General features: G+C 68.2%; 32 protein-coding genes, 1 tRNA gene and 4 pseudogenes. 14 read left to right on the plus strand and 23 right to left on the minus strand.

Features of this window, described 5'->3' with window-relative positions:
* Nucleotides 1–111: 111 nt before the first annotated feature.
* On the minus strand, nucleotides 112–336 hold the full coding sequence (locus ACIHCM_RS36070; RefSeq protein WP_399905816.1) for a hypothetical protein: 225 nt from the start codon (nucleotides 334–336) through the stop codon (nucleotides 112–114).
* Between the two features lie 1,085 nt (nucleotides 337–1,421).
* On the opposite strand from ACIHCM_RS36070, the gene ACIHCM_RS36075 reads away from it, so the two are divergent.
* From ACIHCM_RS36075 to ACIHCM_RS36090, 4 genes are all read left to right on the plus strand, one after another.
* Complete coding sequence (locus ACIHCM_RS36075) at nucleotides 1,422–2,084, plus strand: hydrolase (protein ID WP_399905820.1); 663 nt, start codon at nucleotides 1,422–1,424, stop codon at nucleotides 2,082–2,084.
* A 394-nt stretch (nucleotides 2,085–2,478) separates the two neighbouring features.
* On the plus strand, nucleotides 2,479–3,180 hold the full coding sequence (locus tag ACIHCM_RS36080) for a YoaK family protein (protein ID WP_399905823.1): 702 nt from the start codon (nucleotides 2,479–2,481) through the stop codon (nucleotides 3,178–3,180).
* 126 nt (nucleotides 3,181–3,306) lie between these two features.
* Nucleotides 3,307–5,241 carry an amidohydrolase gene (locus ACIHCM_RS36085; RefSeq protein ID WP_399905826.1) on the plus strand — a complete coding sequence of 645 codons (1,935 nt, stop codon included), beginning with the start codon at nucleotides 3,307–3,309 and terminating at the stop codon, nucleotides 5,239–5,241.
* Between the two features lie 43 nt (nucleotides 5,242–5,284).
* The gene (locus ACIHCM_RS36090) at nucleotides 5,285–5,779 is read left to right on the plus strand and encodes a DoxX family protein (protein WP_399905829.1); all 495 of its coding nucleotides are present in this window, start codon (nucleotides 5,285–5,287) and stop codon (nucleotides 5,777–5,779) included.
* A 787-nt stretch (nucleotides 5,780–6,566) separates the two neighbouring features.
* On the opposite strand, the pseudogene ACIHCM_RS36095 reads toward ACIHCM_RS36090, so the two are convergent.
* Nucleotides 6,567–7,082 (minus strand): annotated as a pseudogene (locus tag ACIHCM_RS36095) (IS5 family transposase); the annotation flags it as partial.
* Between the two features lie 426 nt (nucleotides 7,083–7,508).
* Nucleotides 7,509–11,153, minus strand: a complete 3,645-nt coding sequence (locus tag ACIHCM_RS36100; protein ID WP_399905832.1) for a hypothetical protein — start codon at nucleotides 11,151–11,153, stop codon at nucleotides 7,509–7,511.
* A 379-nt stretch (nucleotides 11,154–11,532) separates the two neighbouring features.
* On the opposite strand from ACIHCM_RS36100, the gene ACIHCM_RS36105 reads away from it, so the two are divergent.
* The 5 genes from ACIHCM_RS36105 (at nucleotide 11,533) to ACIHCM_RS36125 (ending at nucleotide 14,146) form a co-directional block, all read left to right on the plus strand.
* Entirely contained in the window at nucleotides 11,533–12,117 is a 585-nt protein-coding gene (locus ACIHCM_RS36105) for a hypothetical protein (RefSeq protein ID WP_399905835.1), read from the plus strand.
* A 299-nt stretch (nucleotides 12,118–12,416) separates the two neighbouring features.
* The gene (locus tag ACIHCM_RS36110; RefSeq protein ID WP_399905837.1) at nucleotides 12,417–12,785 is read left to right on the plus strand and encodes a transposase; all 369 of its coding nucleotides are present in this window, start codon (nucleotides 12,417–12,419) and stop codon (nucleotides 12,783–12,785) included.
* A gap of 95 nt (nucleotides 12,786–12,880) precedes the next feature.
* Nucleotides 12,881–13,159, plus strand: a complete 279-nt coding sequence (locus ACIHCM_RS36115) for a hypothetical protein (protein ID WP_399905840.1) — start codon at nucleotides 12,881–12,883, stop codon at nucleotides 13,157–13,159.
* Between the two features lie 22 nt (nucleotides 13,160–13,181).
* Nucleotides 13,182–13,688, plus strand: coding sequence for a GNAT family N-acetyltransferase (locus ACIHCM_RS36120; protein ID WP_399905843.1), 507 nt, complete (start codon nucleotides 13,182–13,184; stop codon nucleotides 13,686–13,688).
* 47 nt (nucleotides 13,689–13,735) lie between these two features.
* Complete coding sequence (locus ACIHCM_RS36125; protein WP_399905846.1) at nucleotides 13,736–14,146, plus strand: VOC family protein; 411 nt, start codon at nucleotides 13,736–13,738, stop codon at nucleotides 14,144–14,146.
* 32 nt (nucleotides 14,147–14,178) lie between these two features.
* On the opposite strand, the gene ACIHCM_RS36130 is transcribed toward ACIHCM_RS36125, so the two are convergent.
* The 3 genes and pseudogenes from ACIHCM_RS36130 to ACIHCM_RS36140 all read right to left on the minus strand — a co-directional run bounded on the left by ACIHCM_RS36130 (nucleotide 14,179) and on the right by ACIHCM_RS36140 (nucleotide 17,251).
* Entirely contained in the window at nucleotides 14,179–15,603 is a 1,425-nt protein-coding gene (locus ACIHCM_RS36130) for a transposase (protein ID WP_399905849.1), read from the minus strand.
* Nucleotides 15,524–15,931, minus strand: coding sequence for a transposase (locus ACIHCM_RS36135; RefSeq protein ID WP_399905852.1), 408 nt, complete (start codon nucleotides 15,929–15,931; stop codon nucleotides 15,524–15,526). The genes ACIHCM_RS36130 and ACIHCM_RS36135 overlap by 80 nt, the downstream gene beginning before the upstream one ends.
* Before the next feature lie 83 nt (nucleotides 15,932–16,014).
* Nucleotides 16,015–17,251, minus strand: a pseudogene (locus tag ACIHCM_RS36140) (IS701 family transposase).
* Between the two features lie 213 nt (nucleotides 17,252–17,464).
* Here ACIHCM_RS36140 and ACIHCM_RS36145 point away from each other — a divergent pair.
* Nucleotides 17,465–17,869, plus strand: a complete 405-nt coding sequence (locus ACIHCM_RS36145) for a type II toxin-antitoxin system PemK/MazF family toxin (RefSeq protein ID WP_399905855.1) — start codon at nucleotides 17,465–17,467, stop codon at nucleotides 17,867–17,869.
* A gap of 459 nt (nucleotides 17,870–18,328) precedes the next feature.
* The gene (locus tag ACIHCM_RS36150; protein ID WP_205036757.1) at nucleotides 18,329–18,781 is read left to right on the plus strand and encodes a hypothetical protein; all 453 of its coding nucleotides are present in this window, start codon (nucleotides 18,329–18,331) and stop codon (nucleotides 18,779–18,781) included.
* A 14-nt stretch (nucleotides 18,782–18,795) separates the two neighbouring features.
* Here ACIHCM_RS36150 and ACIHCM_RS36155 read toward each other — a convergent pair whose 3' ends face one another.
* Nucleotides 18,796–19,851 carry a protein kinase family protein gene (locus tag ACIHCM_RS36155; RefSeq protein ID WP_399905858.1) on the minus strand — a complete coding sequence of 352 codons (1,056 nt, stop codon included), beginning with the start codon at nucleotides 19,849–19,851 and terminating at the stop codon, nucleotides 18,796–18,798.
* Between the two features lie 152 nt (nucleotides 19,852–20,003).
* On the opposite strand from ACIHCM_RS36155, the gene ACIHCM_RS36160 reads away from it, so the two are divergent.
* Both ACIHCM_RS36160 and ACIHCM_RS36165 read left to right on the plus strand, forming a co-directional pair.
* Nucleotides 20,004–20,348: a hypothetical protein gene (locus ACIHCM_RS36160; protein WP_399905861.1), complete on the plus strand. Its 345-nt coding sequence runs from the start codon at nucleotides 20,004–20,006 to the stop codon at nucleotides 20,346–20,348.
* The gene (locus ACIHCM_RS36165) at nucleotides 20,339–20,836 is read left to right on the plus strand and encodes a transposase family protein (RefSeq protein WP_399905864.1); all 498 of its coding nucleotides are present in this window, start codon (nucleotides 20,339–20,341) and stop codon (nucleotides 20,834–20,836) included. Before ACIHCM_RS36160 ends, ACIHCM_RS36165 begins: the two co-directional genes overlap by 10 nt.
* Nucleotides 20,837–21,654: 818 nt before the next feature.
* Here ACIHCM_RS36165 and ACIHCM_RS36170 read toward each other — a convergent pair.
* The 5 genes from ACIHCM_RS36170 to ctaD form a co-directional block, all read right to left on the minus strand.
* Nucleotides 21,655–22,254, minus strand: coding sequence for an RHS repeat-associated core domain-containing protein (locus tag ACIHCM_RS36170; protein ID WP_399905867.1), 600 nt, complete (start codon nucleotides 22,252–22,254; stop codon nucleotides 21,655–21,657).
* 257 nt (nucleotides 22,255–22,511) lie between these two features.
* Nucleotides 22,512–23,105: a hemerythrin domain-containing protein gene (locus ACIHCM_RS36175; RefSeq protein WP_399905870.1), complete on the minus strand. Its 594-nt coding sequence runs from the start codon at nucleotides 23,103–23,105 to the stop codon at nucleotides 22,512–22,514.
* An 11-nt stretch (nucleotides 23,106–23,116) separates the two neighbouring features.
* Nucleotides 23,117–24,316 (minus strand): hypothetical protein, encoded by a 1,200-nt coding sequence (locus ACIHCM_RS36180; RefSeq protein ID WP_399905873.1) that lies wholly within the window; start codon nucleotides 24,314–24,316, stop codon nucleotides 23,117–23,119.
* A gap of 322 nt (nucleotides 24,317–24,638) precedes the next feature.
* Nucleotides 24,639–24,797 (minus strand): hypothetical protein, encoded by a 159-nt coding sequence (locus ACIHCM_RS36185; RefSeq protein WP_399905876.1) that lies wholly within the window; start codon nucleotides 24,795–24,797, stop codon nucleotides 24,639–24,641.
* 215 nt (nucleotides 24,798–25,012) lie between these two features.
* Nucleotides 25,013–26,716, minus strand: a complete 1,704-nt coding sequence (gene ctaD / locus ACIHCM_RS36190; RefSeq protein WP_399905900.1) for a cytochrome c oxidase subunit I — start codon at nucleotides 26,714–26,716, stop codon at nucleotides 25,013–25,015.
* Between the two features lie 694 nt (nucleotides 26,717–27,410).
* Here ctaD and ACIHCM_RS36195 point away from each other — a divergent pair.
* Nucleotides 27,411–28,493, plus strand: a complete 1,083-nt coding sequence (locus ACIHCM_RS36195; protein ID WP_399905879.1) for a Ku protein — start codon at nucleotides 27,411–27,413, stop codon at nucleotides 28,491–28,493.
* Nucleotides 28,494–28,660: 167 nt separating this feature from the next.
* Here ACIHCM_RS36195 and ACIHCM_RS36200 read toward each other — a convergent pair whose 3' ends face one another.
* The 11 genes and pseudogenes from ACIHCM_RS36200 to ACIHCM_RS36250 all read right to left on the minus strand — a co-directional run.
* Nucleotides 28,661–28,822 carry a hypothetical protein gene (locus ACIHCM_RS36200; protein ID WP_399905882.1) on the minus strand — a complete coding sequence of 54 codons (162 nt, stop codon included), beginning with the start codon at nucleotides 28,820–28,822 and terminating at the stop codon, nucleotides 28,661–28,663.
* Nucleotides 28,823–28,827: 5 nt separating this feature from the next.
* Nucleotides 28,828–32,256 (minus strand): DNA polymerase III subunit alpha, encoded by a 3,429-nt coding sequence (locus ACIHCM_RS36205; protein ID WP_399905903.1) that lies wholly within the window; start codon nucleotides 32,254–32,256, stop codon nucleotides 28,828–28,830.
* A 212-nt stretch (nucleotides 32,257–32,468) separates the two neighbouring features.
* Nucleotides 32,469–33,599, minus strand: coding sequence for a TniQ family protein (locus tag ACIHCM_RS36210; protein WP_399905885.1), 1,131 nt, complete (start codon nucleotides 33,597–33,599; stop codon nucleotides 32,469–32,471).
* Nucleotides 33,600–33,605: 6 nt separating this feature from the next.
* The gene (locus tag ACIHCM_RS36215) at nucleotides 33,606–34,844 is read right to left on the minus strand and encodes an AAA family ATPase (protein ID WP_399905888.1); all 1,239 of its coding nucleotides are present in this window, start codon (nucleotides 34,842–34,844) and stop codon (nucleotides 33,606–33,608) included.
* Nucleotides 34,841–37,093: a transposase gene (locus ACIHCM_RS36220; RefSeq protein ID WP_399905906.1), complete on the minus strand. Its 2,253-nt coding sequence runs from the start codon at nucleotides 37,091–37,093 to the stop codon at nucleotides 34,841–34,843. Before ACIHCM_RS36220 ends, ACIHCM_RS36215 begins: the two co-directional genes overlap by 4 nt.
* Nucleotides 37,094–37,095: 2 nt before the next feature.
* Complete coding sequence (locus tag ACIHCM_RS36225) at nucleotides 37,096–37,908, minus strand: TnsA-like heteromeric transposase endonuclease subunit (protein WP_399905890.1); 813 nt, start codon at nucleotides 37,906–37,908, stop codon at nucleotides 37,096–37,098.
* A 170-nt stretch (nucleotides 37,909–38,078) separates the two neighbouring features.
* Nucleotides 38,079–39,752 (minus strand): murein biosynthesis integral membrane protein MurJ, encoded by a 1,674-nt coding sequence (murJ, locus tag ACIHCM_RS36230; RefSeq protein WP_399905893.1) that lies wholly within the window; start codon nucleotides 39,750–39,752, stop codon nucleotides 38,079–38,081.
* Nucleotides 39,753–40,312: 560 nt separating this feature from the next.
* Nucleotides 40,313–40,386: transfer RNA gene (locus ACIHCM_RS36235), tRNA-Met, on the minus strand.
* A gap of 55 nt (nucleotides 40,387–40,441) precedes the next feature.
* On the minus strand, nucleotides 40,442–40,648 hold the full coding sequence (locus ACIHCM_RS36240; protein ID WP_399905897.1) for a cold-shock protein: 207 nt from the start codon (nucleotides 40,646–40,648) through the stop codon (nucleotides 40,442–40,444).
* A gap of 1,002 nt (nucleotides 40,649–41,650) precedes the next feature.
* Nucleotides 41,651–42,416, minus strand: a pseudogene (locus ACIHCM_RS36245) (ISAzo13 family transposase); the annotation flags it as partial.
* A pseudogene (locus tag ACIHCM_RS36250) lies at nucleotides 42,371–42,751 on the minus strand (transposase); the annotation flags it as partial. The pseudogenes ACIHCM_RS36250 and ACIHCM_RS36245, both read right to left, overlap by 46 nt.
* Between the last annotated feature and the right edge of the window lie 151 nt (nucleotides 42,752–42,902).

Consider the following 42,902-nt stretch of genomic DNA (forward strand, 5'->3'; position numbering starts at 1 on the left):
GAGTACGGACTTGGACGTGCCACTTGCTGCTTCCCTCGATTCCTTACAGGACAACCCTATTGGGTCCCTGTCCGGGATCTTCGGGGCCCCTCAGGACACCTGTTTGTGTTGTTATGCGGCGAGTATGAGGGTAGCTGACTGTTGTTCGGCGATCGGTGCCTGCTGTCCGCGGCGTGAGTGCCTGCGGCGGGTGTGGTTGAGGGTGGTCCTGCGGAAGACCGCCAAGCGGCCGATGTGGGGCCCGAAGCGGCGGGCGCCACGGAGCGTCTCGCGCTTGAGGGCGGCGTTGAACGATTCGGCGAGTGTGTTGCCCGCGCTCGTGCCGACCGCTCCCATGGCCTGTCCAATGCCCAACTTGATGCAATCGGCGACGAGTTCGCGGGGCGCATACCGCGCTCCGTGATCGCTGTGGAAGATCGCCCGTCGAGGCCGCTGCGGACCCGGGTGGCTGCCCGGAGCGCGTCATGCCGGCCCCGGAGGCCAGCGGCCCTCTTGCAGGACCGCGAAGAACATAAGGGGGGACAGCGGTCGATGGTGTCTCTGGGTCGGGGCTGTGTGAGTGCGTTCGTGCTTTGTTGGCGGTGTGGGTCGGGGTGTGGGTGTGGGTTCCGGTCGGGGTGGTGCCCGGGGTGCGGGGCGCCGGTGCGGGCCGGGTGGGCCGGTGTGGCCTGGTGATGGCGGTTGCTCGGTGATGGTGTGGGTTCGGGTCGGGGTGCTGTGGGTTCGTAGCTGTCGCGCAGTGGGTCGGGTGGTTGCACTGCGGTCCGTATCGCGCTCGCGCGGGCGGCCGGGCCCCGTACCCCGCAGAACGGCCGCTTCTCACTGTGCCGTTGGCGCGGTCGTCTTCGGAGTGGGGGTGATTCGCGTCGAGTTGTGTGCCGCCGCGTGGGGGGCGTGCCGCTGTCTGTGGTGCGCACCGTCGGTGGCAGCCGTGTCCGGCACTGACGCTCCTGTGCCGCGGAGGGGGCGTGGCATTCCCTGTGCCGAGGCTGGGCGCGGTGTCGCCTTTCTGGGACGCCTGCTGCCGTTCTGCGGGGGGGCGGCCTCGTCCGTGCGCCCGTCCGGCGCTGCGGCGGGACGATCATTCTCGCGCGAGAGTGAGCCTCGTATGGAGGAAGGTGCTGGTAGGTGGGCAGTCCGTACACCTCGGTGGGCTGAAGGGACGAAGCCCTGACCGACTGCGCATGCCCCTCCGGGGAGCAGCACCATGATTCTTCGCATACGGGGCAGAACAGTGCCTTCTGGGCTGTTGTGTAGGGGTGATGGGGGCCACAAGGCGTGTAGTTGTTTCTTCAACTACTTAGGAGCAAGATAGCGGCGAGGCAGAGGACACCCGGGCCGGCTTCAGGCTCCGGATGCTGCTCCCTCTCGTGCCGTCACCCTTTCGATGACGGCTCAGGAAGTGACAGAAAGGCTTCGTCATGTTCAACCGGGATAACGTCCAGGCCGCTCCGAGTCCGGATCTGCTGACGCCTGAGAATGCGGTGATGCTGTTTGTGGATCACCAGCCGCAGATGTTCTTCGGCACCGGCAGTGGTGACCGTACGGCGGTCGTCAATGCCACGGTGGGTCTGGCTAAGGCGGCGAAGGCGTTCAACGTGCCGGTGGTGCTGACCACGGTGGCGGCGGAGACCTTCTCCGGGCCGCTCCTGCCGCAGCTTGCGGAGGTCTTCCCCGGCGAGCCCGTCATCGACCGGACCACGATGAACGCGTGGGAGGACCAGGCGGTCGTGGACGCGGTCAAGGCCACCGGCCGGAAGAAGATTGTTCTTGCGGGGTTGTGGACCGAGGTGTGCGTGGTGCTTCCGGCGCTGTCCGCGCTCGGCCAGGGCTATGAGGTGTATGTGGTCGCCGACGCCTCGGGCGGTGTGACCCCGCAGTCCCACGAGCACGCCATCCAGCGGATGATCCAGGCGGGCGTGGTCCCGGTCACCTGGCTGCAGGTCCTGCTGGAGCTGCAGCGTGACTGGGCCCGCACCGAGACCTACGAGGCGGTCGGCGACATCGTCAAGGCCCACGACGGCGCCTACGGGCTGGGACTCACCTACGCCCAGACCATCATGGGCGCCCACGCGGCCGGCTGACCCGCCGCCCTGTCCGCCGGGTCTCTGACATCAGTGTCCGCCGGGCCTCCGTGTCAGTGTCCGCCGGGCCTCTGCATCAGCCGATGGCGTCACCAAGCCCGCCCATCCAGGGGTGCCGCAGGTCACGACGTGGGGGGCAGGCCCGGCGGCCACGGGACCGCAGCGGCAACGGATTTGGCCGACCGCCGGCAGCTTCGCTTTCGCCGGGCCGGCCCCCCTGTCACAACCGACCCCAGCCGGGATCCAGCCGCCCCACGCTGCCCGGGCCGGCAGGGAAACCGGCGGCTGCCGATCCGCAGCCGCCGCCCCCGGCCCGGGCACCTAGCACGGCCGGCATCTGCCCCGGGCATCAACTCGCCCGAATTGTTCAGGCATTTACTGTAAGGAGGCCGCAGTGACCGCCAGCGACCTCGGCCGCAGCGCGGCCGTCCCGCCGGCTCGCAGGGATCTGCTCCCGGCCGCGCTGACGATACTGACCTTCGTCACCGGGCTCATGGACGCGATCAGTTACCTGGGCATGGGACATGTCTTCACTGCGAACATGACCGGCAACGTGGCCATCCTCGGCTTCGCCGCAGCCGGCACGCCCGGGTTCTCCGTGCTCGCCTCCCTGGTGGCGCTGGCCGCGTTCCTGGCCGGAGCCGTCGGCGCGGGACGCCTCGCGGGCTTCTTCCGCAACCGGCGGCGCGAGCGGTGGGTGCGTACCGCTTTCGCCACCGAGGCGGTGCTGCTCGCCGCGGCCACCGCGGTCGCTTTCGCCGTCCCCGGCGGCGGCGCCCTGTACGTACTGATCACGCTGACGGGGCTGGCGATGGGCCTGCGTAACGGCACGGTGCGCAAGCTCGCGGTCCGGGACATGACGACGACGGTCTTGACCCTGACGCTGACGGGTCTGGCCGCCGATTCCTCCCTCGCCGGCGGCAGCAACCCCGGCCTAGGACGCCGCCTTCTGTCGGTCGTCACGATGCTGGCGGGCGCCCTCCTGGGAGCGTGGCTGGTTTTGCACCACGGACTGGGCTGGCCGCTGCTGGCCGCCACCGCCGGTGCCACAGCGGCCACGGCCCTCGGGCGGCCCGCGGCCGAAGCCCGCGCATAGAACGCAGCACCTTCGGCGGCTCGGGGCCGAAGCCCGCCCATAGAACCGCAGTACCTCCGCCGGCCTGCGGCCGAAGCGCGCGCAGGTACGCAGCACCTTTCCCCCTGATTCTCTGGAGTGTGACTCATGGCTACGATGCCCGTCGGCGGGGTGGCTCCCGTCGTCACCGAGGATTCGGTGGCCCGCAATGCCCGCCTCGGCGCGGAACGTCCCCCGGCCGTCTTCGCGGACGTGGTGGTACGCAACGCCGCGCTGTACACCGGTGATCCGCGCCGCCCGCAGGCGAGCGCGGTGGCCATCAAGGACGGCCGGATCATCGTGGTCGGCGACGACGCCGACATCCAGCCCACGCTCGGTGCGCATACCCGTGTGGTGGACGCGCTGGGCCGCCGGGTAATCCCGGGCTTGAACGACTCCCACCTGCACGTGATCCGTGGCGGCCTGAACTACGTCATGGAGCTGCGCTGGGACGGTGTTCCCACGCTGCGCCAGGGCCTGGCCATGCTGCGCGAGCAGGCCGCCCGCACCCCCAGGGGCCAGTGGGTCCGTGTGGTCGGCGGCTTCTCCGCCGACCAGTTCGCCGAGAAGCGCCTGCCGACCGTCTCCGAGCTCAACGCCGCCGCCCCGGACACCCCGGTCATGGTGATGCACCTGTACCAGTCGGCCCTGCTGAACCGGGCCGCGCTGAAGGCGGCCGGGTTCACCAGGGACACACCCGACCCCAAGGGCGGGCAGATCGTCCGGGGCCACGACGGCGAGCCGACCGGCATGCTTCTGGCCGCGCCCAACGCGATGATCCTGTACTCGACGCTGGCCAAGGCCCCTACCCTCAGCGGCGAGGACCAGAAGACATCCACCCGCCACTACCTGCGCGAGCTGAACCGCTTCGGTCTGACCTCCGCCATCGATGCCGCCGGCGGATTCCAGAACTTCCCCGACAACTACGGCACCGTCATCGACCTGGCCCGCGAGGGCCGGCTGTCGTTGCGCATCGCCTACCACCTCTTCCCCCAGACCGGGGGTCAGGAGATCGCCGACCTCAAACGCTGGATCGAGACGGTCAAGCCCGGCGACGGCGACGAGTGGCTGCGCCTGAACGGCGCGGGCGAGAACCTCACCTGGTCGGCCGCCGACTTCGAGAACTTCTCCGAGCCGCGCCCGCACCTGGGCGACTACGAGGGCGAGTTCGAGCAGGCGGTGCGTCTGCTGATGGAGAACGGCTGGGGCTTTCGCCTGCACGCCACCTACGACGAGACCATCCGCCGTGACCTGGCCGTCTTCGACAGACTCGCCGCCGACGGCCTGTTCCCGGCCGGTAACCGGTGGCTGTTCGACCACGCCGAGACCGTCTCCGAGCAGAGCCTGGACCGCATCGCCGCCCTCGGTGGAGCGGTGTCCGTGCAGAACCGGATGTCCTTCCAGGGCGAGGCGTTCCTCCGCCGTTACGGCGCCGCCGCAGCCGCCCAGGCCCCACCGGTGCGCGCCATGCTGGAGCGTGGCCTGACTGTCGGCGCCGGCACCGATGCCACCCGCGTCTCCTCCTACAACCCCTGGGTGGCCCTGCACTGGCTGGTCACCGGCCGCACCGTCGGCGACCTGACCCTCTACCCGCCCGAGAACCGCGTCAGCCGCGAGCGGGCCCTGGCCATGTACACCCAGGCCGGTGCCCGCCTGACCGGCGAAGAGGACATCAAGGGCATCCTCGCCCCCGGCTACTACGGCGACCTGGCCATCCTCTCCGACGACTTCTTCACCGTCCCCGAGCAGGACATCCCCCACATCGAATCCCTGCTGACCGTCGTCGGCGGCCGCATCGTCTACGCCACCGGTGCCTACGAGGGCCTGGACGAGCCCATCCCGGCCGTCAGCCCGCTGTGGAGCCCCGTCGCCCATTTCGGCGGCTACCAGGCCACCGTCAAGCCCAGCATCTCCGGCGCCCGCCAGGCCGAACTCCTCGGCCAGGCCGTCGCCGAATCCGAACAGCACCGCCAGTGGCGCGCCGCACGCGGATACACCCCCGAAGCACCCACCGAAATCTTCGACACCTGCTTCGTCCTCTAGCCACCCCACCCCCCACCCATCAACCGACAGTCAGGAACCCGTGATGGACACAGGACTGCTCCTCCTGCGCGTGGTCATCGGCCTGCTCATCGCGGGCCACGGCATACAGAAGGTGACCTTCCGACTCGGCGGCCACGGACTGGCAGGCGGCGTCGAGGAATTCCGCAACGACGGCTTCCGCGGCGGCAAACTCACCGCCCTCGCCGCCGGCGGCTCACAGATCGGCGGCGGTCTCCTCCTGGCCGCCGGAGCCCTCACCCCTCTGGCAGCCACCACCGCCATGGGCGTGATGACCGTCGCCATCACCGTCAAATGGCACAACGGCCTGTGGGTACAGAACGAGGGCTACGAATTCCCCCTCGTCCTGGTACTCATCGGCGCCGTACTCGCCCTGACCGGACCCGGCCGGTGGTCGGTCGACCAGGCCCTGGGACTGACGCCCTGGCACCCCTGGTGGGCGGCGGCAGCGATCGCTGCCGGAGTGGGCAGCGGCCTGCTCACCCGGCTGCTCCTCGCCTCGCCCCCCGCCGCCCGGTAGCCCAACTCCCCGGTGGGACATGCCCACAGGACATGCCCCACCGGTGGCCAGGGGTGTCCGGCTGCTCGGGAGCCCGTCCGGGGCCGGGACATGGCCTGGACAGGCCGCGCGACGTTGGGAGGTTTTCCCCGGCACGTGCAGTGAGCTTTCCTGCGGGGCAGCCGGAGGCCATCGCGTGGCTGCGGTTGCCGTTGGCGCTGTCGTGGCGCCGGTGGGCCGGTCGCTGGTTTCTGCTCGATGCGGGGCCCTGCTGCGTAGCGTGTTGGACGCGGTGTGCCGGGTTCGTCTGCGGCCGCGACGACGCGGTGCTGGGGGGATCCTGCACGACGGTTCGCTTGCCGTGCCGCCCCCGTAGGCGGCGCCTGCGCAGACGTGGAGGCGGTCTTCTGCTGTAACTGATCGTTTCAGAATGAAGCGCTTGGCTAGCCAGATGAACCTTGCGAGGATTCGATCGCAATGGCGTCCATCGGAACCGGGGGCAACCTCCAGTGAGGCAGTGGCGACTCTTGCGGGGCGAGGTCCTGGTCGGTGAACTCCATGAGTACGACATCGACCAGCCGTCCTTCCTGGCGCACTTCAGACCGGCACCAGGATGGGAGAGTGTCAGAGGCTACTTTGAGGCTTGGGCATCTCTCAACGGCCCTGACCCAGACGGAACTCGAACTTCCGCAGTCGTGAGCCCGTTGCGGGATCTGGACTTGACCTTGGTGTCGGATGACGAGCAGGTTCTGCTGGAGGTCTTCAAGAACTGCTCGCTGCTCATCGACGGGCTGGAGGCCCGCCTCCGCTACTGATCCGCCGCTGATTGAGTTCGTCGAAGTTGCCGCAGACAGATGACGCTGCAGGCCAGTTCGAGCAGGCCCTGGTGCAGATCGGCGCGTCGTTCGTAGCGGGTGCGGAGTCGTTGGAACTGGTGGAGCCAGGCGAAGGCCCGCTCGACCACCCAGCGCACCTTGCCCAGTCCGGAGCCCTGTGTAGTGCCGCGACGAGCAATCATGGGCTTGATGCCTCGCTTCCACAGCGCACGACGGTACTTGTCGAAGTCGTAACCGCGGTCGGCAGACAGCCGCCGGGGCCTGCGGCGGGGACGTCCTCGCACGCCCCCATCGGCGGGATCGCGTCCGACAATGGCAGGAGTTGGGTGACGTCGTGCCGGTTACCGCCGGTGAGTGTCACCGCGAGGGGTATTCCATTACGGTCCACGATCAGGTGATGCTTGGAGCCGGGACGGGCACGGTCGACGGGCGAGGGGCCGACATGGCCCCCCTTTGAGAGCTCGGATGTGCGAGCCTTCCACGGCGCAGTCGTGCCGCCCCGACAGCCTCCCACCCTCACGGCCACCACACCCACCGAACTTACGAAAAGATCAGTAGTCTTGCGTGCCGGAGCCCGTGGGGTCCAACTCGGTTTCTCTGTCGCGGGATCAAGTGGCGGCCGATGCCGGCCGACTTCCCCGTCTATCCTGCGAGTATCGATTGTGCGCCGAGGGCATCCCTACAGTGCAGGTACGTCCCCAGACAGCTACGGGCTCCACCCAGCACCAGGGCGATCGTGTGTCCACGTTGTCGCGTAAGACCCACAGCAAGGGCCGGTACCCGCACAGCGGGAAGCCGGCCTCTTTGCTGTACGCCCGCGCTCCCTCGGACCAGCCCGTCGAGGGGTGGCAGCGGGCGAGGAGTCCCGAGGTGCACGGCTCACTCGCCGTCGGCCACAGCCCGCCAGAGCCGACTCATCCGGCTGACTCGTTGAGGTAACTGGCCCGTTCCTCCTGGGTCAGTTCACGGGTGATGCCGTCCCGGGAACGCCGCAGGACCTCGTCAATCGGTTCGCAGGGCAGGCATGTCCAGACGCGTACGGTGCCGTCGTCGTGCGAGCTGACGAACCGATTGCCGGGCAGGGCGTTCGTGTTCTCTACGGAGGCACCGAATCCGTGCAGGACAACGGGCGGGCTGTTGTCAGTGGTGCTCCAGATCCGGGTGGTCGCGTCGTTGCCGCTGGTCACCACCCGACGGCCGTCGGAACCGAACGACACACTCCACACAACTCCCTGATGTCCGTTCAGTACCCGCGGTCGGCCGGGCTTGGTGAGATCCCACAGCCTGGCCGATCCGTCGTTGCCGCCGCTGACGAGGTGCCGTCCGTCGGGGCTGAACGCCACCGTCCATACCAGGCCTTTGTGACCACGAAGGACCTTCAGATCCTTGCCGGTGGCGGGGTCCAGGACGTGGATGGTGCCGTCCAGGCCGGCCGCGGCCACGCGTCGCCCGTCGGGGCTGTAGGCGACGTACCGCACTTTGTCCTGGCCGGTGTCGACCACCAAGGGTTCCGCGCCCGGAGCGGTGTGCCAGATCCGTACGGTGCCGTCGCTGCCGCCGGTGACCAGCCGGCGTCCGTCGGGGCTGAACTCCGCGGTCCACACCGGCCCGTCGTGGCCGCGCAGTACGACGGGTTTCGTCGCGTTGTCCACCGGCCAGACCCGTGTGGTCCCGTCGTCGCCGGTTCCGGCCACCCGGCGGCCGTCCGGGCTGAATGCCACCCCGAGGACCTCGCCGTCGTGCCCGCGCAGCACGGTCGGCGGGGCGGTGCTCCCGGTCCGCCAGACGCGCACGGTCCGGTCGGCGCTGGCGCTGGCGAGCCAACGGCCGTCCCGGCTGGGCACCGTCGCCCACACCGGCCCGTCGTGACCGGTCAGGACGCTGTCGCTGCCCGTCGGGGCCGCCTCCCAGATCCGTACGGTGCCGTCCTCGCTGGCGCTCACCAGGCGCCGTCCGTCGGCGGCGAACGCGGCCGCGGTCACGGTGCCGCGATGCCCGCGCAGGATCAGCGGTGCGGCGCGGTGATGCACGTTCCAGATCCGTACGGTGCCGTCGTTGCCCGTGCTGGCGACCCGGGCGCCGTCCCGGCTGAAGCCGATGCCCTCTGCCGTGCCGTCGTGGCTGCCGAGCACGACCGACTCGGCGGGGGCGTTGGGGTCCCACAGGCGCGCGGTCCCGTCGGTGCTCGCGGTGGCTATGCGCTGCCCGTCGGGGCTGAAGGCGATCGCCTCCACGGAATTGCTGTGCCCGCGCAGCACCACGGTCGTCCGCCGACTCCTGACGTCCCAGACGCGTACCGTTCCGTCTCCGCCGCTGCTGGCGAGGCGGCGTCCGTCGGGGCTGAACGAGACGCCGAGCGCCCGCCCCTCGTGGCCGCGCAGCACGACCGGTTCGCCTCTCCCTGTGGCGTTCCAGATCCGTACGGTGCCATCGTCACCGGCGCTGGCGACGCTGCGGCCGTCCGGGCTGAACGTGGCGCTCCACACCTGTGCCGTGTGCCCTCGCAGGATCACCGGCTCGGCGCCGCTTGCCCACTTCCATACCGAGACTGTGCCGTCCTCGCCGGCTGCCGTGATCCGGGTGCCGTCCGGGCTGAACACCGGCGTCCACACCTCGCCGTCGCGGCCGCGCAGCACCACTGGGTCTCGCAGCGTCGTGCCGTACCGCCACACCCGTATCGCGCCGTCGCCGCCGCTGGTGGCGAGGTACCGGCCGTCCGGACTGAACGAGACCCCGAGAACCTGTCCGTCGTGGCTGGCGAGCACAGCCCTCATCCGTGACTCGAACACGGCTTGGCGCAGTGCCGCCTCGGTCTCGTCGGTCGCACTGGTCCGGTAGGCACTGGTCGCCAGCAACAGGCCCAGCTCAGGGTCGAGCTCGGCCTGGCCACGCGCGCTCGCCACGAGTTGCCGCGAGAACGCGAGCGCCTGCTCGGCCTCCGCCCGCCGGGCCTGTACAAACGCGACGCCCGCGAGGACGGCCAGTGCGACCACCGCCGCCATGAGCCCACTCACGGTCAGCCGCACACGGCGCCTCACCGCCGCCCGCTCGGCCTGTGCGCGGTCGCGGCTCGCCGCCAGGAACTCGCGTTCGAGATCATTGAGCCGGCCGGTGTCCCGGTCGTCCCACTCGGCCAGCCGTACTCCGCGGTAGAGCACCCCGTCGTCCCTGCCGTGCTCCGCCCACTCCCCGGCCGTATGGGTCAGACGCCGGTGTGCGCGCACTTGTTCGCGGCCGGTCTCGATCCACATACGCAGTCGCGGCCATGCAGTGATCAGGGCTTCGTGGGCGAGGTCAACGGTGTCGTCATCGAGGGTGACCAGGCGGGCGCGGGCCAGTCGTTCCAGAACCAGCGCAGCATCCCCGCGGGTACTTGCGGCCAGTTCGGTGCGGAGAGCCGGGCGACGGGTGTCCTGGGCTCCTTCACCGGGGGTGATGAGCCGCAGCAGCAGATCGCGGGCGACAGCGGCCTGTGCAGGAGAAAGCTGAGTGTAGAGACGCTCTGCGGTTCGGGCGATGGCACCGCTCACCCCGCCGACGGCATCGTACGCGGCCTCAGTGAGTGCTCTGCCCCTGCGTCTTCGCCAGGTCTCCAGCAGCGCGTGTGACATCAGAGGCAGGCCGCCGGACTCATCGGCGACGTCCCCGATGATGCGGGCGGTCAGGGCGCGTTCCAGGGTCAGTCCGATGGCTGCGGCCGGTTTGACGATGGCGTCGCGCAGTTCGTCCCGGTTCATCGCAGTGACCAGCAGGTTGGCGTCGCGCAGTGCGCCGGCCAGGGCGTGGTGTTCGGCGCAGCGGCCGTAGAAGTCGGCGCGGACCGCGATCAGCACCTTCAATCGGCTTGCCGGTAGGAGGGCGGCGAGCAGGAGGTCGATGAAGCGGGTACGTTCCGCTGGATCCTGGCAGAGGGTGTAGACCTCCTCGAACTGGTCGACGATCACCAACGTATCCGTGCCGCCGTCACCGGGTCTGCTCGCGTCGAGGAGCGAGACGAGGGCGCGTGCGGGGTGATCGCCGGGCGTCAGGATCTGGATCACGGCCGGCCGCAAGCCGGGCTCCCGGGAGTGCTGGAGGGCGGGGATCAGGCCCGCACGCAGCAGGGAGGACTTGCCGCTGCCGGACGGGCCGAACACCGCGGCGAACCGTCGGCGCCGCAGCAGATCGAGCAGGTCGGCCGTGAGGCGGTCCCGGCCGAAGAAGAGTCCGCTGTCGCCCGGCTCGAACCGGGCCAGCCCCCGATAGGGCGCATCCGCGCCCTCACCGCCCTCCTCCTCCGCGCCGACCGCGGCGGCGTCGTCCACGGCCTGTCTCCACCGGGCTTCCCACTCGACCGCATCGCCCCCGCATGCCGACACGTAGGCCAAGGTCACCGCCAGCGTGGGCAGCTGCCCGCCCGCCGCCGCCTGCGACAGGGTCGTGCCCGAGTAGCCGGCCCGCTCGGCCATCGCCCGATACGTCATCCCGCCCCCCTCCGTCCGCAGCTTGCGCAACTCGAACGCGAACCGCTGCACCGGACCCGCCCCCGGATCCACCGGCACCTCACGACGCCCCGCCATACCCGTCCCCTCGCCACCCATCCACACCAGACACCTCAGCTCTGCACCCCCCAACCCGGCCCGAAACGTCACACCCGGCCATTGATTGGCCGCCGGAACAGCCCTGCCAACCAATAGGCCAGCCGCTGAGATCGGTTGGTGAGCGGTACCGAGGGATGGGGCTGCTGCTGGGGAGGCGGTCATGCCTACGGCTCCCCAGCGGAACAACAGATCCGACCCTGACTGCATGCACCTGGCCGCGCCCCACGCGGCCTTGCGAACCCTGCTGTCTCGCCGGACAGCCCAGGGGAGTCAGGGCCCGGCCGCATCAGTCGCCGGAGGCTGTCTGCCGGCGCCCAGAGCTGCTCATGAAGCGAAACCAACCGACGGAGGAAACCCCATGAAGTTCCGATCCCGGATCACGAAGCCCGTCTCAGCCGTGCTGTGTGTCATGGCACTGGCAGTCGGAGCCGGCAGCACGGCCGCGGCCGCCACGGACCGGACCACGCAGTCGGCCGAGTCGAAGTACGCGGCGCAGGCGAAAGCGGTGGGCCTTTCGAGCCGGCAGGCAGCCCAGCTGCAGGACCGGGTGGACGCCCAGCTGGCGGACATCAAGGTTCCGGCGGAACAGGTGGGGTACAACGAGATCCGGGCGATGGACGGCAGCGCGATCATCACGTTGTCCGTGCCCGGCGTGGCCAACACCAGCTGTTCCTACAAGTGGCTGTGCCTGTGGACCGGTCCCAACTGGACCGACAGCAAGGTGTCGTTTACCGAGTGTCGGGACTACGACCTGAACAACTACAGCTTCAACAACGACACCCTCACCTCGTACAAGAACGCTCAGACCACCGGCACGGTGGCTCGGTTCTACAACTGGGAGGGCCGTAAGGTTTACAAGTTCGGCAGCACGGCGTACCACACGGAGGACAGCCTCGCGAACACCCCCTGGGACAACATGATCGACATAGTCGACGTCTGCTGAGCCCTTGCCGGTAGCCCGATCATCAGAGTAGCCGCTGCTGTATCGCCCGTGGTGGGCGTGAGTTCGAGGGTGTCGGCTCGGTCGGGTGATCTTCGGGTCGGCCCCGCAATGGGAGGGGGCCTCCTGCACAACTCGTGGGTGTTGAATCCATAGAGAGCAACAGGAGGCCCCTGATGCTGCAGGTTTCCGTGCCGGTGCCGAGGGAGTCCGACTCGGCGCCTCTGGAGTGTGACTGTCTCGCTCACCGGTTCGGGAACGCCGCGGACCGTCCGTACAGACGCCCGGGTTACCCCTCGGACATGTCGGACGCCGAGTGGGGTGTGGTCTGGGATGCGATGCCGGTCCCGCCCTGGCTGGAGGGCCGCGGCGGGCGGCCGGAGGGGTTCTGCCACCGGGAGATGCTCGACGCGGTGCGCTACCTCGTCGCGGGCGGGATCGCCTGGCGGGCGATGCCTGCGGACTTCCCCGCCTGGGACCGCGTCTACGCGTTCTTCCGCCTCCAGGCCCTCGTCCAGGCGGACATCGACGAGGCCATCGCCACGGCCACCACTCCAGACATCCGGCTCATCGGTCGCCCTGGTTGCCGTCCACGCGGCACGGCCGAACATGATCCGCACCATGCAACTGGACGACGTCGACCTGGGCAATCGGCGCATCACCGTCGGTGACCCTGTCCGCCCACTCGACGACCTCACCCGCCGTGCTGTCCTGGACTGGCTCGATGGCCGCCGCAGCCGCTGGCCGAACACGGCCAACCCCCCACTTGCTGATCACCCAGAACACCGCCGTTGAACTCGGCTCTGCCGGCAAGCTCTGGACCACCCAGGCCACCCGCAAGCTCAGCGCCACCCTCGAACGGCTCCGCGTCGACCGCCAGCTCGAAGAAGCCCTCACCCAGGGCGCCGACTCGCTCCACCTCCCACCGGCCTTCGGCATCGACGAGAAGACGGCCATCCGCTACGCGGACTTCGCACGGGCACTGCTGGAACAGGCAGCCGAGCACTCAGCATCGCCCTCGGGAAAAGAACTTGGCCCGGACTGACGGGACTTGAAGAATGACGGCCATGCAGATTCGACAGGCATGGCCTGATGACGCGTCAGCGGTCGCCGGTGTCTACGTGCGCTCCTGGCAGGCGGCCTTTGCCGGTCTTGTTCCGCAGCACTACCTCGACGCCATGGACCCAAGCCGTGAAGAGTCCGAGTGGAAGATACGGATCGCGGAGACACGGTGGCCGTCGTCGGGGGTACTGGTAGCCGAAACCGAGGCCGGAGTTGTCGGATTCGCAAGTTTCGGCCCGTCTCAGGACATCCCTGTCATCGCGGAAATCGGCACGCTCTACGCGATGCCCGAGGCCTGGGGTACTGGGATCGGAAAGCAGTTGATGGCGGCCACGTTGGCGGCTCTCGGACAGGCCGACTACACACAAGCCACCTTGTGGGTCCTGGAAGACAACGAACGCGCCCGGCGCTTCTACGAAGCCGCCGGCTGGGGCGCAGACGGCGCGGCCGTGGAGGACTCCACCGGCGGCGCCTCTCTCAACAAATTGCGCTACCGCCGCCCTCTTGGCTAGGGCCTGTCTGAAGGTCGACTCATTTGATCTTGTGGCAAGATCGCGGGATGCTACGACTAACCGACTTCATCATCGATTGCCCGGACACGATGAAGCTGGCAGCCTTCTACTCTGAGGTGATGAGGCTCCCCGTCAAGGAGGGCAGTAACGAGAACTGGGCCGGTATCCAGTTCGGCGAGATCGAACTGGCCTTCATCCAGGTGGAGGACTACCGCGCCCCGCAGTGGCCCGACAGCGAGCACCCCAAGCAGTTCCACCTCGACTTCGAAGTCGACGACATCGAGGCCGAACAGCGCCGCGTCCTGGCCCTCGGCGCGACCCTGCAGCGGGACTGCATGGGCCCCGATGGCTACGGCTTCCGCGTCTACGCCGACCCCATTGGCCACCCCTTCTGCCTCTGCCGCAACAAGGGTGTTATCTGGACCGATCAGGGCCTCATCTGGCCCAAGCGCGACTAGCTTGATTCTGTCGGGGATCTTGGAGAAGCCGGTCAGGTTCCCAGGGTTCGCCAGGACTTCAGCCGGGGTATCTCGCGCTGGTCGAGGTAGTGCTGGAAGGCAGTCGGTCGGCGGGACGTGGGTGTGTCTTCGGCCGGTGGCAGTCCGCTGAGGCGCTCGATGTTGACGGCAATGGCCGTCAGAACGTGCTGGATGTGGGCCTTTCCCTGTCCTCGGTAGCGGCAGCGCCGCATGCCGTGTCCGTGGGCGAACTCGTTGACCGTGCCCTCCACTCCCGAGCGGACCGCATAGCGGGTCTTCCACTCGGGCGTCTGTTGCTCCGCGCGGACGCGAAGTTGCAGGTCACGGAGTTCTCGCGGGGGAAAGCCCACGGTTCGGGCACTGTCGGCGGTGGAGGTGCACTGGGTGCGGGCCGGGCAGGGACGGCACTGACTCTTGGTGAACCTGGCCACGATCAGCGGGGCCGCGGTGGGTGACGAGGTCGGGTAAGGGCCGTGCCAGCCCGCACTGACCTGCCCCTGGGGGCACGTGACCTGCTGACGGTCGTAGTCGATGTGGAAGTCGTCCCGGGCGAAGCCCTCGTTCTGCCGGTGTTGGCGGGTGGGGTTGCTTTTCAGCGGCCCGGAGACGGTGACCTGGTGTTCACGGGCGGCTTGTTCCAGGTGGGGCAGGGACGTGTAGCCGGCGTCGACCAGGTGCTCGGCGGGCAGCAGCCCGCGTCGCGCCAGACGGGTGTGGATGCCGGGCAGGACCTGACTGTCGTGGGTGGTGGCCGCGGTGGTGGCCACGTCCGTGATCACGTTGGGGCCGTCGGGAGCACAGGTCTCCGTCAGATGAGCGGCGAACCCCTTCCAGCTGATGATGTGCCCGTGCCTTGCATAGCGGGCCGAGGTGTCGTAGGGCGAGACGACTGCCCGGGACGAGGGCGGCAGCCCGGGTCCGCCTTCCTTCTCGGCGGTGCGCCAGCGCAGCCGGCCTGCCTGGTCACGGTGGTAGTTCTGCACCATGATCTGGCGCAGGGCCTGGACGCGAGGGCCGGACGTGCGGCCCGCTCCGTGCCGGTAGACGTGTTCCAGGAGCCGGACGGCATCGTTCCCGGTGGCCAGGATCCTGGTCGTGGGCTTGGTGGGGTTCTTGCCCAGGCGGACCGGCCGGCCGTAGCGGCGGCCCCACTCCTCATCGACCAGCTCGTCCAGCAGATGAGGGGACGTACCGGCGACTTCTTCGAGTGCGGCGCGGACCGCCTCGGTGACCAGCTCCAGGCGGGTCAGGTCGCGCACCGCGGCCAGGACGTGGGTGGAGTCGGTGCGCTGCGTGGTGCGCTGGCGCACCAGTCCGGCCTCCGTGAGGCGGGCCAGCGCGAGGTCGAGGAGGCGGTCAGCGCGGTCGCCTTCGGCGAGAAGGTCGCGGAAGTCGGCCAGTACGCTGTGGTGGAAGCCGGGATCGTCCAATTCCATCGCCAATGGCGTACTTGAAGTCGATGCGACAGCGGACCGCCTCGGCGGCCTGCCGGTCCGACAGGCCGAGCAGGAACTGCAGCACACAGACGGTGGCCAGTTGCGCAGGCGAGAGCCCCGGCCGCCCGTTCCCCGGGTACCAGTCGGCGAAGTCCTCGTCGCACCACAGCCCATCGAGCCGGTCCCGCACCCATATCGCCGTCGTACCGCCCGGGTTGCTCGCCCGCGCGATCTGCGCGGTCAGAGAAGGGACTTGCTCACCGGAACGGGGGCGAAGGGACAACGGGCACCTCGACAACTGCATCGGTCGGCGGAACCACCCGAGCATGCCCGTTGATCATGCACCCGCACCGCGAAACTCCAAGATCCCCGACAGAGTCAAGCATGTACTCCAGCTGTAGATCGTGATCTTCATGTCTGGTTCGCGGCTTGTCGGAGGTAATGGCTGCCCTGGGCTCGGGCCTGATGGCGGCGTCGCCAGTCGGACCAGCCGAGTAGGTGGGCCACATCGTGCACGGGCCGGACGACGAGAGGCGTGAATAGTTTCTGGATCTCGTTGCAGGTCAGCGGGATCAGCCCGTTGGGGGCGGGGTCGCGGGCGTGTACGTGGGCACGGACGACGGGCGAGGAAGGCGTGGGCGAGGGCGGCGAGGGTGTCCCAGCGATACCACGAGGTGAAGCGGCGGAGTTGGTGCTCGTCCAGTCCGGCCAGGCCCTTTCCGGCCTGGAAAGTCTCCTCCACCCGCCATCTCGACCCGGCGACCTGCACCAGCGTGGCCAAAGGCACCGGAGATGGCGACCAGCAGCGGTAGTAAGCCAGTTCACCGGTGGTGCGGTTGCGGCGGATCAGCAGCTGATGGCTGCCGGGGCGGGGTTCGGCCAGGTCGATGACGGCCCAGTCGTAGTAGCGGTACCCCTTGGCGCCGGCCCCGGCCGACAGCTTGCCAGGCCCGCTTCGGAACTTTCGCAGCCAGGGCATCTGCGTGGAACTTCCCGGCATCGGTGGTCACTTCATGGGAGCAGGTGACGGCGAGCACGTAGCCGATATGGCGCTATTCCAGCGCCGCCCGCAGCTTCGGATTGCCGCCGTAGACCTCGTCACCCGCGACCCAGCCCACGCGGTGCCCAGCGTCAAGGGACCGGCCGATCATGCGGGCGGCCAGCTCTGGCTTGGTCACGAAGACGGTGTCCTCGCCCAGTCCCGCTGCCCGGCAGCGGTCCGGGTCGCACGTCCACGAGAGCGGGATGTACAGCTCACGGTCCACCGCCGCATGTCCGCGGCGGTCTGCGTAGACGAGGTAGACGGCGACCTGGGCGTTTTCGATCCTTCCGGCGGTGCCGGTGTACTGGCGCTGGACACCGACGGTGTGCGTGCCCTTCTTCACGTCCCCCGTCTCGTCGACCACCAGCACCGCGTCCTCGTCGTGGAGGTGCTCGACGACGTATTCGCGCTCATCGTCGCGCACGGTGTCGGCATCCCACTTGGCCCGGCCGAGCAGGTGCTGCATGCCGTCCGGGGTGGCCTCCCCGGCCCACTCGGCGATCGACCAGCAGTTCTTGCGCGGCAGGTCCGACAGCAGCCCCAGCACCAAGTCCCTCACCCGGCGCCGGGGTTCAACCCGTGCCACCGGCCTGCTATCCGGGACATTAGGACCTCGAACGCCTCCTGCCAGCGGGCAGGGTCTACGCTGTGATCCGCGGCCACCGCATGATCTTCAGTCTTCACACACCGATGATCGACGGTGGCCGCACCCGTCTTCACCACCCGTCGGTCACGACGTGCGAAGACGGGGCCGTATCCCTTGCGTGTCCCGCTCGGGACAGGCAGCGTTCGCCCGCCGTTTCGTGCCAGGAGGACCACATGCAACGCGGCGAAGTCTGGTGGGTCGACGTCGACGAGCGGCGCCCGGTCGTGCTGCTGTCGGATGACGAGTCATCCGGTTTCCAGGCGATGCAGGTCGTTGCTCCAGCGGGCGTCGACATCAGCGGCCTGGGCGTTGAAGTGGCGATAGGCGCCCTGGAAGGACTGCCCTTTGAAGGCGTGCTGCGGTTCGCGGTCCCGCGGCCAGGCTTTACTCCTTGCACCTGGCTGACCCCCGTGGCCCGGGACGACCTGATCGAGCGGGCGGGCGTGTTGTCCTCCGCGAAGCTCAGCGAGGTCGGGAAAGCCCTTCGTGCCGCTGGACAGAGGAGGGAGTGGACCCCGATGACGGCTGCCAGGCTCCACGAGATCAAAGATGCCCGCCGTCTCGGAGGACTCGAGTAGCGGACGCCTCTGCTGGCCAGCTCGTTCTCGTCGACGACCTGCGGCGGCCCCCTCTCCACCTCAGAGCAGTACCACGTAGGTCTGCTGTCCTCGGCTGACGGCTGACGGGCGGTGCAACACGCCGTTGCAGTATGGCTGGTGAGGAGCGCGGAAGACTGCGCGTGCCGTCCGGTCCAGTGCGACTTTCCACGCCCAGGGGTGAACACCACGGTGACGCACCGTCATCGGGCCTGCCGTCCCGAAGCTCAGCAGCTCAGGTCAAGGAGAAACGCACCGCCTCCACCGTCTCCACCGAGCCTCCGCCAACCTAAAGAAGCAGGTCAGCGGTCTGGTGTGACCGGCTCTCGAAGTACTCGCGCTGGTCGTGGGTGGCTGTCTGCGGAGTAGATCGTCTAACAGAGCCGGACGGTTCGCTGGTTTCTACTCGCTGGGGTCAGGCGGCCATTTACGATCCGGTGCATGGATCCCGAGCTGCTGGAACGGATCACCGCGCGGCGTGCGGAACTGGATGAACTCGAAGAGAAGCTGGCCAAGCAGCTGGCGGAGGTGCGGGCCGAGCGAGACGAACTTGCTGCTGCCGAACGGGTTTTTGAGCGGGTGAGCGAACAGATCGCTGATGAGCGCGTCTCGGCCTCGTCGGTGCCCGCGCAGGTGGGTGGGCGGGCGGTCATGCTGATCCCACACCGTACCTCCGATGTGGAGGAGAACGTGCTTCCGCCGGACTACCAGCGCATTCTCGCCGCCGTGCGACAGGCCGCTGGACCGGTCATGGCTCGGCAGGTCGGCGAGATGCTGGGAGTGGACGTCAACATCCGATCCAAGCTGGAACCGCTGCGCGGAAAGCTGGTCAGGCTCGCCGACCGCGGCTGGCTGCGGAAGCTACCCGACGGCCGGTTCACCACCCGCCTGTGACTGGCTGCCGCTGATCACGCACTTCGCCCCATCCGACAGATCGTTGCCAGCGGATGGGGAGCCGCTCGGCTCACCTGCTGAAACTCGCGATAGAAGTCGCCCATCACCGCGGCGACCGGTGCGTAACGGACAAGGAGCGCCGCGACCGACGCGGGAACCCCCTCCGGGGGCGCCCCTTGGGCGCACGCATTCACAAACGTTTTGCGTTCTTCCGGTGTGTATCCGTAGAGAGCGACGGCCAGCCAGTTCACCAGGTGGGTGACGGCGTAGCACTGGTCGTAGGTGCGGTGCTGGTCGAAGAAGTCGGCCTCGTCCCGTGTGAGATCGAAGCGTGAGGAGATCGCGAGGCCGTAGTCGGTGAAGAAGAGCCGCCGGCCGTCGGTGAGGATGTTCTCGAAGTGGGCGTCGAAGTGCAGAAGCCCGCGCGCGTTCATAAACGAGATGCCGGCTTTCAGCTCGTCATCGACCATGGCGCAGGCCCGCTCGGCCACAGCGTCGCCGGACCCGACCTGGACGCCCAGCCAGTCGTGCAGGTTCTGCGGAATGTACTCCAGGAACAGCACAAGGCTCGCCGTGGAAAGCTGGAGAGCTTCGATCCGCCGGCGTACCGCTGATCCGCCTCCCCAGTAGGCGACAGCTCGATCCACATCGGCCAGTTCCTCGGGCAGCGGCTGGCCAGAGTCTGGGATCACCCGCCAGTGGTACATCAGGGGAAAGCCCTCGTAGTCTCCCGCGACCACCCAATTCGTCGTCATGGTGTGCGCGGCCAACTCCCGCCAGGCCCCGAACCCCGGGCCGCCGATGGTACCGATGCCGTAGTGACAGAAGGCCGGCAGTCCGAACAGATTCGCGGTGGAGTGAACATGCTCAGGCCGTCGCTCCAGATCGGTCAGCCGTACCTGCTTGACGAAGACCCGGGTTCCCTCCACCTCCAGCAGGACCGTTCTCCCGCCGATGCCCGACCCCAGCGGCGCGCCGGCGTCCACGAACTCGCGCAAACTGCGGTCACTGCGCAGCGCCAGCGATGTGGAAACGGCGCCGTGGGCCGTCAGACGAGTACCGCGGGACATATCAGGGCCCTTCACTCACGCCTCCAACCGTGCCCCGCCTCTTGTGCAACGGCTCCAACAGACACCGGGACGGGGGCCAAAGACCACCCTCCCACGCTGGAGCCGGTGAGATGTGTCGTAACTGCAGGTGTTCCAGGCGCCGTTGAGGCTGTATGACGAAAACTGAAGAGCCTGCCCAGAATTCCTGCGCACCTACTTACCAGTGCCGTTTATCGCTGTCCACGCGCACCATCAACCACCTCGCCGACCTGCTACGGCGCCACCTGAAGGCGATTCGCTCCAGGTGGCGCATCCTGCCGCCCGGGAAGATCGCGGTGATCGTCCTGGCCGTACTGCGTCACGACCAGCGCCTGGCCGACATGGCCGGCGGCAACAACGTGTCCGAGTCCACCGTCCGCCGCTGGCGCGACGAACTGATCGGACTGCTCGCCGCCCAGGCGCCGCGCCTGGACCGCGCCCTGAAGAAGATCGCCAGGCAGGGCGGGAGGTGGTCCTGATCGACGGCACCCTCATCCGCACCCAGCGCCGCACCGGGAAGGCCTACCGGCGGAACTACTCCGGCAAGCACCACCATCACGGCCTGCACTTCCTCGCCCTGACCGACGAGAACGGTCGCCTGATCTGGATATCCGCCGCCCGACCTGGCCGCACCCACGACAACACCGCCGCCCGCCAGGACCACGTCCTGGCCCACCTGCGCGCTGCCGGCCTCGGAGCGTTGGCGGACCTCGGCTTCCGCGGCCTGGACAACGACATCCTCGACCCCGTGATCGTCACCGGCTATACCGCCAGCCGCACCCACAAGCTCACCCCGGGCGAGAAAGAAGCCAACCGCGTCCTCGCCGTGGGACGCGCGCCGGTCGAGCACGGCTTCGCCCACCTGAAGAACTGGCGGATCCTCACCAAGCTCCGCACCGACCCCGTCCGCGCCACCCGCCTCTTGCGAGCCCTGCTCGTCCTGACGAACATCGAAGTCAACCGCTGACGGATGATCTTCGCCGTGGGCACCCGCCCACGACCAGCACGAGTACCCGGGGGACCGGTCACACCATCCCTTTGACCTGCGACTTCAAGTTGGCAGAGGCTCACCCGGGCCCACTCCACCGCACCGCGCCCACCCGGTGCGCACCACTCCCGCGCGCCGGCCGCACCGGTGCGCGCACCGCCCACCGAGTGGAGATGCATTGGATGAGCGCACCACTGCCAGTGCGCACCGGGTGGGTGCGCCCCACCGCACCGGTGCGCTCCCACCCGGTGCGGCGGAGCGGTGGTGCGGTCAGCCGTGCGCGCCGGGTGCGGAGTGCACAGACCAGGTGCTCAAAGCGCATTGCCCCCAACGTGCGGGTGGGTTCCGCGTGGTCGGGGTCCGGGACGACGCTCACCGTGAAGCGGATGATGCTGCGGGCGATGCCCGGGGCCGCCGTGGTGGGGGATGGTCTCAGCGCGACGAACACGGCTGTCTGCTCCCCGCACCCGCGGGGATGGTTCGATCACCAATTGCGCCAGGCATACGACGCGAGGCGGATGGCCGGTGCCGTTAACGCGGTTGCTGCTTCTTCATGTTCCCGACGAATAGATAGCAGGACCCGTATATTCCAACCGTTATCGCCAGCAGTACCAAGCCCCCATTGTTCCCTGTCGCGATCAAGAATAGCGACAGGATTACACCCGCTACCGCGAAAAGAGTTGCGAAAAGCATCCACCTCTTCACGGCTGCGCGCTGCTCGAGAGACCATCCGACGTTCGGCATTCCTGTCCCTTCGGATCGTGCAGGGCCGGACGATGTGATGTCCGGCCCTGCTTTCATGTGTCAGCCACCGCTAACAGCAGGGAAGCGATCTGGCCAACGCTCCACGAAATCGCATAGCAGCCTGCAGTTGCTCCCAGCGAACCTCCCAGCGTTGCAGGCGTCGAAGCGGCGACTGCCGCACCGCATGCTGCGGCAGTCAATCCGCCTGCTACTACGCCCGCTACATCGCCCCAGAGCGCCCTGGTGTCCCCTTCTGAAAGGTGTATTACGTCTGTGGCGGCATCTCCGATCGGGCCCAGGGCGTCGGCCACTCCGCCAAAACTGAGTGTGCCGTCGGGGTCGATGCGGTTGACGGGGTCGCCTTCGGCGTAGAGGTAGGGGTTCTTTTCCTGGCCGGAGAGGTCGGGCTGGGTGAAGCGGCCGATGTTGGCGTCGTAGTAGCGGTGCTGGAGGTGGTAGACGCCTGTGGGGTCCTGGTAGCCGCCGGCGAAGCGGTAGGGCTGGGCGACCGGCTCGGACGACGGGGCCAGCAGGCGCACGCCGCGCGGGCTGTACGCGTAGCTGTTCACCTTGTTGCCGTCCGCGTCCGCCAGAGCGACCACGCTGCCGATGGCGTCCGTGAGGTAGTAGTACGTCTTGCCCCCGGTCGTCATGGAGTTCAGCGTGCCCCGGGTTCGCGGATAACGCGCCGTGGGACCGTCCGCTCGCGCCAGCGCTCGAAGCACACGGCGCGTAATCCGGCGCCTCGGGACAGGAGCAGCCAGGCCAAGACGCCCGCTCGGTCAACTCTCCTGCAACTCAGGCCACAGCAAACTCACTTGCCTCACTCAGCCTGACACTTATTTCCATCTAGAACATCGCCATTAGGGCGAAAACACCCTCTGAGGGAGCGCCGGATCACGCCACCATGTCAGCTGTTTTTGTCCATGGCTTTGCGGATCGCGTCTCTGGCGCGGTCCATCACGGCGGCGACCGGGCCGAGGGCGATGTTCGCGGTCGCTGACTCGACTCCGGGATGGGGCCGGGTGGGGGCCATCGCTTCCGCAGCCTTGACCGCCTTTGCCATCGCGGCGAGGCCGGAGAGGTCAGTGCTGCGGCGGATGTGAGTGAACTCGTAGCGCTCCTCGGCCCGTGCGTGCTCTTGGACTTCCTTGCGGAGCTTCATCAGCTGCGGCATGAACTTGGGGTCGTTGGTGTCCATGTCGTCGAGCTTGGCCAGGAGCTCCTTGGCCGTGCGTTCCTCGGCGAGACGGTCTTCGACGACCTGCTCGCCTCCGGAGACAGAGCGGCGAGCGAAGGGGTGGACGATCTCTTCTTCGGCGGTCTCGTGGACGGCCAGCAATCTCACCAGGCGGTAGAAGGCGTCGCGGCGGTTCTCGCCGGTGGTGGATTCGACTTCGTCGAAGAGGTTGCGGATGTCGCCGTGCTGGCGGATCAGCAGCGAGACGACGTCGTCGTCCTGGGCCTGGTCGTCGCCGGCCTGGGGGGTGTGCAGCTCGGACATGTGCGGTCGCCTCACTTCTCGCGCATCGCGGGGTCGGGGTGCTCGCCCTCGGTCTGCACGCGGTACTCCCGGCCGAACATGTCGTCGTGTTGGGCCATGACCCGCTCACTGGGCGGCTCTTCGCCGCCATGGATCTGCTCCTGCATCTGCTCGAATCGCTCGTGTGCCTCACGTACGTAGCCGGCCCCCAGCGTGGTGAGGTCCATCTGGGTGTCGAGCAGTTCGCGTACGTACTGCTTGTTCGGCTCGAAAGTGAGCACGTTGGGCAGTTCCGGCGCCAAAATCTCCTGCGGGTCGCGGCCGTCGATGCGGCGCATCAGATCGCAAGCACGGTGCAGGTGCTCGAGCTCCATGTTCAGATGGAGCTCCCAGATCGCCTTGACCTTCGGGTCGCTCTCCTGCTCCATGAAGGAGTAGTACAGGTAGCACTCGTTGTACTCGTGGTTGACCAGTTGCTCCCACCACGTCTCGCCCGGGTCGACGAGCGACTCGTAGTGCGTGACGTGCTCCTCCTCGATCAGTCCGATCTCCTGGTAGAGCTGACGGGCGATGGGCTCCATGTAGGTGGGGCCGGTGTTCATGTAGAAGTTCATCGTCTGCTGTTCCGCCGACATGATCGTCAGTGCGTGCAGTCGGGACAGCGGGTCGACGGTGTTCTTGTCGTAAGGGTCGCGTACGTTGTCCACCGGGTCGCGGTGGTGGTACTTCGTGGGCCGGCCAGGGATGACCTCGGTGAGGTTGTCGACGATCGACTCTGCTTTGCGGTGCTCGATCATCTCGTACAGGTTCGCGTACCGGTACAGGTGGTCGAAGTCCTCCAGCACGCCGAACTGGTAGGCCTGCTTCAGGTACGGGTCCGGCTCCATCCGCGCGACCCATGCGGTCAGGTCGACGGCGACCTGCTCGTAGGCGATCGTCGTCTCCAGGACGGACGACACACCCGGCAGCAGCCAGTTGACGGCCTTCTGTTGCTGGGCCTCGATGTAACGCGTCCGCGCGAGCTGCGCCTTGACCTCAGGATCAATCGTGTTGCGGGCGAGCTGGTGGCTGAAGAGGATCGCCTCCACCTCGATGCCGTTCATCGTGATGATCCGGCACCGGGTGTAGGGGTCGCAGCGATCGGGGTCAATCGGCTGCACGTTCAGCTCCCGCCAGCTGCGCAGCTGGCGGTCCAGCGGGATGCCCCGCTGCTCGAGCGGATTGAACGTCATGGGAGGCCTCTCGGAGAGATAAAAATGGCGCCGGCGCGAGTTCCCGAGCAACGGAGGGTCGCCACGCCCAGCTCCTCGCAGTCTGTCTGGTATGGGCGATTTTCGACTACCGCTCCCGCCCATCGGGATCACGTTTCCCCCTGCTGGCCCAGCCGAAGTGACAACGCCCTCGGCCTCTGACAAGCCTGGACGCGGTTCGGGTCGCACGCTCGTACCTGGCCCGCAGCCGGCGTCATGGTCACTACCCGCTCCGTGTACGCCGCGGGCTCTCAGCGCCTCCCCGTGAGTCCGCCAGACCAGTACGCCCGGCGCTGGTGACGTCTCACCTACAAAAGGGGAAGAGCACGAGACAGCTGGTGCCTGCCAGCACGGCGTATGCCGCCGCGACGTGGCCCTTCAGCAGAGCCAGCCGCAGCTGGGCGTACCGCACCTTGTACGTCTGTTGCAACTGCTCGGCCCGGTGTGCCGAGCGTCGGAGCATGATGCGAGTGACGCCCAGGCGCTGGTCGACGTAATGGCGGGTAAGGTCCCTCGCCTGAGTTGCGGTCAGCCGGGGCAGACGGGCGCAGAGTTCCCCGGCCTCGCGGTGGGCGTCTTCCACCTCCGAGCGGGCCTGCAAGTAACCCTCGACTTGGTCGACAAGTGCTGCCGCGGTCTCGGGGTGAAGGGGATCGTCCGAGGTTCGTTTCACTGCTATCAGCCCTGCCCGGGACCGGGCTCGACGACGTCGCGCTTGCCGGTATAGCTCTGCTGCTCCAATTGGGCGATGTCGGGATGGTGCAGGTCGAAGGCGGGAGACTCGGAGCGGATGCGGGGCAGAGCGTCGAAGTTGTGGCGCGGGGGCGGGCAGGAGGTCGCCCACTCCAGGGAGCGGCCGTAGCCCCACGGATCGTCGACCTCGACTTTCGTGCCGTACTTGGCTGTCTTCCAGATGTTGTAGAGGAACGGCAGCGTCGACAGGCCCAGCAGGAACGCGCCGATCGAGGAGACCATGTTGAGCGCGGTGAACCCGTCGGCGGCGAGGTAGTCGGCGTAGCGGCGGGGCATGCCCTCGGCGCCCAGCCAGTGCTGCACCAGGAACGTCGTGTGGAAGCCGACGAACAGCGTCCAGAAATGGATCTTCCCCAGACGTTCGTCGAGCATCGTGCCGGTCATCTTCGGCCACCAGAAGTAGAAACCGGCGAAGGTCGCGAAGACGACGGTGCCGAACACGACGTAGTGGAAGTGCGCCACGACGAAGTACGTGTCCGTGACGTGGAAGTCCATGGGCGGCGAGGCCAGAATCACCCCGGACAGGCCCCCGAACAAGAAGGTGACGAGGAAGCCCAGTGACCACAGCATCGGCGTCTCGAAAGAGAGCGAGCCCTTCCACATGGTGCCGATCCAGTTGAAGAACTTGACGCCCGTCGGCACCGCGATCAGAAAGCTCATGAAGGAGAAGAACGGCAGCAGCACCGCCCCGGTGGCGAACATGTGGTGGGCCCACACGGTCAAGGACAGCCCGGTGATCGAGATGGTGGCGGCGATCAGACCGGTGTAGCCGAAAACCGGCTTCCGGCTGAACACCGGGAGGATCTCCGTGACGATGCCGAAGAACGGCAGCGCGATGATGTACACCTCGGGGTGGCCGAAGAACCAGAACAGGTGCTGCCACAGGATCGCTCCGCCGTTTTCCGGGTCGAAGACCTGTGCGCCGAATTTCCGGTCCGCTTCCAGCACGAGCAACGCCGCGGCAAGGACCGGGAACGCGAGCAGGACCAGCACCGATGTCAGCAGCACGTTCCACGTGAAGATCGGCATACGGAACATGGTCATGCCGGGTGCCCGCATGCAGATGATCGTTGCCATGAAGTTGACCGCTCCGAGGATCGTGCCGAACCCGGACAGCGCCAGCCCCATGATCCACAAATCGCCGCCGAGTTGTGCGGTGCGCTCGCCGCCGCTGAGCGGGGTGTAGGCGGTCCAGCCGAAGTCGGCGGCGCCCTCTGGCGTGAGGAGGCTGCTGAGCACGATCAGGCCGCCGAACAAGAACAGCCAGTACGAAAACATGTTCAGCCGCGGAAAGGCGACGTCTGGGGAGCCGATCTGCAGCGGCATGACCGCGTTCGCGAACCCGGCAAACGTAGGCGTCGCGAACAGCAACAGCATGATCGTGCCGTGCATCGTGAACGTCTGGTTGTACTGCTCGTTCGACAGGATCTGAATACCCGGACGGGCAAGCTCCGCCCTGAGCATCAGTGCCATCGCGCCGGCGATGAGGAAGAAGACGAACGACGTGATCAGGTACAGGTGCCCAATCTTCTTATGATCCGTAGTCGTCAGCCAGTCCACGATCACCCGGCCTTTCGGCCGGGGCCCCTCGACTGGCACGAGCGTGGACGGTTCTGTCTCTACGGCCATGCGGGATCCCATTCTGAACAAAGGACTCAATTTGCCTGTAAGACACCAACATCCCGCAGCGGCAAAGCTGCGGCACGCTCATCCGGTCCCGGATCCGTCGTGTCGCATCACTCAGTAGCCCGTCCTGCTCTTCCCATGCCTGACTTCGCGTAGGTCCTCAGCCGTTGGCACAAGGCGCACCGCCAAGATTCCCGGGCCGACGGTAAGCGTCCGCCGGGGCGCGCTCCGCTCCCAGGCTCAGGATGAAACGGTTTTGCCACTGGACATGACTTCGCGCACGGCCGCACGCTTCACCGCACCTGCACTTGCCCCGCCTGGCCCTACCACAGCGACTTCGCGCGCGGTGGGAAAGTCACCGGGCAGAACCGGGCGGCGCCAGACGCTCCGCCCCCGCTCCGCTCAGTCTGCTACTGAGCGACGTGCTGCCGTGCCACTGGCAGGGCAGGAAGGCGTCGTCGTGACAGTGGCTGTTGTGGAGTTCAAGGACGGTGTGGATCGGGCGGCGACGGGGCCCTGTGCCGCCACCGCCCGCCCTCACCCCAGCGCCCCGCGTGGCGCAGTCGCCCCTCCCTCGCTCGGAGTGTGGGACTGGCGAAGTGCGGCGCACTGACCTGCGGTGTTTCATGAAAGTGCAGCAGCAGTCACCCGTGGGGCATCGGCTGCCGAGATCCGCTCAACGACAGGGGTACTGGTCATGGCACGCGCAATCTGGACCGGCGTGATCACATTCGGGCTCGTCAGCGTGCCCGTCGGCCTGTATTCCGCGACCCAGGACCACACCATCCACTTCCACCAGCTGCAGCGCGGCACCGCCGACCGGATCCGCAACCGGCGGGTCAACGAACGCACAGGCAAGGAAGTCGGCGGCGAGGACATCGTCAAGGTCTACGAAGTGGACGAGGGCGAGTACATCCTCGTGGAGCCCGACGAGCTCGACCAGATCGCCCCGGGCCGTTCCCAGACCATCGAGATCTCCGACTTCGTCGATCTGAACGAGATCGAGCCTGTCTACTTCGACCGCACCTATTACATCGCCCCCCGCGGCGAGGAATACATCAAGGTGTACGAGCTGCTGCGGGCGGCACTCGCGCAGACGAACAAGATCGGCGTCGCCACCTTCGTCATGCGTGGCAAGCAGTACCTGACTGCGCTGCGCGCGGAGGACAAGGTGCTTGTGCTGCAGACGCTTCACTGGGCTGACGAGGTCCGCGACCCGGCCACGGAGCTGCCGGACCTGCCCTCTGGCAAGGCCGGAAGGGGTAAGGAGCTGGACATGGCGCGCCAACTGGTCGACTCCCTCAGCGCCCCGTGGGACCCGCGTCAGTATCACGACACCTTCCAGGAGAAGGTGCGGGAGCTGGTGCGGGCCAAAGCCGAGGGGCAGGAGATCGCGGCGGCGGCCGAGCCGCCCACGGCCACCCACGTCGTGGACCTGATGGAGGTACTGCAGGGCAGCCTCGACCAGGCCCGCAGCAGGCGCGAGACGAAGTCCGGGCGGCAGATGCAGACTGGACCCTCGACACGCAAAGTCGGCCGCAAGCCCGCCGACAAGGATGCGAAGAAGACCTCCGCCAAGAAGGTGCCGCCGAAGACGGCACGCGCCTCGGCCACATCCCCGCGCAAGACAGACAAGAGCGAGCTGCGGCAGCTGAGCAAGGCTGAGCTGTATGAGCGGGCCACCCAGCACAACATCGCGGGCCGCTCCAAGATGAGCCGCGAGCAGCTCCTCGACGCGCTTGCCCGCTCTGGGAGCCGCCGCAAGAAGAGCGCCGCCTGATCCCACGCCGCGCCACCACGTGCCGTGAGCCCGGCGGGAGCCACTGCTCGAAGTCAGACGGAGCCTCCCCCTCGCTGCACGCCGCGAAGAACGCAGCGCGATGCTGCGGACCGAGCGAGAGGGAACCGCCGGTGGGCGGGACGGCTCGAGGCCCGGAGGTCGCGCTTTCAGTAACGGAGTGCACCCGTGAGGTCGAGGAGGGCCGCGTCCAGCTCGATCATCTGCACACGTGGCGTGATGTCTTCGAGTAGGCGGCGCAGCCGCTGGGGGAGTTCGGCATCCGCTTCAGCCGGGAGGACGAAACGGACGTGGAGGATGTGACGGCTCACGGTGATCACCCGGCGCTTCCCTGGCTGCGGTGGCCGAGCCGGCGTAGGTCCGCCGAGCGGGTACCGGCAGGCATCAAGTCTGCATACGGGTGCAAACGGGCTCCGGCGGTGCCGTCGGCGAGGGTGCGCTGCGGGGTGGCCGGCAGGGCCGGTGTGGGGGCCGGGCTGGTGCGGCCGAGGAGGTCGAGGGCGGCCTGGGGGCCGTGGTCGCGGCGGGTGGCGGCCACTTCGTCCAGGTCCCAGGCCATTCCGCCGACGACGGTGCGGCGGGGGCCGCGCGCCTCGACGGTGCCGCGTACGAGCAGTAGCCCGGAGTGGAACACGGTGTGCGCGACGTGGTCGTGGGAGTCCTCGAAGAAGGCGATGTCGACCAGGCCGGAGCCGTCCTCCAGTGTGCAGAAGATGATCCGCTTGCCGGACGGGAGGGGCGGCGTCTGCGTGGATGCGCGCACCCCGGCGACGAGGACTTTCTGCCCGGGCAGCATGCCGCGCAGGTGGGCGGCGTCGGTCGCGCCGAGCTCGCGCAGTAGCCGGTGGTGGTGCTCCATCAGATGCTGGCTCACATCGATGGAGAGGGTGTCGAGTTCGGCGCCGAGCTTGTCGCGGCTGGTCATTTCCGGCAGCCCGCTCGGGTGCGCGGTGGCCAGTTCGCCGCCCAGCGGCAGTTGCCCGTCTGTGGTGGTGCGGTTGCGGGACTGCCGGTGCAGTTCGGTGGCCTGCAGCAGCAGGTCTCGCCGGGTCAGGCCGGGGGAGAGGGCGTCGAGGGCGCCGATGCGGATGAGGCGCTGAGCGAGCGGCAGGGACGGTCGGGCGCGTAGCCACAGATCCTGCAGGCCGGTGTAGGGCTGTCCGGCCACAAGGCGGGCGGTCTCCGCCTCGGTGATGCCCTTGACCATGGAGAACGCCAGGCGTACCCCCCAGCCCTGCCCGGTCGTCTCCACGCTGTGCTGACCGCGGGAGTGGTCGACGTCGACGGGCAGCACAGCAACGCCGTGGCGGCGGGCGTCGGCGACGATGACCCTGCGCGGCCACATGCCCGGATCGTGCTCCAGCAGCCCCGCATACAGATAGGCCGGGAAGTGCGCTTTCAGGTACGCGGACTGCAGAGCGGGGACGGCGAAGGCCACCGCGTGGGCGCGGCAGAAGCCGTACGCGCCGAAGGAAGAGACGGTCTCCCACACCTCGTCCAACACGTCCTTGGCGTAGCCGCGCTGGCCGGCCGTGCGACGGAACCACTGCTCGACCTTCGGCAGCCGGTCGGAGTCGGCCAGGGCGCGGCGGGCGACGTCGCCGGCGGCACGATCGCAGCCGGTCATCGTCGCCAGGATCGCGATGATCTGCTCGTGCCAGATGACCACGCCGTAGGTGTCGTTGAGCACCGGCTCCAGGTCGGGGTGCGGGTACGTGGGGGCGGCGCCGTGCCGGGCGGCGATGAACAAGGCGGGCATGCCCCCAGACACAGGTCCGGGGCGGAAGAGGCTGATGTCGGCAACGACGTCCTGCATGTGCCTCGGTTGCAGGCGGCCCACTAGATCCTGCTGGCCAGGGCTTTCGAGCTGGAAGAGGCCGACGGTGTCCGAGGCCCTGATCATGTCGAAGGCCTGCTGGTCATTCAGGCTGACGTGGTCGGGGTTGTCGAGATCGAGCGCGCGTCCGGTCGTGCGGTGGATCTCGGCGACCGCGTACGCCATCGCGGACTGCATGCGCACGCCCAGGACGTCGAGCTTCAGGAGACCAAGATCTTCGACGTCCTCCTTGTCAGCCTGCACCATCGGGTATCCGGCCGGGGTCGGCTGCACCGGAAGCCGGTCCAGCAGCGCCGCGTTCGAAAGGATCACCCCGCACGGGTGCATGGCGTAGCCGCGGGGCAGCGCGTCCAGGCCTTCGGCGAGCTCCCACAGTGGCCCGAACTTTTCGGCCTGGGAGGCGAGTTGCCGCAGCTCCGGCAGTTCGGCCAGGGCGCCGCGGATGTCCCGGGCCCGGACGTGCGGAAAGCTCTTGGCGATCTCGCCGATGACCTGCGGCGGAATCCCGAGGGCGAGGCCGGTGTCCCTCAGGGCGTGCCGGGCCCGGTAGGTCTCGGGCATGCCGGTGACCGCGGTCCGCTCCCGACCGAATCGCTCGATGATTGCGTCGTACACCTCCAGGCGCCGCTCGGACTCCACATCGAGGTCGATGTCCGGCAGTGACGTACGCCGCTCGCTGAGGAACCGCTCGAACAGCAGCCGATGCTCGAGAGGGTTGGCCGTCGCGACGAACAGCGCGTGGTTGACCATGGAGCCGGCGCCGGAGCCGCGAGCGGCGACCCGGATCCCAAGCGCCCGAGTGTCCGCGACCACCTGGGCCACGGCCAGGAAGTAGCCCTCGAAACCCAGCCGGCCGATGACCTCCAGCTCGTAGAGGAGCTGTCGTACGGCACTCTCGTCCGTGTCCAGGCCACGGGCGACCATCCCGGTCTCACACCGCTGCCGCAGCAGCCGCATGGCCGAACCGCGCTCGGGGTCGGCGCCGACGACGGCAGGTTCAGGGAAGTGGGGCCGCCCGAGACCGAGATCGGCCGGCGTGAGGGTGCAGGACTGGCCGGTGGCCTCGGTCTCGGCCAGCAGGCGGACTGCCCGGGCGGGGTCGTCGCCGACGGCCTGGGCGATGCGGTCGGCGGCCGCCGCCATGGCGCGCGGGTCCTTCAGCCAGCGTTCACCGCCGTCCAGGTGCCGACGGTCGACGGGCCGAAGCAGCCGTGCCGCGTCGAGAACGTCGGCCAGCCGGTGCTGGTCGGGGTCGGCGTAGCGCACTGCGTTCGCCAGCACCGTTCGGGCGCCGAACTGGTCGGCCAGGCCCACGGTGCGCGCGGCCAACCGCAGCGAGCCCGCGCCAGTACCCTGCCGTCCCAGGTACACGGCTTCCATCCGCAGCCGCTCTCCAGCCAGCTCCCGCCACGGCGCGAGCAGCTGCCCGGCGACGTCGGGGCGGCCGGCGGACAGGGCCCGCACCGGTTCGGAGGCGGGGCCGAGCAGCACCACCAGGTCCTGGTCGGCGTACGCGCGCAGGGTGGGCCAGGACACGACCGGCGCCGCGCCGTCGGCTTCGGCGTGCGCGGCGGACACCAGGCGGCACAGCCGCGCCCACCCGGCCGCGTTCTGCGCGAGCAGGGTGATGCGCAGCGGCGCCTCGATGACGTGCGCGCCGCCACGCACGGGCGTACGCGACCGGGCGGAGGCCGGGCCCGGTGGGGCGAGGGGGGCGACGGCGACGTCGACACCGAAGACGGGGCGGATACCGGCGGCCTGGGCTGCGGTGGCGAAGCGGACCGTGCCCGCGACGGTGTCCCGGTCGGTCAACGCGAGCGTCGTCATCCCGCGCTCGGCAGCGCGCTGCACGAGATCACCGGGGAGTGAGGCGCCGTAGCGAGCGCTGTAGCCGGAGGCGACGCGCAGATGAGTAAATCCACGGCTTGCACCTCCTGTCGTTCGCTGCCCTCCCTGACCTGCGTCCTCTCCAGGTATCCACCATAACTCCAAATCGCACAAGTGTGCGAAAGAGTGATCCGGTGCTGTCCGACGCCTGTGACCTTCAGCGATAGGTGGCCAGAGGCGTCGGGAAGCCCGCTGGTGAGCGGCGGGTGCTCAACGGTGGTTGGCCATTTTTCTCAGAGATAGTTGGCCACTGCGGTCTCGACTTCGTCGCGGAGGTGGGGTGAGGCGTGCTGCCTGAGGTGCGTCCAGGTCCGTCCCCATTGCTTTGATCCTTTTGCCGGAGCCGAGGGCAGCATGGTGCGGAGGGCGTTCTGACGTGCGGTTGTGTTCATGGTGAGGAGGGTGTCGGCTCCCGCCAGCAGGGTGGCGCTGGCGGTGGCCGAGCAGGGTGGTGCATCCCATCTGACCCGTCCGACGTGGTCCCCTCTCGCTCCTTGCCGCCGCCTTAGTTGATCGACATGCAGGTCGAGTGCGTCCGACAGTTCGGCGGGGGCGAAGTCCTTGCCGAGGGGCCAGGTGGCCTGGAGGACGGCGGCCATGACGCGCAGATCTGTGAAGTAGCGGCTGGCCTGGGTGGGATCAGCGCGAGGGGAGAGCAGGTCGTCGAACCGATTCTGCAGACGGGTGAACGGGGGTGTGACCGCGGGTTGGGGAGTGTGCGCGGATATGTCGTCGAGGCGGGTGCCGCAGAGCAGTCGATCCGAAGTGAGCCCTGTCGTTGGGTTGCGGCATTGAGCTGGGTGCAGGCCGCTGTGAGCGGGCATGGGCAGGAATCTGCTGCCGGCGTGGTCGGAAGAGTGGGCTGGTCGTTCGCAGCCCGGACAGGTGTCCTGCAGGAACCTCTCGTGCTCCAGACAGAGGAAGCTAACTGGGAGGCGCCATCGGATCTTCCAGGGGCCGCCGTGTCGCTGCTGGATCACTGAGCCGTCTCCGGCGAGGCAGTGCGGGCAGTAGCGCGTGAACCTGGTGAACACCCAGGCGTCGTAAAGGTAGTTGCGTCTCGTGCGCGCGTGGACGGATGCGGTGATCGGCGGGTATAGGTCGGCGTCCGGCGCGAAGGTGAGACGGCTGGCTTCGACAGGGGTGAGGCGCATGGCGTGGGCAAACGTGGTGCGGTGTTCGCCGAGGTCGAGAAGGTACTGGCCCGAGGTGTAGGGCCGTCTGGTGGTCAGGATGCCGCCCCGTGCAAGCACCATGTTCGGCGACAGGTCCAAGCGGTGGGCCAGTCTCAGGAGGAGCCCTGGTAGCCCTTCGCCGGGCAGCGGCGCCAGGGTCCGGGGCAATGGTTCGGGCAGCCGTGCCATCCGTGATCACCCCGCTGCGGGGCCGCGGTCGTCCAGGACGGTGTTCCGGGTGGCCTTGTGCTGCCGAGGCGGGGGTGAGGAGCCGGGGATGGAGGGAATCTCTCCAGCCTGCGCGTCGCGGTCGGGGTCGTCGAGGCTGAGGATGATCTCGTCGAGCAGATCCTCGTCGAGGGTCTCCTTGCCGCTGTCCATCGCCTCTTGGCAGCCGTCCTCGACGAGCCGTTCCAGGAGGCCCACGACGCCGTCCGTGCGGCGCATGAGGTACTCGGGCATCGTCCCGGAGGTGAGCATGCCTGGCTCGGCCTTCAGCAGCCGCAGGCTGTCCTCCAGACCGGCCAGGTGGTCGTGGAAGGCGGTGATCTGGCCGGGGGTGGTGTAGCGGAACCGGTCGAGTTCGACCAGGTCGAAGCGGCGCTCGGTCTGTGTGGCCTCCAGGCCATTGACGCGCGTGTGCGAGGAGGGCGGCATCACCCACTGACGGGTGCTGGCGTCCCAGTGTCCCTGCCGCAGGAGTCCCGAGCCGAGGATGTCGACGCCGACCAGGACCAGCGTGACGTTCATGCTCATCAAGGCGCGGATCAGGTCCAGGGTGTCCTGGTCGTCGGCCCGGTGCATGCGCAGGCGGGTGATGTCGTCCAGGATCAGCGCCTGGGTGCCGTGGTCGTCCAGCGAGTCGGCGACCTGCCGGATCAGCTGCGGCAGGGTCAGCCGCCGGTTCTCGGCGCCGAAGAAGTTGAGGATCGCCTGGCAGGCGCCCTTCGGCTTCGCGGTGACGGGCGTTTGGACATAGGCGACGGGAGCGTGCAGGTCCCGGACGCCGTCCACGGTGTTCGGATTGAGGTGATCATGCAGGGCCAGCCAGGCGTCCTCGAAGGCGGCGGCGACCTCGCAGACCGTCTCCGTCTTGCCCTGGTAACCCCAGCCCGTCACCATCACCCCCGCCCGCGTGGACGGCCGCGTCTTGAGCGCGTTGTTGCGCAGGCGACGGTTGACCAGGCGCGACACCTTCAACGACATGGGCGTCTCCTGCAGCGGCAGGTGGACGTGGGTCGCGGTGCGGTGCAGATCATAAAGCGACCGTTCGTGCGGGCTGAGCGCCCTCCACTCGGCGAGGGACAGCTTCGGCGCGGGAAGAAACGAGCGGCGGGAGGTGCGCCACTTCTGCCAGCCCGTGTAGGTGTCACGACGCGGGGCCTGCCGCAGCAGCGCCTCGGCAAGATCACTTTCCGGGATGGCGTGGCTCACCTGCACTCCTCGGATCGGGCAACGGCTTCGGTTTCGTCCTCGTCCGGTGGCAGTAGGAACAGTGTCCGGCGCCGCAGCATCTCGCCGAGTCGCGGCGGAGGAGTGGGCCGCCGGCCTGCGGTGGCCGCTTCGCGTCTGCGGCGCCTGTCTGTATCGACGCTGTCCTGGATGGTGCGAGCCTGTTCGGGCCAGGCCAGCACCTCCGCGTCGCCGCCCCGGTCGGAGGCCGTGGCCGGCGCCCGGTCGGCTGCGGCCGCCTCCGTCTGCGCGTGCTGCCTGGACCGTCTGCTGCGTTCACGCTTGGTCATCTGGGTCGGCCACTGTTCGACGGGGATGGCGGAGCCGAGCAACTCCAGCAGAACTGGGAGGAGTTCGGCATCGGAGCATGGGGCAAGGCCCCGTCTGCGTGCTTCGGCGAGGAGGGTTTCGGCGGCCTGGTCGGAGAACGCCGGGATCTCCCCTTCGGGAGGCAGTCCGGTCCATCGCAGAACGTGCCAGCGGTCGGGGTCGATGTCGTCCTGGAAGAACACGGTGCGGCGGTCACGGCGATCGGAGCGGATGAGCCACTTGCCCTTGTGCCGGCCGCCCCGGGCGGAGGGCAGGTGGAAACGCGGTTCGTCCAGGACGGCGGCGTGATACCAAAGTCCGCCGATCTTCACCCCGCGCCGGGCGTGGATCTTGACGTAGTGGGCTTTCAGGAGGCGGTAGTAGAGCTCCGGCCTGGGGATCTGCAGGGCGAATCCGCCCTGCTGCATCGCCGCGGCGAACAACGAGTTGGGACTGTGGTCCTCGCCCGGGCCCCAGGCCGGGGCGTACTCGCCCAGGATCCGGTTCTGCCAGATCTTCACCGCCCAGGTCGCGATCAGGTGCTCCATCCGGGACATCGACAACACCGCGTCGGCTTCCGGGTCGGCACCGCGGTCGGCGACATCGGCACCGGTGAAGCCCAGCAGGTGCTCCAGCAGAAGACTGTTGATCGCGGAGAAGGCCCGCTCAACGGCGAACTTGTCCGTGGGCCGCAGGGTGCGGGCGGGAAGGATGTTGCAGCCCAGCGTCCGTTCCGCTTCCACAACGTGGTGGTTTTTGTAGGGGCTGCCGTGATCGGTGGTCACCGTCTCCGGGGCGAAGAATGGCAGGGCCGCAACCCGGTGACCGGCGAACCGGGCGACCAGCGCGGCCGGGACGCCGGGGTAGGGCCATTCCATGTCCTCGTCCCAGCCCTCGCGCATCGGCAGCGGCAGCATCACGTCCCGCAGCAGCATCGCGATGTCCACCGACGTATCCGACACCAGCGTCAGCCGGAAGGCCACGATGGAGTGCGTGAACAGGTCCAGGGCCAGCGTGAGCATCACGGACACCGGATCGCCGAAGACGGATTCGCGCACCTTCACCGGCAGCGGTGTGGTGTCCAGGGCGACCACCTGGCCCGGGCGGTGCACCACCAACCGCTGGGAAACGTCCTGGGCGGCGTCCGCGGAGCGGGCATACCGCTGCCGGCTCCCGCCCGGTCCGAACCACTCCTTCCAGACCGTCCGCAGCGTGTTGTAGCAGGGCACCTTCTCGGGTGGGAAGTTGGGGAAGGTCTCGCGGACGTACTGATGGAGCAGGCGATGCCTGGTCTGCATGCTGACCCGGGAACGCTGCAGGCACTCCCTTCTCACCGCGAAGATCGCTTCCCGGATCTCCTCGGTGATGCTCGGGTGTCCGCCGCCCTTCCTGGTCCAGCGGCCGTCCGCGCAGCCCGCCACGATGTCCTCGACGCTGCCGGCGGCCATCCGGCGCAGGGTGCGCTCGCTCATGCGGTCCAGTCCTAGCGTGGCGGCCTCGTCTGGGCGGAGAGCCTTCAGCTCCGCTGCCTTCGCCCGGCGCCGCTGGGTCAGCGTGGTCCGTTCGGGGTCGTAGGCCGACCGCGGTTCACCGGGCAGGGCCCGGGAGGGCGAGCCGTTTCGGTAGCCGGTCTCCGCCTCCAGCAGGTGCGCGGCCCGCAGCCGGGCCTGCTGCAACTGGGCCTCGGTCAGGTCCGGCTTCGTCACCGGCTGCTGCAGTTGGCTTCGCGAGGCAGGATTCGACTGCACCGGCCGGCAGTCCGGGTGGTGCATGAGCCACCGGATGGGCCGGTGTTCGAGTGCGCCCTCGGCGTCACGCAGCGCGATCCGTCCGAGGTGCGGCTGAACAGCTTCGATCATCCAGTCAACGCCGTTGAGCCGTACTTCCATCCCCGGTGCCAGGTCCAGCAGCCGGGCCCGCATAGTCATCGCTTCCGGCCCTCGCTGCCAGGCCAGACCAGCGATGTGTCGCTCAACGGCTCACCAAGATCGACGGCGAGGCGCCGATGCCAGAGCAGGTGCAGGGCGTGGGCGCGGGCCACCACCGGCCATGAGGTAGCCGCGGCCAACTCGCCAAACGGCAAGGGCTTGTTCTCGACGGTCTGGAGCAACTGGTCCTGCACTGCCAGCTGGTCCTCCAGCGGTCTGCGCTGTGCCGACAGGGCGTCCAGCACCTCGACCGCATGGGGCCGCCACCCGGTCACCACCGTGTAGCGCCAGCCGCAGACGGCAGCCGCCTCTTGGGCAGCCGCGAACTTCACCGCGTCGTCCTCCCTGACCAGGCGACGCGGACGGACGTCGAACAGTCGCCGGCCGCCGTCCGGCCAGATCGCCAGGAAGTCAGGCGTATGCGCAGCACGTCCCCCGGTGTGCTCGAAATCCAGCCGGAACGGCTGCGACAGAACCTGCGCCACCTGCAGAAAGTCCAGCACGAGCAGCAGCCGCTGTTCCTCCAGCGACTCGAATCCGTGAAGACGTCCCGTGGAGACCATGAACTGCAGCCCCGGACGGTGACGCTGGCGAGCCCGCCAGGTGAAGCGCCGAACCGGCTCGGATCCCAGCACCGGAACCGACGCCAGCTCACGCACCGGCCAGACCACGTCGCCGCCGGCGAACCGCCATGTCGACGACCACCGGCGTGGCCAGCCCTCGCCCATCACCAGCCGCTCGCGTACCACGTCAGCGATGGAGTACGGGGCAATCAGCTGATCCAGCCCGCACCTGTCCGACTGCACCACGGCCCGCGTAGCCACCCCACCAGCACAGCATCATGAGAAGAAGCCCAGCGGGCACTTGGACGACATGCTCACAACCCGCAACTAGCCGATCAACCTCATGCGGTTTAGACGTCCAGGTGCGACCGAATACGACCGTTATCGACTCATTCCCACGTCTGTCCGTGCCAGGTTCACCCCAGTCCTGGCAGGCTGCGCAGCTCCCCGATCCGCAAGACCCGCGCAAAGAGCAGGAACATGAGGACCATCGCCATACCGCCCGCAGTCAGCGAAAGCGCCGGCGTCCAAGAGGCCGATGCCAGGCTCTGGCTGCAGGAGCGGGCGATGAACCACCCGGCGCCCCCGGCAGCGGCGGCGGCTGCGGTCAGCTTTGCGTAGGTGCGACAGATCCGCCGGCCGTCGAGCAGTCCCTCCGTGCGTCGCCGCAGGCGCAAGGCAGTCAGCAGCAGGCCGATCGCGTAGGACAGAGCGTAGGCGGCGGCCATCCCCGTGACCGCCCAGCGCGGGGACAACAGCAGGTGGCAGGCCGTGGCCAGAGCGATGTTGATGCTGCTGATCCACAGCGCCATCCGGAACGGCGTGCGGGTGTCCTCGAAGGCATAGAAGCCGCGCAGCAGGAGGTACTGGGCGGAGAAGGGGATCAGTCCCAGGCCGAAGGCTTGCAGCATGTGGCCCAGAGGGACAGTGGCGGCCTCGTCGGCGGCTCCGTGGGCGAACAGCAGCTGCGCGATCTGCGGACCGAAGGCGACGAAGAAGAACGCGGCCGGGACGATGATAACGCCACTGACCCGCAGCCCGCGTGACAGGTCGGCGCGCAGGTCGTCGAGACGGTGCTCGGCCACTGCCCGGCTCATGCGCGGGAGCAGGGCCGTCACGAGGGAGACGGTGACGATCGACTGGGGCAGCATCCAGATCTGCTGAGCGTAGCTGTAGGCGGTGTAGCCGACACCGTCATGGGGCAGAGCCGCGTCGGCGGCGGAGGCCAGGCGGGTGACGACCGTGCTCGCCACGAGGTTGGCCAGCACGAACAGCAGGGTCCAACGGGCTGCATTCACGCTCTTGCGCAGGCCGGTTCCTCGCCAGTCGAAGCGCGGTCGGAACCGGAAACCGGCCGCGTGTGCGTAAGGAATCAAGGCGAGTGCCTGGAGGGCCAGAGCGAGTGTGGTCCCGATCCCGAGAAGCCTGACCTGGGCATCAGTGATGTCCGAGACCCGTTCGGGGGCCGTCATCAGGCCGAGGTAGATGCCGAACATGGCGATCAGGACGAGATTATTGAGGACCGGGGTCCACATCATCGCGCCGAACCGGTTCCGAGCATTGAGGACCTGTCCGAAGATGCTGAACACGCCATAGAAGAAGATCTGCGGGAGCAAGAACCGGGCGAAGACCACGGTCAGCTCGAACGCGTCGTGCGTGGCGGGAGTGTCGCTCTGGTAGATGCTGATGATCTCCGGAGCAGCCCACACGGCCAGCGCGGTCCCCGCGCCGAGGATGCACAACACCAGGGTGACCAGGCGTTGTTCAAAGGCGGCGCCGCCGTCGGGGTCCTCTGCACGGGCCCGGACCAACTGCGGAACGAGGACCGAGTTCAGGGCACCGCCGATAAGCAGGAAGTACAAACTGGTCGGCACCGTGTTGGCCTGGTTGTAGGTGGTGGCCAGTAGCCCGGTGCCCAGCGCGGCGGCCTGCAGCACCTGCCGTATCAGTCCGGTGGCACGAGAGACCACGGTGCCCGCCGCCATCAGCGCAGACGAACGCAGCAGGCCTCCGCCTTTCGCCTTCTTCGGGGCAGCGTGCCTCCGTCTTATGGGCCCCTCTAACCGCTCGGGCGACGTCTCCTCGATCATGGGCACAATCTACGATCCAGACCTCGCCTGCCAGGACGGACCCCGGGCTTCGAGGCCCGTGACAAGCCACCCAGGGCGCCTTTGTGGCCAAGTAGCTCTGCGACTGGCCAACTATCGCTGCGAGTCACAACGCCGCACGGCGCGCGCAAGCAGCCGGACAGCCTTGAAGCAGCGGCTCCGAGAGACGCGTCTGTGACGTGCATCTCACTTCGGGTTTGTTCACACGCAGATGGCAGCTATCGGCCAAGAAGGGGTGAGGTCGGCGACCGTCCGGCCCGGAAAGTCACGCAAGTCAGACCCGCCCAGGACCTCGTGCCACTCGCGGCGCTCGTCGCCCTCGCGGTGATCGCCCTCACCGCGCTCGCGATCGATGCCGGAGACGAGTTCACCGCGCACCAAGATGCGGCCCGGGCCCGGTATGGCCAGGGCTCCTGTGACCTCCGCCGATGGTGTGGATGGGTCCGGTCAGCTGCCCCGGCACGCGAGGAGATGTTGACCCCCGGGAAATCCGGAGTCCGGATACGACGAAGGGCCCGGACGGATCCAGGCCCTTCGGTCAGTAGCGGGGACAGGATTTGAACCTGCGACCTCTGGGTTATGAGCCCAGCGAGCTACCGAGCTGCTCCACCCCGCGTCGGTGAAGCCACTCTACACAGTGGTTCTCTGGGGGCAGCGCGCATTTTCTGGTGTCAGCCGCGGCGGACAATGTTCTCGGCCTGGGGGCCCTTCTGGCCCTGGGTCACGTCGAAGGTGACCTGCTCGCCTTCGAGGAGTTCACGGAAACCGTTGCCGGCGATGTTGGAGTAGTGCGCGAAGACGTCCGGTCCGCCGCCGTCCTGCTGGATGAAGCCGAAGCCCTTCTCGGCGTTGAACCACTTCACGGTGCCGCTGGCCATGCGTCGTCCTTCGAAATCGCCGGGTGCTTCCCGGTCTGTCTACGGGGTGGTGCTCTCCGTCATCGGAGGGCGTCCGGCGTCCGTTCTACCCCGTGGGGCGGGATGCCAATCCGGCGCCCGCGCGGGCGCGCGGCGGGCGTCCACGCGGCGGTGACCTCGGCGTGCGCCGGCTCGTTGATCAGGGCGCGACGCCCTCCCTCGGGGCCGAGCACCGCGGGGCCTAGAGTTGGCGAAGCCTGGGGCGCCGGGAGCACCCAAGGGCCGACACCCCGCAGAATGATCAAGGTCTCCTGTTCTGACCTGCGGTTTCACCGGACACAAACCGACCGCCCTCGCCACCGTGCCCGCTCGCCCGCGCCGCGCCCCGCGGCCGCCATACCGGCGCCCCGTGGCCGGGCAGACCCGGGCGGGGTGAGGTGACCGGTTCCCGAACCCAGCCCGCGTCACCGCACCTGGGGCGGCAAGATGTTGGGCATGGACCCCACCATGGCCCTCCTCGCCGGCTTCGGTGCAACCGCCGTGGGTGCGGTCGTGGCCCGCTACGTGATTCGCCCGCGAACGACGACCCAGACGCGGACGGTCTCCCCCGGCGGTACGGCCTGGCTCCAGACCCACCAGCGGCGCGCAGAGATCTACTCCGAGTTCGCCGAAACCGCCGACGCAATCGCCCAGGTCCTCGACATGTGGCCCGTGCTGTCGGCGGAGGCCCGGATGCGCCAGCGGAAGGCGGCATACGAGCACCTGCAGACACTCCAGCAGCGCAAGGACATGGTCATCCCTGAAGGCGGCCCGAACGTTCAGGCCGCAGCGCACCGGCTCGTCGCAGAGTGCACGCGGCTCGTCCACCGCCTGGACCTGAACGCCCCGCGCGGCCCTGTCGACGTTCCACAGCGCCTGACGGCGCAGTTCCTCCGGGCGGGCCGGGAGTACCTCGAGGCCGAGTCCGAGCGGCACTTCGGCCGTCGACGGCCTCCAGGGCGCAGCCTGTTCGCCCCCGGCGTCCGGGTGGTCATCCCGTCCGCGCTGCTGCCACCAGCGGCGGATGGACTGCACGGCGAACTCAGCCGTGTCGTGGTCGGTGCCGACGTTGACCCATCCGGTGTTGCGGGCGATGTCGTAGACCCCGTAGGGGATAACAACGGGCTGGTCGCTGGTGATGAACGTGTGGCAGTCGACTCGAATGGGGCTCTTGCCCGGAGGCCACGTGCGGCCGGGACGGTCGCGGTTGCCCAGCCACTCCGTGGCCTTGGTGTCGACGCTGATCACCGGCTGGCAGTCTGCGAGGAATGCGGTGGCAGTGGCGTTGATGTGCGTGAACTGGGCATCCCGGTCCGGATGGCTGGAGCCTTCCGTGGTTTGGCGGTGCCCTGCAGGCTGTATCCCGCAGCGTGCACCAGGCGTCCGACGGTCGCCGAGCTGACGGGGTGCCCCTGAGAGGTCAGCGCCGCTGCCAGGACCGCAACGAGAGCGTGGTCCAGCGCAATGGCGAGACCGGATCACCCCGGGTTGTCGGCTCGATCAGCATTTCAAGCGCGGGCAGCAGCCCGGGGTCGGTGACCGTCACCGGCTTACGGCCGGCTCCTGGAGCCCTGATCCGCCCGGTCGGCAACGGCCGCCCAGACAACTCGGCGATCCCACGTCTGATCGTGCTCGCACTGGCGCCAGAGGCTGCCGCCAGCAAGACGATCCCGCCATGCCCCAGCGCGGCGGCCTCACTGGCCAGGTAGATCCGACGGCGCCGCTCATCGAGATGGGGAAGCCGGCCGATCGGATGCCCTTCTTCAGAAAACCGGTGTCGTCGACGACCAGGACCGCCTCGCGGTCTGCGAGGTGTTCCACGACGTAGCCTCGTATGTCATCCATTACCTCGTCGGCGTCCCACTCGATCCGGTTCAGCAGCCGGTGGATGCGATCGGGACCCGCATGACCGGCCTCCTCCGCCAGCGTCCAGCCGTTCTTCCGCTGCACCGGAGCGATCAGCCCCCGCATGTAGGCCAGCGCCGACTGACGCGGCTCCTCCCGGTTGAACCGGTGCACGAACCGCTCATGCAGAGCACCCAGTTCACCCGGCCACAACCTGACATCGCCAAGGTCCCCACCCATGACCACACCAACGACCGAGTGGGCCAGCAGCCACGGCAAAGACCGTTGCAGTACTAAGAAGTCGTCTCATTTGGTGAGTCTGCGGTAGCAGATGAGGGTGCAGGCAATGCTGGTGAAGGCCAGGAAGTGGTCGGCTGAGCGTTCGTAGCGG

Source organism: Streptomyces sp. NPDC052023 (assembly GCF_044548465.1).
Classification (GTDB): domain Bacteria; phylum Actinomycetota; class Actinomycetes; order Streptomycetales; family Streptomycetaceae; genus Streptomyces.

What these genes read in the sequence shown, in the direction of transcription:
- ACIHCM_RS36070 (WP_399905816.1), bottom strand. Translation starts at nt 336, where the DNA reads ATGGGAGCGGTCGGCACGAGCGCGGGCAACACACTCGCCGAATCGTTC.
- ACIHCM_RS36075 (WP_399905820.1), top strand. Translation starts at nt 1,422, where the DNA reads ATGTTCAACCGGGATAACGTCCAGGCCGCTCCGAGTCCGGATCTGCTG.
- ACIHCM_RS36085 (WP_399905826.1), top strand. Translation starts at nt 3,307, where the DNA reads ATGGCTACGATGCCCGTCGGCGGGGTGGCTCCCGTCGTCACCGAGGAT.
- ACIHCM_RS36090 (WP_399905829.1), top strand. Translation starts at nt 5,285, where the DNA reads ATGGACACAGGACTGCTCCTCCTGCGCGTGGTCATCGGCCTGCTCATC.
- ACIHCM_RS36100 (WP_399905832.1), bottom strand. Translation starts at nt 11,153, where the DNA reads ATGGCGGGGCGTCGTGAGGTGCCGGTGGATCCGGGGGCGGGTCCGGTG.
- ACIHCM_RS36105 (WP_399905835.1), top strand. Translation starts at nt 11,533, where the DNA reads ATGAAGTTCCGATCCCGGATCACGAAGCCCGTCTCAGCCGTGCTGTGT.
- ACIHCM_RS36110 (WP_399905837.1), top strand. Translation starts at nt 12,417, where the DNA reads ATGTCGGACGCCGAGTGGGGTGTGGTCTGGGATGCGATGCCGGTCCCG.
- ACIHCM_RS36120 (WP_399905843.1), top strand. Translation starts at nt 13,182, where the DNA reads ATGCAGATTCGACAGGCATGGCCTGATGACGCGTCAGCGGTCGCCGGT.
- ACIHCM_RS36125 (WP_399905846.1), top strand. Translation starts at nt 13,736, where the DNA reads ATGCTACGACTAACCGACTTCATCATCGATTGCCCGGACACGATGAAG.
- ACIHCM_RS36130 (WP_399905849.1), bottom strand. Translation starts at nt 15,603, where the DNA reads ATGGAATTGGACGATCCCGGCTTCCACCACAGCGTACTGGCCGACTTC.
- ACIHCM_RS36135 (WP_399905852.1), bottom strand. Translation starts at nt 15,931, where the DNA reads ATGCTCGGGTGGTTCCGCCGACCGATGCAGTTGTCGAGGTGCCCGTTG.
- ACIHCM_RS36145 (WP_399905855.1), top strand. Translation starts at nt 17,465, where the DNA reads ATGCAACGCGGCGAAGTCTGGTGGGTCGACGTCGACGAGCGGCGCCCG.
- ACIHCM_RS36150 (WP_205036757.1), top strand. Translation starts at nt 18,329, where the DNA reads ATGGATCCCGAGCTGCTGGAACGGATCACCGCGCGGCGTGCGGAACTG.
- ACIHCM_RS36155 (WP_399905858.1), bottom strand. Translation starts at nt 19,851, where the DNA reads ATGTCCCGCGGTACTCGTCTGACGGCCCACGGCGCCGTTTCCACATCG.
- ACIHCM_RS36160 (WP_399905861.1), top strand. Translation starts at nt 20,004, where the DNA reads ATGACGAAAACTGAAGAGCCTGCCCAGAATTCCTGCGCACCTACTTAC.
- ACIHCM_RS36170 (WP_399905867.1), bottom strand. Translation starts at nt 22,254, where the DNA reads ATGACGACCGGGGGCAAGACGTACTACTACCTCACGGACGCCATCGGC.
- ACIHCM_RS36175 (WP_399905870.1), bottom strand. Translation starts at nt 23,105, where the DNA reads ATGTCCGAGCTGCACACCCCCCAGGCCGGCGACGACCAGGCCCAGGAC.
- ACIHCM_RS36180 (WP_399905873.1), bottom strand. Translation starts at nt 24,316, where the DNA reads ATGACGTTCAATCCGCTCGAGCAGCGGGGCATCCCGCTGGACCGCCAG.
- ACIHCM_RS36185 (WP_399905876.1), bottom strand. Translation starts at nt 24,797, where the DNA reads ATGCTCCGACGCTCGGCACACCGGGCCGAGCAGTTGCAACAGACGTAC.
- ctaD (WP_399905900.1), bottom strand. Translation starts at nt 26,716, where the DNA reads ATGGCCGTAGAGACAGAACCGTCCACGCTCGTGCCAGTCGAGGGGCCC.
- ACIHCM_RS36195 (WP_399905879.1), top strand. Translation starts at nt 27,411, where the DNA reads ATGGCACGCGCAATCTGGACCGGCGTGATCACATTCGGGCTCGTCAGC.
- ACIHCM_RS36210 (WP_399905885.1), bottom strand. Translation starts at nt 33,599, where the DNA reads ATGGCACGGCTGCCCGAACCATTGCCCCGGACCCTGGCGCCGCTGCCC.
- ACIHCM_RS36220 (WP_399905906.1), bottom strand. Translation starts at nt 37,093, where the DNA reads ATGCGGGCCCGGCTGCTGGACCTGGCACCGGGGATGGAAGTACGGCTC.
- murJ (WP_399905893.1), bottom strand. Translation starts at nt 39,752, where the DNA reads ATGATCGAGGAGACGTCGCCCGAGCGGTTAGAGGGGCCCATAAGACGG.
- ACIHCM_RS36240 (WP_399905897.1), bottom strand. Translation starts at nt 40,648, where the DNA reads ATGGCCAGCGGCACCGTGAAGTGGTTCAACGCCGAGAAGGGCTTCGGC.